The following is a 42,333-nucleotide window of genomic DNA, read 5'->3' on the forward strand; positions in this document are numbered from 1 at the left end:
CGGCGCCGACGTCTGGTTCGACATCCTGCGCCGGCAACCGTGGCCGATGCCGCTTCTCGCGACGCACCCGATCGACCTCAGCCTCAACTGACCACCGGTGACCCGCATCACTCCTAATGCTAAGTTGTGATCTTGATCAGGTATCGCCGCGACGACGCTCAGCCGTCGGCGCGGCGCATCACACGCGGGGGTGTGTATGGGCAGGTCGTCGAAGAGTGTTCGTCTGCTGGCGGGGGTGATCGCACTCGTCGCGGTGTTGGTCGCGCCGACCGCGGTCTCGGGTGCCGCACCGAGTGGTCCGACGGGAGGGTCGGCGGCAGCACGTTGGGCCGCGAGCCACGACGGTCCGCAACCTCATGCCGGCGTGAACGTCAGCTGGGACGTGCCGATCCGGATGAGCGACGGCACCGTCCTGCGTGCGAACGTGTACCGGCCCGCCGACGCCCGTGAACGTCCGACGTCGACGAAGACGCCGGTCATCGTCAACATGACCCCGTACACCAAGCTGGTCAGCTCGATCGGTTCCGCGGTCACCCAGCATCCGGTGCTCGAACCGTTCCTCCTGCAGCTCGCCCGGTCGATCAATCTGTCGGGCACCCCGATCGACGGCATCAACGACATCGCGCACACCATCCGTGACGGCGGCGCCAAGACCTTCCTCGTCGACTTCGACCTCGTCCGCAGCGGTTACACGCAGGTCGTCGTCGACGTACGCGGAACCGGCTTCTCCCAGGGCAAGTGGGATGTCTTCCAGGACCGCGAGCAGCGCGACACCGTCGAGGTCATCGACTGGGCGTCGAAGCAGCGGTGGTCCAACGGCAAGGTCGGTATGTCGGGGGTCTCCTACTCGGCGATCAACCAGATCCAGGCCGCCAACAAGAACCCGAAGGCGCTCAAGGCGATCTTCCCGGTCGAACCGGGCGGCGACCTCATCCGCGACATCGTCGCGCCCGGCGGCGCACTCGGCGTCGGCTTCCTGCCGCTCTGGCTGACGCTGGTCAACACCACCAAGATGATCCCGAACGTGGCGTCGATGCTGAACGGCACCTTCGACTGGAAGTGGCTGGCCGACCGGATCGCCGATCCCCTCACCTTCTACCCGCAGCTCCTCGCCGGCCTCTTCACCCCCGACATCGCGTCGGTGCCGCCGGAGCTGAAGGAGTTGCTGGAGACCGACTCCGAGCCGCGCACGGCCTGGCTCGATCGCGCCGAGAACATCACCACGCCGACGTTCATCTACGGCGGTTGGTTCGACCTGTTCACCAACTCCGAAGTCCGTATGTACAACAAGATCCCGCTGCCCCCCGGCAAGAAGCAGCTGATCATGGGCGACGGTTACCACCTCACCATCGGTGGCGGCCAGCAGGGACGCGCCGGCACGCCGCCGCGCCTGGACGTGCTGCAGAAGGCCTGGTTCGACAAGTGGCTCAAGGGAATCGACAACGGCATCGACTCCTACGGTCCGGTCAACCTCAAGCAGGTCGGCGACTCCTGGATCACCGCGCGGCAATTCCCGCGCGCCGGGATGGAACGCCAGCGCCTCTATCTGAGCGACCGTCGTAGCGGTACCGCCCCGTACGCGGTCCGCGACGGCAGCCTGACCCCGACGGCGCCGCAGTCGCGGGCGCGCATGACAATCGCCCCCGGCCTCGCACCCGTGTGTTCGCGCGACGCCGCGCAGCAGATGGCCGGTGCGCTGGCGATCTTCCCGGGCTGCTCCGACGACGCCCGGATCTCCGAACGCGCCGCGCTGACGTTCACCACTCCCCCGCTGACGACGACCCGCAGCGTGTCCGGCTACTCGAACGTCCGGCTGAACACCGTGCTCGACGCCACGGACGGCTACTGGACGGCCACCCTCAACGACGTCGCACCCGACGGCACGTCGAAGGTCATCAGCTCCGGTCAGGTGGTCGCGTCGCTCCGCGGGTACGACCGTGCGGCATCACAATTCGCACCCAACGGCGATGTGATCGACCCGTTCTACAACCTCACGCTGTCCACCCGGCAGCGGGTGGCGCCGGGACGGCCGGTCAGCATCGACATCGGCCTGCTGCCCACCGAGGCGATCGTGAAGCCTGGTCACCGCCTGCGCGTCGATGTGTTCGCTATGAACTTCCCACGCGGTCTTCCGTTGCGGCCGTTGCTCAACGAGTCCGGGCTGAAGCCGCAGCACATCCAGCTCGACCCGAGTCGTCCGAGCTTCGTGAATCTGCCGGTCTCGACGCCTATCGGCTGACGCTTTGGCGTACTCGCAGAACGGGCCCGACGATGTTGATTCACTCCCACCGTCGTGATCGAAGCAGCTACTCCGAGCCGTCCGAGAACAGTGTGAGCGATTCACCCTTGGAGGTTTGCTTCCGTCTTGTCTTCTTCGCGGGGGAATCTCGGTCCCGGTCCGTACTTCACGGCCTTGCCACGGGTCTGAGTGGATACCCGGGTTAGGACTTCACGCCCGACAAGATTCTTGAGAATGTCGCGCGCACCGTAAACGTCGATGTCGAATAGACGCTGAACTGTCGCGTTGTTTATTGAGTTGTATTCCCGGACATGGTCGATGATCTTCCGGTCGACTTCGCCGCTTGTACGAGAGTGATAGGCGACCGCAGGGCCAAGGCGAGCGAGTACATCGCCACGGAATCTGTAATTGGGATACTTGCGATTTCGCGTCCCTGCTGTGGGCTCGACAAGCTCGACCTCGGATTGGCTTGCGTGGCGAAGAGCAGACTCCGCATCTTCGACCGAACGTTGGATGATCGGCGCTATTTGCTGCGCGGTCACACTCTTCTTGGCGCACAATCGCATCAGTATCAACAGAGTGTCGGTGTCGTTCTTCAAGTCCTCGGGCAGCTCTGCAACCAGTCGAGCGACATGGATATTTGGTGGGGCACCCCTGAACAGCACCTCTACGCGGTCGGGGTAACTCTGGATTTCGGGCAGAGGCCGTCCGCTTCGCGCCATTTCGCGAAACATCCGATTTACTCCTTGGCCGAGGTATTCCCCCCAACCGAGGGTGTTGAAGGCCTTGGCGAGCGATGGGTATCTCGGTTTCGTTCCACGCGTGAGGATGTTGTCTGGAGTGACGCCAGCTACTAGCGGGCCAGGGGAATTGATGTTCAGCGTTGCCGGCGAGTGGCGTACTTGGACTGGCTGGTTTTCGCGTAGGTCGCGGTGGATCAGGGCGTTGGCGAGCGCTTCGCGGATGGCGATCGACGAGAAGTCCTCGATTGCGAGTTGCTGGCCCGAGCGAACGGTTATGGGTGTGACAGAGAGACGGGCTGAGATCACCTCAAGGACCTCGGCGAAGGTTGTCACCAGCGGCGTGCCCCATCGGCGACTGAAGTCGGCTTCGCCGCTGGGGGTGCGGCGGTGTTGATAAACGAGTAGCTCTTGTGGGCCACTTGACGACTTCTCGACAAGGAGGATCTCGCCTGCCCTTGTGAGGCATCCGTCGTCCGCTGCTAACCCGAGTCGACGCACGATTTCCGCTGGGCTAGAGCGTGACAAGTGAACCCTGGCGTCGTCGTCGGTCAGACGCAGGAGCTCACGGACTTTCTCTATTGCGGTTGTGTCGACTGCGTCGATCGGAGTGCCCGATGATTCTGCAGACCAGTCGTTTCCGCGCCGTTCGTCACTCAATCGCGCGACCGCGCCCGGATCCATAGGACGGCACTCAGACATCCAGCGCTGGCAGTACTCGCCTTGGGACGTTGAGTACACTTCGAGGCCCTCTGGCACTGTGATCTGCAGTAGCCGCGAACCCTCGTAGTGAACTTCTTCGATACTCACTGTCAGGTGGGGTTCGGTGCGGTCATAGATCGCGGATCGCAGTTTGTCGGCGTTGATTGACGTTCCGACGAATGCATCGGCCCCTCCCGGCTTGTCCTTGATCCCGAGTACAACTATTCCGCCGGTCGAGTTCGCGAAGCACACGCATGCTTCCGCAAGATCCACCGCGGTCTCTTTGAACCCACCCTGCTTCTCGGTCTTGAAGTCCAGGGTCGAAGACTCAACCGAGTCAGCAGAGGTACCTGAGCGAACTTTAGACAGAGCAGTATCGATACCGGACATGACTTTGATCCTACTTTGGGGCTAGTGACAAAGTGTCATTTGCCCCAAAGTTTCGTCAAAGTAGCGTGCCTGCGTCAGCTAGCCGGCCTCGATCGCTTCCGCCTCACGTCCGTACCGCGTCGCCAGCCATGAGCAGATGATGAGCTGGATCTGATGGAAGATCATCAGCGGTAGGACGATGAGGCCGACGGTCGAGCCGGCGAAGAGGACGGTGGCCATCGGCAGTCCGGTGGCGAGGCTCTTCTTGGTGCCGCAGAACTGGATGGCGATGGTGTCGGCGCGGTCGAAGCCGAGCTTCTTCGGCACCCAGCCGGTGATGACGAGCATGATCAGCACCAGTAGTAGCGAGATCACCGCGACGGCGATCACCTGTGCGGCGTCGACCGACGACCAGATGCCGTTGACGACGCCCTCGCTGAAGGCGACGTAGACCACGAGGACGATGGTGCTGCGGTCGGCGAGTTTGGTGATCTTGGCGTGTCGGGCGAAGAACGGCCCGACCCACGGCCGAGCCAGCTGACCGACCACGAACGGCACCAGGATCTGCGCGACGATCTTCAGGATCGACGTCGCGTCGATGCTCGCGTCGCCGGTGTTGTGCATCAGTGCGACCACCAGCAGCGGGGTGAGGAACACGCCCAGGATGTTCGACGCGGAGGCGCTGACGATCGCGCCGGCGATGTTGCCCTTCGCGATGGAGGTGAACGCGATCGACGACTGCACGGTCGAGGGCACCAGGCACAGGAACAGCAGTCCGGCGTAGAGGTCGGAGCCGATCAGCGGCTCGACGACCGGCTTCAGGGCCAGACCGATGATCGGGAACGCCACGAACGTGAACGCGAGGATCGTCACGTGCAGGCGCCAGTGCTTCAGACCCTCGAGGGCCTCTCGGGGGTGCAGCCGCGTGCCGTAGAGGAAGAACAGGGCGCCGATCGCGATGATCACGACCCAGTCGAGGACTTCCCCGGCGGCCCCGCGGACGGGGAGGAAAGCGGCGACGACGACCGCGGCGACGATCGCGAGGATGAATCCGTCGATCGGCGAGCGGTCGAGAAGGTTCTTGAGCGTGCGCATACGTCCGAGCTGCCGGCGGCAGGCCTGGTCAGGCCTGCGCGGTGTCGCTCGAGCAGACGCCGCGCAGCGAGCATGCACCGCAGCTGCTGGTGCCGCAGTCGGCGGCGGGCTCGGAGGTGCCCTGCTCCCCGGCCGGCTCGGCATGGCTGTGGCCGTCGTCGTGACCCGAGCAGCAGGAGCAACCCGCGTCCTCGGCCGGCACGGTGGCGGCGGCGCGGACCCCGATGGCGCTGACCAAGCCGATGATGACCAGCGCGGCGACCAGGGCGACCACACCGAACAGGATCGACCAGCCGCCGTCGACGGCGAGGGTGGCGACGGCGCCGAGGACGAGGATCACGCCGGCGCCGAGGGTGCCCGGTGCGGCCACGCGATTGGCGACGCGGAAGGCTTCGTCGGAGCGCATGGTCTCGTCGGTACGAACGCCGAAGCGGCGATTGCGCGGGAGTGAGCCGCGGAGCCCGCGGACCCCGACCGTGGCCCAGAGCCCGGCCAACGCGAAGAGCAGCACGGCAACGGCGACGGACAGGGCATTCACGACCCACAGCATACGACCGCGTCCACCGCGCAACCGAATCGAGGATGGTCGGTGAGCTGCACCTCATAGAGGCACGCGCCCGGTCGCGGGTGGCGGGCTGACCGGATTTCAGGCTGGTCGGGCCCAGGATTTACCCTGGTCGGGTGACTTCAGTCGACACCACCAGCACCAACGGCTCCGCCGGCACCACCGCTCATCGCTACACCGCGGAGGTTGCGGGCGAGCTCGAGCAGCGCTGGCAGCAGACCTGGTCCGACGAGCATGCCTACGAGGCACCCAACCCCGTCGGACCGCTGGCCGGTGACCTGAGCGCGTTCGGCGGCGGCGGCGCCGACGCCCCCGACAAGCTGTTCGTCCAGGACATGTTCCCCTACCCCTCGGGCGCGGGTCTGCACGTCGGCCACCCGCTGGGCTTCATCGCCAGCGACGTCTTCGCGCGCTACCAGCGGATGACGGGCAAGAACGTTCTGCACACGATGGGCTTCGACTCCTTCGGTCTGCCCGCCGAGCAGTACGCCGTCCAGACGGGCACACACCCGCGGACCACGACCGAGCAGAACATCGAGCGCTACCTGGGTCAGATCCGACGCCTCGGCCTCGGCCACGACGAGCGTCGTCGTGTCGCGACCACAGACGTCGACTTCTACCGCTGGACGCAGTGGATCTTCCTGCAGATCTACAACGCCTGGTTCGACGCCGATCAGGGCAAGGCCCGACGCATCTCCGAGCTGGTCGACGAGTTCGTCGCCGGCACCCGCGAACTCACCGGCGAGCACGCAGGCAAGTCCTGGGCGGACCTCTCCCCGGCCGAGCGCACCGCGGTGATCGACGACCACCGTCTCGTGTACCTGAGTGACTCGCTGGTCAACTGGTGCCCCGGTCTGGGCACCGTGCTGGCCAACGAGGAGGTCACCGCCGACGGCCGCAGCGACCGCGGCAACTTCCCGGTTTTCCGGAAGCATCTGCGGCAGTGGATGATGCGGATCACCGCCTACTCCGACCGTCTCCTCGACGACCTGGACCTGCTGGACTGGCCGGAGAAGGTCAAGACCATGCAGCGCAACTGGATCGGCCGTTCGCGCGGCGCCCAGGTCCGGTTCAGTGCGCCCGGGGTCGGCGACATCGAGGTCTTCACCACCCGCCCCGACACCCTGTTCGGCGCCACCTACATGGTGCTGTCACCCGAGCACCCGCTGGTCGATGCGCTGACCGCCGACGCGTGGCCGGAGGGCACCGACGACCGCTGGACCGGCGGCGCTGGGAGCGGCGCGGATGATCCGGCGTCGGCGATCGCCGCCTACCGTGCGTCGATCGCGGCGAAGTCCGATCTCGAGCGCCAGGAGAACAAGGAGAAGACCGGTGTCTTCACCGGCTCCTTCGCGATCAATCCGGTGAACGGACACCAGGTTCCGGTCTTCATCGCCGACTACGTCCTCATGGGCTACGGCACCGGCGCCATCATGGCGGTCCCGGCGCACGACTCCCGCGACCACGAGTTCGCGACCGTCTTCGGCCTGCCGATCATCGAGGTCATCGGCTCCGACACCGATGTGCAGGCCGAGGCCTACGTCGGCGACGGTCCGCTGGTGAACTCCGACTTCCTGAACGGTCTGAACGTCGAGGACGCCAAGGCCGCCATCGTCGAGCGTCTCGAGGCCGACGGCGTCGGTACCGGCAAGATCCAGTACAAGCTGCGGGACTGGCTGTTCGCCCGTCAGCGGTACTGGGGCGAGCCGTTCCCCATCGTCTACGACGCCGACGGTCAGCCGCACGCCCTGCCGGAATCGATGCTGCCGGTGGAACTCCCGGAGGTCGAGGACTACGCGCCGGTCTCCTTCGACCCCGACGACGCCGACAGCGAGCCGTCGCCGCCGCTGGCCAAAGCCGCCGACTGGATGACCGTCGAACTCGATCTCGGTGACGGTCCGAAGACGTACACCCGCGACGCCAACGTCATGCCGCAGTGGGCGGGCAGCTCGTGGTACCAGCTGCGCTACATCGACCCCACCAATCAGGACACCCTGTGCGACAAGGACAACGAGGCCTACTGGATGGGGCCGCGTCCGGAGCTGCACGGTCCGAACGACCCGGGTGGCCTCGATCTCTACATCGGTGGTGTCGAGCACGCGGTGCTCCACCTGTTGTACTCGCGGTTCTGGCACAAGGTCCTGTTCGACCTCGGTTACGTCACCAGCCGCGAGCCGTACCGAAAGTTGTTCAACCAGGGCATGATCCAGGCGTACGCCTACACCGACTCGCGCGGCATCTACGTGCCGGCCGAGGAGGTCACCGAGGAGAACGGCACGTTCTTCTACAACGGTGAAGAGGTCAACCAGGAGTACGGCAAGATGGGCAAGTCACTGAAGAACTCGGTGACCCCCGACGACATCTGCCGCGACTACGGTGCCGACACCCTGCGCGTCTACGAGATGTTCATGGGCCCGCTCGACCAGTCCCGCCCCTGGGCGACCAAGGACGTCGTCGGCTCGCAGCGCTTCCTGCAGCGCATCTGGCGTCTCGTCGTCGACGAGGAGTCCGGCGCGTCGCGGGTCGCCGACGCCGAGTCCGACGACGACACCAAGCGGTTGCTGCACAAGACGATCGCCGGTGTCCGCGAGGACTACGACGCGCTGCGCAACAACACCGCCGTCGCCAAGCTGACCGTGCTGACCAACCACCTCACCAAGAACTTCGAGAAGACCGGTGCCCCACGGGATGCCGTCGAAGCTCTGGTGATCATGCTCGCGCCGCTGGCACCGCACATCGCCGAGGAACTGTGGCACCGCCTGGGCCACGACACCCTCGTCGTCCGTGCGCCGTTCCCGGTGGCCGACGAGGCCTGGCTGGTCGAGGACACCATCGAGATCCCGGTTCAGGTCAAGGGCAAGGTTCGCAGTCGCATCACGGTCGCCGCCGACGCCGGTGAGGAAACCCTGCGTACCACCGCCCTCGCCGACGAGAAGATCGCCGCTCTCCTCGACGGTGCCGAGCCGCGCAAGGTGATCGTGGTCCCGGGCCGCATGGTCAACATCGTCCCCTGACGCCTCTCGATCCAACGGTTACGCTCACGGCGTCACGATCGCGAACCCTGGGTCGGGGTTGTCGATCAGTCCGATGATGGTCCCGATCACCGACGTGTCGCCCTCGAGACCGACACCGTCGGCCGACGCGCCGGTGAGAAGTCCGAGCAGATCGCGTTTGGTGAGTGTCACGACGAGGTCGGCGGGATCCTGCCGCCGCGTCGGATGGTGGATCAGGACTCCGTTCGACAGTTCCATCCGGTAGGTCTCGTCGAGATCGGTGAAATGCCAACGGATCGAGGACGACAGGTCCCAGGCCCGTGGACCGTCGAGGCGGATGGCGAGACTGTCGAAGAGTTGTGTGACGGTGAGCGCTGAGGAAACCCCGGATGCGTTGATCGGGGCGGCATGGACCTGCCCACCGAGTTCGTCGGCTCCGACGAGGAAGTTGTTGCGCCAGGTGGCGCACTCGGCGCCGTAACCCAGCGTCGTGAAGACCTGCGCGAGCAACTCTTTCGCGCCGGCATGGTCCGGCTCGGCGAAGACCGCATGACCGGCGAGTTCTGCGGCGAATCGCAGATCCCCGTCGTCGGCGAACTGTTTCGCCTTGGCGACCGTCGCCTCGACGCCGCCGAGCGCTTGCACGTAACGTGCGGCGGCGGCTTCCGGTGGATGCTGCCACAGGTGCGCCGGATTGCCGTCGTACCAGCCGAGGTAGCGCTGATAGATGGCCTTGACGTTGTGGCTGACCGAGCCGTAGTACCCACGGGCGTGCCAGGCGGCATCGAGAGCCGGCGGCATCGGGAAGTCTTCGGAGATCTCGCTGCCGAGGTGGCCCTGATTGAGTCGCCGTAGCGTCTGATCGTGAAGGTATGCATACAGATCGCGCTGCTGGGTCAGATAGACGAGCAGCTCGTCGGTCCCCCAGGTCGGCCAATGGTGCGAAGCGAACGCGACATCGGAGTCGTAGGCGAACATCTCGATCGCCTCGCTGAGATACCGGGACCAGACACGGGCGTCGCGGACCTGTGCCCCACGGAGTGTCAGGAGGTTGTGGAGATTGTGAGTTGCGTTCTCTGCCAGACACAGTGCCCGGTGATCGGGGAACCAGAAGTTCATCTCCGACGGGGCTTCCGATCCCGGCGTGACCTGGAAGACCATCCGGACACCGTCGAAGGTCTCCTCTTGTCCGGTGTGAGTGATGTCGAGCGTCGGCGCGATCAAACCCACTGTGCCGGTGGATGTACTGGGCCCGAGGCCAGCACCGAGGGTTCCGGTTGCACCGACGGGCAGGACGATCCCCGTGTGGTACATGCTGCGCCGTAGCATCGCGGTGCCGGCGTAGACGTTCTCGGAGACGGCATGCTGGAGAAAGTGTTCGGGCGCGACGATCGGCACCGTCGTGTCGGCGTCGACGACACCGAGAACGCCGCCGAAGTGATCGACGTGAGAGTGGGTGTAGATGACCGCGCTCACCGGACGGTCACCACGATGCTCGCGGTAGAGGGCGAGGCCGGCAGCTGCACATTCCGACGAGACCAGGGGGTCGATCACCACCACACCGGTGTCCCCTTCGACCATCGTCATGTTCGACAGGTCGTACCCACGGATCTGATGAATACCGGCGGTCACCTCGAACAACCCGTGCACTGACGTCAACTGGGCCTGCCGCCACAGACTGGGGTTGACGGTGTCGGGGCAGTCGCCGACGGTCGCCTCCGCGAAACCCGCGGCGTCGTAGACCACTCGGCCGTCGCCGCCGTGAACGACGGCCGGGTCGAGTACCCCGATCAGACCGCGGGTGGCATTGTCGAAGTCGGTCTGGTCGGAGAAATCGGCAGACATCGGGACTCCTCCACCGGCAGGCCCGCGGGCTGCGCGGCTCAGATCGATGTTCGGTTCCCGACGCCATCACGTTCGAATCGCAATCACGAGTATCTCGCACCGGGTGCCCGGAACGTGGGGGTTCGTCAATGCCCGGCTGACGCCCGTCGCCGCCGAGCTCCCGTCTCACTTCGGCGGGAGCCTCCTGGCGTAGTCGGCGCCGATGGTGACCCAGCGCGTCAGCTGCCGATCGGACGCGATCCCATCCTCGAAGACGCGCAGCCAGCCGAGTGTCTCGCGCGCCGACATGTGCATCGGCGCGGTGTGCGGATATTCGAGCAGGGTGCTGGTCTCCTCGGGCGGCACGCGGACCATGATCCCGCCCTTGCCACTCACGGTGACGGCCATGTTGCCGTTGATCAGGAAGGCCAGGCCGCCGAACATCGGGACCTCGTCCACGCCGACCTCCGCCGCGAGCAGCGCGCGGATGCGGAAGGCGAGTTCCTCGTCGTAAGCCACGTCTCCAGGCTATTCGGCGGGTGTGACGGGGAAAGACTTGGCAACTAACTTACCGAGCAGTAAGGTCATGCCATGGCGATCAACCTGGAGCTCCCGAAGAAGTTCGATTCGACGGTCGAGCGCACCCATCTGGCTGCCGAGCACATCTTCCGGCCGATCTCACGCAAGTACGACAAGGCCGAGCACGAATACCCCACGGAACTCGACGACCTGGCGAAGCTCGCCAAGCAGGGACGCGGGTCGGAGAAGGCGGCCGACTCGTCGAGCAGCGACGACGGACCGTCGGTCAACGGCGCCAACATGCGCGGCCTGATCTCCGCACTCGAGATGAGCTGGGGCGACGTGGGCCTGCTGCTCTCGATCCCGGGCCAGGGACTCGGCAACGCCGCCATCGCGGCCGTCGCCAACCCCGAACAGCTCGAGAAGTTCTCCGACGTCTGGGCGGCGATGGCCATCACCGAGCCCAGTTTCGGGTCGGACTCCGCGGCGGTGTCGACGACGGCAACCCGCGACGGCGACGACTACCTCATCAACGGCGAGAAGATCTTCGTGACCGCCGGTTCGCGTGCTGATCACGTCGTCGTGTGGGCGACCATCGACAAGAGTGTGGGCCGCGCGGCCATCAAGAGTTTCGTCGTCCCGATGACCACCGAGGGCGTGACGGTCGCCCGCCTCGAGCACAAGCTCGGCATCAAGGCCTCCGACACGGCCGTGATCCGTTTCGAGAACGCCCGCGTCCCCGCCGAGAATCTGCTCGGTTCGCCGGAGATCGACACCAAGAAGGCCTTCGGCGGGGTCATGCAGACCTTCGACAACACCCGTCCCGTCGTCGCGGCCATGGCGATCGGCCTGGGCCGCGCCGCCCTCGAGGAGCTCCGCCGGATGCTCGACGAGGCCGGCCACGAGATCGACTACGACCGGCCGGCAGCCGCCCAGCATGCGACCGTCGCCGAGTTCATCCGCCTCGAATCGGAGTGGGAGCCTCGTGGCTGCACACGCTGCGGGCCGCGTGGATGGCCGACAACGCCCAGCCGAACTCCACCGAGGCCTCGATGTCGAAGGCCAAGGCGGGGCGCACGGTCACCGAGATCACCAACAAGGCCGTGGAAATCGGTGCGACAGCGGGCTTCTCGGAGACCTCTCTCCTCGAGAAGTGGGCACGTGACTCGAAGATCCTCGACATCTTCGAGGGCACTCAGCAGATCCAGCAGCTGATCATCGCCCGCCGCGTTCTGGGAAAGTCCAGCACCGACCTGAAGTGAGGTCTTGGGCAGTCCTACGACGCTCGGGTTCCCAAAGCGGCACGGACGAGAACAACTGCGTGTGACGATGGAGGTCGGGCCGGCATTCGGTCCGGACGACTCCCGTCGGAAGGTCCTGACATGACCGCACCTGCAGGCATTCGCATCGATCCCTCGTTGGAGGACCTCTACAAAGACCTTCACCGACACCCGGAGCTCGGCTTTCAGGAGCACCGCACCGCCGGTCTGGTGGGCGATCGGCTCCGAGCGTCGGGGTTCGACGTGACCACCGGTGTCGGCAGGACCGGTGTGGTCGGTGTCCTGCGTAATGGTGACGGTCCGACGATCGCGATGCGCGCAGACATGGATGCCCTACCCGTCCGCGAGGACACCGGGCTCGACTACGCCAGCACCGTCACGGCCACCGACGACACGGGTAAGACGGTTCCGGTCGCACACGCCTGCGGCCACGATCTGCACACGACATGCCTGCTGGGCGCGGCGGACATCCTCGCCTCCGCTACGTCGGAATGGTCGGGCACGGTTGTCCTGGTGTTCCAGCCCGCCGAGGAGCTGGGTGCCGGCGCGCAGGCGATGGTCGACGACGGCTTGTGGGACCGTTTTCCCAAGCCCGACGTCGTGCTCGGTCAGCATGTCTCACCGCTGCCGGCCGGCAAGATCGCCGGACACCCGGGAGCTTCGTACGCCGGGTCGGATTCACTGCGGGTGAAGCTGGTGGGCCGGGGTGCACACGGCTCGATGCCCGAGGCCTCGGTGGATCCCATCGTGCTGGCCGCGGCCACGGTGCTGAGGCTGCAGACCATCATCTCGCGGGAGATCCCGAGTACCGCAACCGCGGTGCTCACCGTCGGATCGATCCACGCGGGTGACGCCGCGAATGTGATTCCGGGTGAGGCCGAGATCCAGCTGAACATCCGCAGCTACAACGAGACCGTGCGCGGCAAGATCCTCGACAGCGTCGAGCGCATCGTGCGTGGCGAGGCGGCGGCGTCGGGCGCGCCGGACGAGCCGACGATCATCGAGATCGAACGCTTTCCCGTGGTCACCAACGACCCGGACGCGCTGCGCACGACCCTGGATGCCTTCACGGACTGGTTGGGTGCGTCCAACATCCTCGACCCGGGGGCAGGTGCGGGAAGTGAGGACGTAGGCATCCTGGCCACGAGTTGTGGTGCACCTCTTTCGTACTGGCTGCTGGGCGGAGCCGATCCTTCTCTGTTCACCACCGGCGACCTGACGGACCCGGCGCTGCTGAAAGTGCCGTCGAACCACTCTCCGCATTACGCTCCGGTGATCGATCCGACGCTGGGTACGGGAGTACGGGCGCTGGTCGTCGCGGCTCGTACCTGGTTGGGCCGCTAGCCGTCTCGGTGACGAGAGGCTGAGGCAACCGGCCCGCTCGGCTCAGCGCAACAACCGTTCCCGTAGCCGTGCCTCGCGTTCCAGGCGTTCGGTATCCCGACGTCGACGTTCGGCCATGATCGCGCACAGCACGTCTTCGAACGGTGCATCCCGCGGCGGAGCAGGTGCCACGAACGGAGCGACGGCGAAGACCAGTCGGCGCGCGGCGACCGCGCGGGGCTCGGGTTTCATGCCATGTCGACCGTTGAGGAACTGGCGGATGACGACGGCGAGCTCGTCGGGAATGGCCGCGATATCCGCAGACACCGCCCACGTGGCGAGTCCGGCGGGCATCTCGATGGGATGCTGCTCCTCGATGCGGTGGCGGTCGCGGATCACATAGGTCCCGGCGAGGAGATCACCGAGACGCTTGTTCTTTCGAGAGATGGCCGCGCTGATGACCGCGGGTAGACCCAGGCAGGCGTACATCTCGACGAACCCGACGAGCGCTCGGGTCAGCGACTGCCGAAAACCGGTGGGCCCGGCGTCGTCTCGCACGGTGCGTAGCCCGACCACCAGATGGCCGACGGTCTTGCCGCGGGTGAGTGTCTCGGTGACGGTCGGTAGGGCGATCACGCTGACGATGGGCAGCAACGTGCTGACGGTGCCCCGCCACGCGTCGTTCAGGTCACCGGTCACCGTGTAGGACAGCCACCAGAGGAGCAGCCACAGAGCGATCCCCAGCGCGACGTCGAGCATCCCCGAGAGAATCCGGTAGCCAAGACCGCCCGGCGGTAGTGCGAGCGCGACCGCCTCACCGGAGACGAGGTCGTTGCGGCCGACGCCGACGGTGGCCGACACACCGCCACCCCAGACGGTCGGCGGCGGCCCGACCGGGACCGGCGCACCCGCCATCACCGGAGGTCGTGGTGGCAACGATCCGGGCGGCACCGCCTCACCATACGACGCCGACTGCGGTCCGCGCGGTGTGAGCACACGCCACGACGCCCGTCGAATGACACGCTCTGCACCGGCTCGGATGCCGGTTACGCTGGCGGAGTGGATCTCGACGCCTATGTGTCCGCGCATCGCGCGACGTGGGAACGACTCGACACGCTGTCGCGCCGACGTCGGCTGACCGGAGCCGAGGCCGACGAGATCATCGACACCTATCAGCGCGTGGCCACCCACCTTTCGGTGATCCGCTCCTCGGCCCCCGACGCCTCGCTCGTCGCGTATCTGTCGGCGTTGTTGGCGCGGGCCCGCGGTCGGGCGTCGGGCACTCGGGTGAGTACCTGGTCGACGTTCATCGACTTCTTCGCCATCTCCTTCCCCGCCGCGCTGTACCGGATGCGGTGGTGGTGGCTGACCGTGATGGGTGTCTGCCTGCTCGCAGCCGCCGTCATGACCTGGTGGGTTCTGGAGCACCCGCGCATCGAGAGTTCCTTCGCCTCTCCGCAGGAGATCGAGCGTCTCGTCACCAACGACTTCGAGAGCTACTACAGCGAATACGAGGCGACCTCGTTCGCGGCGCGTGTGTGGACCAACAACTTCTGGCTCGCCGCGATGTGCATCGTCGTCGGCATCTTCGGCCTGCCGGTGATCTGGATGCTCTACACCAACATCCTGAACCTGGTGGTCATCGCCTCGATCATGATCCGGCACGGCCGCGGCGACCTGTTCTTCGGGCTACTCCTCCCACACGGCATGCTCGAGCTCACCTGCCTGTTCGTCGCCGCGGGGGTCGGCCTGCGGATCTTCTGGTCGTGGGTGTCACCCGGGAACCGAACGCGCGCAGCCGCTCTCGGTGAGGAGGGGCGGGCCGCGATCGGCGTGGCCCTGGGACTCGTCGTCGTGTTGCTGATCTGCGGCGTCATCGAGGCCTTCGTGACCCCCTCTCCCCTTCCGACCTGGGCGCGTGTCGGGATCGGTGTGACCGCCTGGCTGCTGTTCATGGCCTATGTCTTCGTCGCGGGACGTCGTGCGCACGAGTCCGGTGAAACCGGCGACCTCGCCGAGCTGGATCGAGGCCTCACCGCGCCCACCGTGTAGGAATGGACGGAGTGCATCCACCCGAGAGGAACACCCGAATGGCCAAGAACGACAAGTCCCTGGACGCGGTCTCGCTGATCGGCGGAGGTCTCGCCGCGGTCGGTCTGACGCACTTCGTCAAGCCGGAGCTGTTCGCCCCGATCACCGCGCCGGTGTTCCCCGAGGACACCACCACCTGGACCTACCGGAACGGGGCGTGCGAGACCGCGATCGGCGTCGCGCTGGTGTCTCCCCGTACCCGCCGGCTCGGCCTGGCCGGACTCGCCGGCTACCTGGGCTTCCTCGGCTACCGCGCGGTGCAGGCCAAGAGCTGACCGCCTAGAGCAACCCGCGCGACTTGAGCAGCAGATAGTGATCGGCGAGCCGCGCGGGGAGCTTGTCCGGCGGTGCGTCCACCACGTCGACGCCGAGTCGGCCGACGGCGGTGGCCGTCCGATTCCGCAGGGTGACGGTCCGGGCCGCGGCCGCCGCGTCGTAGACGGTCGCCGGATCCTCCCGGGCCGAGATCATCTCTTCCAGTGCGGGATCCGCAACGGATCCGATGACCACCTTGTAGTGCTGCGCGAGAACCGACAGCGGCGGCAGCAGTGACTCCTCGACGGCGGCCGGCTCCAGCGGGGTCAGCAACACCAGCAGGGCGCGCTGACGGCCGATCTTCGCGACCTCCGCCCCGAGCATCGGCCAATCGGCCTCCAGCAGAGCCGGTTCGAGGTTCGCCATCGCAGAGACCAGGCTGTTGAGCAGCGTCGTCCGGCCCACCCCGACCACTCGTCGGTGAACGCGTCGGTCACCTGCGATGAGGTCGACGCGGTCGCCCGCATGCGACGCCAGCGCGGCGAGCAGTAGAGCAGCGTCCATCGCCGCGTCGAGGCGTGGGACGTCGCCGACGCGACCGGCCGAGGTGCGCGACGTGTCGAGCACGATGACGATGTGACGATCCTTCTCCGGCTGCCAGGTACGCACGACGGTCGAACGGCGTCGTGCTGTCGCCCGCCAGTCGATGCTGCGGACGTCGTCTCCTTCGACGTAGTCCCTCAGCGAGTCGAATTCGGTTCCCTGTCCGCGTATCCGGACCGCGGACCGGCCGTCGAGCTGACGCAGGTGGGCGAGCCGGGAGGGCAGCAGTCGCCGTGAACCGAACGGCGGGAGCGCCCGGACCCGACCGGGTAGCGGCACACCGCGTTGCCGTCCGGCGAGTCCGAGGGGGCCGAGCCGACGAACCGTCACCCGCACCGCGAGCCGGTCGCCACGGCGCGTCGGGGTGAGAGTGGTGGTCACAGTGCGTGTTTCGCCGGGGGGCACGGTGAGCCGATGCTCGTCGTCGGTGGCACCGGCCGACGGCTGCCAGCAGTCGCGCAGGACGCCGCGGAACGTGCCGCTTCCGTTGTTGGTGACCGCGACCGAACACGAGGTGGTCTCGCCGAGCCGGACCGGACCGGGCGCCGACCGTGCCAGGGTCACGGTCTTCGTCGACCCGGCGAGCGCGAGGTCGAGGCACATCAGGAGCACGCAGAACAGGACCCACAGCACCGGGACGGCATAGTTCGGCCATACCAGGATCGGCACTGCGCCGAGCAGCACCAGGATCAGGAACCGGCCGGTGAGGAACATCAGCGCGGGACGGGAACCGAGTTGACGGCGGCGTCGAGGACCGAGCTCACGGACACGCCTTCGAGTTCGGCCTCCGGACGCAGCGACAACCGGTGCGCCAGCGTCGACTGTGCCAGCGCCTGCACGTCATCCGGGGTCACGAAGTCACGTCCGTTGAGCCATGCCCAGGCCCGGCTGGTCCCGAGCAATGCCGTCGCGCCGCGCGGGCTGACGCCGAGGGCCAGGGACGGTGAGAACCGTGTCGCGCGGGCGATGTCGACGATGTACGCGGCCACCTGCGGGGCGACGCCGACGCGACGGACCTGCTCGATGCCGGCCTCGACGTCGGCGGCCGAGGCGACCGGTCGGAGCCCCGCCGCGGCGAGATTGCGCGGATCGAACCCGGCGGCATGCCGGGTGAGAACGGTGATCTCGTCCTCGCGGGGCGGCAGCGGCAGCGTCACCTTGAGCAGGAAGCGATCGAGCTGGGCCTCCGGCAGCGGGTAGGTCCCCTCGTATTCGACGGGGTTCTGCGTCGCCGCCACCAGGAAGGGGCTGGGCAGCGGACGGCCGACGCCGTCGACGGTCACCTGCCGTTCCTCCATCGCCTCGAGCAACGACGCCTGCGTCTTCGGCGGGGTGCGGTTGATCTCGTCGGCCAGCAGGAGATTGGTGAAGACCGGGCCTTCGCGGAAGGTGAATTGGGAACTGGCGGCGTCGAACACGAGTGAACCGGTCACGTCGCCGGGCATCAGGTCGGGGGTGAACTGGACGCGTTTGGTCTCGACGTCGAGCGCGGCCGCGACCGATCTGACGAGGAGTGTCTTCGCGACACCGGGTACGCCTTCGAGCAGGACGTGCCCGCGGCACAGCAGTGCGATGAGGATGCCTGCGACCGCCTGATCCTGTCCGACAACCGCTTTGGCGACCTCGGCACGTACCGCACCGAGTGCGTCGCGCGCAGTGTTCGACGACGGGGCGGGGCCGCCGTGCGGATTCTGCGGCGGTGCTGCGATCTCGAACGGACCGGGGCCGAAGGTGCGGGATGGATCGACGGTCATGGCGTTTGTCGGACTTCCTTGTCGAGGGCGGTCAGTTCGCTGGTGAAGAGGACGAGGCCGGTGTCGGTGGTGGGGAGCGGTCCGGCGAGCAGGGCCCGCACCCGGGCTAGGTCCCGGCCGGTGACGGACACGACTGTGGTGATGATGGCGTGCACCGCGGGGTCGGCGGTTTCCTCATGCGCCACCATCGATTCCCATCCGGGTATGGCCAGTTCGTCGGTGGCCTTCCCGGCGTCGTACGGCAGGCCGAGATACGACGCGAGTGAGGCCAGCGTGTGGATGCGCAGAGCGGCGGCGGACCGGGCATCCGCGCGGGCCTTGTGGTACATCCGACCCCGTGCCTGGGTGGTCTCGATCGCCTTGACGACCGCCGGCAGCGGCTCGGTGACCAGCGCGCCGAACCGGCGACCCCGCCACAGCATGAGGGCCAGAACCGCGAACGCGGCCAGCACGATCAGCGGCCCGATCGCCGCCGGGACGTCGGATTCCTCGTTCTCGGACGGCACCTCGTCGGTGACGAACGGTACGTACCAGAGGATGTCGTCGGCATTGGCGAAGAGCCTGGTCGTCACGCCGGCGTTGTCGCGGAGCGCGAGGTTCTCGTTGAGCAGCATGTCGCCGCTCACGACCACGATCTCCGGACGGCCGGCGGCGGCCGGAAGGTACAGCACATTCGACGCGGCGCCGGTGGTGAAGCACGACGTCGTACCCGGTGCGGAGGTGCTGTAACCGAGCGTGCCGCCCGTGATGGTGTCGTCGGGGGCGATCTCGCCGGTCGTGCAGCGGGCGGGCACCCCGGTCGGGGCGCCGCCGAACTCGAGCCGAACGGGCAGTCCGAGAAGCGACAGCGCGTAGTCCTGCGGCGCGATCAGGATCACCCGGTGCGCCTCGGAGACCCGGTCGAGGAACTGTTGCGCCGTACCCGGGTTGAACGCACCCACCGACGACACGACGACCGTCGTGTTGCTGCCGGGGCGCGGTGCGTCGGTGAACTCGTCCAGGCCGCGAGCCTGTCGGAGGTCGCCGCTATGCTCGTCGACGATCTGAGCCAAGGCGAGGGCGCCCTGGGGTCGGGGGTTGTCGGGGTCGTAACTCACACCCGGCCCGGGCTCCGCCCCGAACACGGTCAGCGCGGATACCCCGAGCAGGCCGATCGCGCCGACCACGACGACGACCAGAACCACCACGAGCACCCAGATCCACCGCGGTGTGCCGCGCTTCGGCGGGGACAGCGCGATCGACGGGGCACGGGTAGTCGTGGTCATCGGGGCACCGCCATTCGACGCGGACCTGAGGTGTCCGCCGCGGCCGGTTGGGCGGACGACACCGCACGCTCCAGATCGAGCACCGCACGCGCCGACCCGGCGGCCGCATGTCGGTCGCCATAGGCGATCGCGTCGAACAGATCAGCGGCGCGGCGCAGTTCGACGCCGTGGTCGGCGAACCGGAATGCCAGTTCGGCGGCCACCTCGTGCGCGGTGAGAGACGGCTCGTCGGCGAGCAGACCCCGTTCGATGGCGCGGCGGGCGAGGGCACGGACGGCGTGGACCACGCTGCCGTCGTAGTCGCCTGCGGTGTATCGGTCCTCGGCCACGGCCCGGAGTTCCTTCGCTGAGCGCGTACCGGGCAGCACCACTTTGGCCGCGGTGGTGTCGGCCGTTGTCGGGGCCCGCGGGATGCGTCGAACCCGGCGGGTCACGAGCACGGCGAGGCCCACGACCAGAAGGATCGCGAGCACGATGACGATCGCCCGGATCGTGTCCGAACCACCGAACAGGTCGAGGACGTTGTCGGCGATCCATTCCCACACGCCGTCGCTGAACTCGTCCCACCACGACGGTTCCGGCGGCTGGTAGGCGTCCTTCGACAGCTCGTCCTCGGCCCAGCGTCGGGCCTGCTCGTTGCCGGGGTCCAGAGGAGCAGCCAGGATCGGGGTCACGGATACCGGCCTTTCCGTGCTGCTGGGACTCGTCGTTTCACGGACTAGACGCCCGAGGAGACTCTTGCGGCGAACGTATCAAAGAACCCTGTGCAGGCACCGGAAACATCCACCGGTCGACGGACGCGCGTGCTACGGTGCAGAACTAGAACACGTTCTAATTTCTGGAGGATTCATGACCGTGGAGCAAGCCGACCTCGCCGACAAGATCGACGCGGCGGTCGACGCCTACGTCGAGCTGCTGAACACCGGGACCGCCGAACAGATCGCCGACCTCTACGCGCCCGACGCGACGGTCGAGGACCCGATCGGCGCCGACATCCGCAACACCCGCGAACAGCTCGTCGAGTTCTACTCGGTGATCACCGGCATGGACGAGCGCACCGCCACCCTCAAGTGGAAGAAAGTCGCCGGCGACACCGCGGTCTTCGAGTTCACCCTCGTCACCAAGACCGCGGGTCTCGCCTTCGAGATCACCCCGGTCGACATCATGGTCTTCAACGCCGACGGCAAGGTGTCGTCGATGCGCGCGGTCTGGCGGCCGGAGGATCTGACGCAGCTCTGACTCCGCTCTGAGCTGCTACCCACGCCCCGTCGGCCGCAGCACGATGTCCTGTGGATGGGCGTCGGCCGGGGTCTCGACGGCGTGCACGACGGCGGCCGCGACCGATTCCGGGCGCAGGAACTGCGAGGCGTCGTAGTCGCGACCCTCGATGGCGACCAGCTCGCGCTGCATGTCGGTGTCGATGCGACCGGGGTAGACGGATGTGACCCGGAGCGTCGGCTCTTCGGCGCGTAGGGAGTCGGCGAGTGCGCGCAGGCCGAACTTGCTTGCCGCATAGGGCGCCCAGCGCGGCTTGGCCGACCGGCCGGCTCCGGAGTTCACGAAGACGACGTGCCCTTCTGCCTGCCGCAGCGCCGGCAGGAGGAGCCGCGTCAGTTCGGCGACCGCCACGAGGTTCACCTCGAGTACGTGATGCCATTCCTCGACGGGGGTGTCCGAGACGTGTTCGAGACTGCTGCCGACGCCGGCATTGTGGACCAGCACGTCGAGTTCGCTGATGGTCTCCACCGCGGCGGCGACCTCGTCGTAGTCGGTCAGTTCGACGGCGAAGGTGCTCGCGCCGTCGAGCTCCGTGGCGAGGTGGTCGAGTTCGGGTGAGGGACGGCCGCCCAGCAACAGGTCATGCGTGGGGGCCAGCTGTCGGGCGATCTGTGCGCCGAGGCCGCGACTGGCCCCGGTGATCAATGCGGTGGGCACTCTGCCAACCCTACTGCGGCGACCCGGATGCCGAAATCGTCATGCCCACCCTCCGTCGGCCCGGTGACGACGACCGAGGCGAGTGAGGACGCCGCGTATCGAGGCCGCCTCGATGAGCAGACGTGCGCGCCGGGGGGCACAATCGTCGGCGTGGCCAGGTACGGATTCACCCCAACGCAGCTGTCGGCACGTGCCGCTTATCTGCTGCGCGGCAACGACCTGGGCACCATGACCAGTGCGGCGCCCAAGCTGTACCCGCACATGTGGAGCTGGGACGCCGCGTTCGTCACCGTCGGTCTCGCGCCGCTGTCCGTCGAGCGTGCGGTGATCGAGATGGACACCCTGCTGTCGGCCCAGTGGCGCAACGGCATGATCCCGCACATCGTGTTCGCCAACGGCCGTGACGGATACTTTCCCGGCCCGTCCCGCTGGGAGTGCGCACGACTGGCCGAGTGCGCCCCCGACTTCCCGGACACCTCGGGCATCACTCAGCCGCCGGTCCACGCGATCGCGGTGCAGCGCATTCTCGACCACTCCCGACGTCACGGTCGTACGACGCGGGCGGTGGCCAATGAGTTCATCGACCGCCGCTGGAGTTCGCTGGTGCGGTGGCATCGCTGGCTGGCCCACGCCCGGGATCCGATGGGACGCGGCCGGATCACCATCTTCCACGGCTGGGAATCCGGCATGGACAACTCGCCGCGCTGGGACTCCGCGTATGCGAATGTCGTTCCCGGACTAGACCTTCCGCCGTACCAGCGTGCCGATCTCGATCACGTCACCGACCTGTCGATGCGGCCCACCGACCTCGAGTACGACCGGTACATCTGGCTCGTCGAGCAGATGAAGCGTGCGCACTACGACGACGAGTTGTTGCCGAAGGTCATGAGTTTCGCCGTCGAGGACGTCTTCGTCAGCGCGATCTTCGCCGTCGCCTGCGACGTGCTCGCGACGATCGGCGAGGACTATTCCAAGCCGCTGGCCGACGTTCGCGACCTGCGCGCCTGGGCCGACCGGTTCCGTTCCGGCGTGGTGGCCGCGGCCAACGACCGTAACGGTGCCGCAAGGGATTTCGATCTGCGGGCGAACTCCTGGATCACCACCGAGACCATCGCCGCGTTCGCTCCGCTCATCTGCGGCGGGCTCCCCCGTGAGCGGGAACGCGCGCTGCTCCGGCTGTTCGAGGGCCCGCGCTTCTGCGGACATCCCGACCTTCGGTACGCCGTCCCACCGTCGACGTCGCCGATCTCGGCTGACTTCCGACCCCGCGAGTACTGGCGTGGTCCGGTGTGGCCGGTCATGACCTGGCTGTTCAGTTGGGCGTTCGCGCGTCGGGGCTGGACCGAGCGTTCGGCGCGGCTCCGCGAGGAGGGTCTGCGTCAGGCCACCGACGGCTCGTTCGCGGAGTACTACGAGCCCTTCACCGGCGAGCCTCTCGGCAGCATGCAGCAGAGCTGGACCGCGGCGTCGGTGCTGGACTGGCTCGACTGAGAGTGTCGTTCCGACTACCTGGGAGGTAGTGGCTTCCGCGCGTTCGGGGGCGGAGTCTGGAGTCACCGCAATCCGTCTCAGGAGGTGTCCGATGACCACGGAGAAGACCACTCACCGGAACCGGCGACCCCCACTGGGTGCGATGCCTACGGCCTCGACGCCGCGGTGGCTGGTGGCCGTGGCGCGATGCGACCGTGCGCTTTCGTCGTGGTTCATCGGGGCGGGCTTCTTCTTCGCGCCGATCCTGCTGATCCTCGACCCCTGGCCGATCGCGGTCGCCGTCGCCTGGACCGTGATCTCGCTGGCGGGACTGTGGCTCGGACTGCTCGGTGCGTTCATGGCCGCCGGACTCGCGCGCGTGTTGCGCGCCGGCGACGTGATCCCCGACGAGTTCTGGGTCGGGCTGCTCGACTATCGCCGTCAGTAGGCGCTGCGACTCTCGCTCACCCCCTTCGTTCTCGCTCACCCGATAAGTGTGAGCGGGAACGGATTACGTGAGCCGATCTCACGCCGAACCTCCGACGAGGCTCCGCACCGCATGACGTACGCCGCGTAGCACACCATTACAGAGCCGTCACACTCCGGAAACACACCACTTGTTTCATAACAGGGGACGGCGTCCACTACGAAGAGTCATCACGAACCCCCGGGTGGCACGAGGACGCCGACCACGTACCCGACGAGCGCATTCGCGCCCGAGTGAGACATGGAGGAGCATCGTGACGATCGAGAGTGCCAAGGCGTTGGAGTTCCGCGTGACCAGCGATGGTTTCAAGAATCTTCCGAAGATGCCGGAGGCGGAGTACCCGGGCACCGAGGGATTCATCGGTGACGTCTACGAGAACCCGGACGGCAGCCCGATGTGCAGCGGGTACTTCGAACTCCACCACACCGACGAGCCGCTCTACTACGAATACGAGTACGACGAGATGAAGGTCGTTCTCGAGGGCGAGTTCCTCTTGGAGAACAAGGAAACCGGGCAGAAGACGGTCGCCAAGGCCAAGGACGCGATCTTCTTCCCGAAGGGATCGAAGATCTACTTCAGCACACCGGACTATGCGCTCGCCTTCTACACCGGTCTGCGCGACGCCACTCTCCTCTGATCGCTGACGATGTCGCAGATCACGTACTCCAGCGTGCCGGCGTGGGCACGACCTGGTGACCTGGTCGAGACGACGACCCCCACGCCGACCGGTAGTTCCTACCTGCTGGTCGGTGTCGGGGACGTCGCCGACGCACTGGGCCGCTGGGAAGCCGACCTCCCTCCGCTGGTCACCACTCGAATCCACGGCGACGCCGACACCGCCGCCGACCTGCTCGCCGGAGCGCTCGCCGAGGCCACCGTCGGGGTCCGGGTCTGGATCGTCGCCGACGCCGGTGCGGCACTGCGGTTGCGCGCCGTCGCCGTGAACGCCGGACTCGAGGACGACGAGATCGAAGTCATGACAACCGATTCCGACGGCCAGGCCGAGGCCGACGTGTTCTGTTCGCACTGCCGGTCGGTCACCCGCGTCCGAGCGGTGATCGATGACGTCATCCCGTGCGCCGGATGTCGTCGCGACCTGCTGGTGTACCACCACGTGTCCCGTCGAACGGGGCAGTACCTGGGCTTCATGGTCGACGCCGAGACCGCCCAACCCCTGTCCACCGGTGAGGAGGTCCAACTGTGAGCATCACCGTCGCAGCAGAACCCGATTCGGCCGGCGCCGCCGCCGAGTCGACGAGCCGCGTCGACCGGATGCCCACGATGCAGCTCGTCGTGACCGCGATCGACTCCACCGTCACCGGCATCCGCAGCATCACGCTCGCCGACCCCGACGGTCGGGCCCTCCCCGGCTTCGTCCCCGGCAGTCACCTGGTGGTCCACGCCGGCTCGAACACCAACGCCTACAGCTTGACCGGCGACGGCACCCATCCCACGAACTACTCGATCTCGGTCCTCGAGGTCGACGACGGCAACGGCGGGTCCCGCTGGCTGCACAACGAACTCGCTGTCGGCGACACGCTGACCGTCGGACTCCCCCGAAGCGCCTTCGCGCCGATCGCCCGCGCCCGCAAACACCTGCTGGTCGCCGGCGGGATCGGGATCACTCCCATGGTGTCCCACCTGCGCGCAGCCGTGCGCTGGGGCCGGGACGTGCAGTTGCTCTATGTCTTCCGTGAGGAAGCCGCGGCCCACCTGGCCGACGTCACGGCGCTCGCCCGGGCTCGCGCCGAACTGTTCACCGACCGTGTCTCGTTCACCGGGCGCCTCGACGAAGCGCTTCGTACCCAGCCGGTCGGCACCCACCTGTACGTCTGCGGACCGTCGTCCATGATCGATTCCGTCGTGGCGTCCGCCGCAGCAGCCGGATGGCCCGACTCCCGAATCCACTTCGAACGCTTCGGCATCGATGCACTCGATGCCGGTGACCCGTTCCGCGTCGAGCTCACCGAATCCGGCCGGAGCATCGATGTCCCGTCGGGGACGAGCATGCTCGCGGCCCTGGAAGAGGCGGGCGTCGAGGTCCCGAATCTGTGCCGTCAGGGCGTGTGCGGCGAATGTCGCATCCCCCTGTCCGGCGGATCACCCATCCACCGCGATCTCTACCTCAGCGCCGAGGAGAAGTCCGCCGGTGACGCCATCATGCCGTGCGTCTCGCGCGCCGCCGGCGGCTGCACCCTGGAGGTTCCCCTGTGACAAGCACACTCGACAACACAACCGCCGAGACCGCGGCCGACCTGGTCGCCGGCTTCCCGTTCCCGTTCCTCGAGGACCGGTACCGCTACAGCACCAACGTCGAACCGGCCGAGCAACCCGTCACGACGCCCGCGGGTCAGTGGGGCACCGCGGTCGTCGACATCGACTCCGAGTACCGCGCCGAACTCGACCAGCGTGCGGTGACCCTCGCCGCCGATCCGACCCGCCACGCCGTACTCCCCCACATGGTGCCCGCCGCGTGGGATGCGATGTTCACCCTCATGCGCGAACTCGACGCCGCGTACCCGGAGCAGATGCAGCTCCGCTCGACCGGACCTGACGAATGGTTGTGGCGCAACGACATCCTCGGCATCGAACAGCACTTCCGCTACGGCGACGCCACCACCCTGCCCGACGAACCACTGCGCTACATCACCTCTCAGGTCCAGGAGGACATCGCGCTCCTCGACCAGCGCAACGACCAGCTCTTCGTCGACGCCGGGGTGGTCACCTTCGCCGCCGACTGGAGCTTCGGCTTCGACGTCGGGATGAGCTTCCTCGAGATCCACGGGCCCGTCCCGCGGGTGCGCAAGGAAGGCGTCATCACCCGGGCGCACGAGTTCCTCAAGCGTCTTCAGCCGCACCAGCCCTACCGGCGGACCAACTGGACACTCACCATCGACCGCCGCCTCGATGTCTCGACCGAGATCTACCCCGAGTGGGGCCCCGACCGCGCGAGTATCCAGCTCGTCGACGACGCCGAGTTCGGACGCCGCGTCCACCTACGCGTGGAGGTGCAACATCTCATCCGGCTCCCGGATTCGGGAGCGGTCATGTTCCTGATCCGCACCTACATGCTGCCTCTGGAGCAGCTGGCCACCGTCGATCCGTGGCGGCGTCGTGCCGCCGAGGTCCTGGCCGAATTGCCCGAGGAAATGGCCGATTACAAGGGCATCATCAAGTACCGGGACCGCGCCGCCCAGTGGTTGCGCGACGCCGCGCCCACTCCGCCGGCGCCGACCGGCCCGGGCCTGCCGGTCTGGCCGGCCACTCCCCCGGCGGTCGACACCACCGGGGCGGCCTTCCTCGTGGTCGCCGTCGGCGATGACGCCGAGACCGCACACGTGTCACGCAACTGGGTCGCGGCGGCCGAGGCCGTCGGAGCCACCCGGCTGCTCGTGCTCGACACGCTCACCGACGAGCAGGATCGTGCGTCCCTGCACGACGCCCTCGACGAAGCGCTCACCGGCACGCGCATTCTCGTCACCGGCGGCCAGTACGACGTGATGACCGCGCTGGCCATCGCGCGCGAGGCCGGGGCCGTACCCGCCGAACTGTCCTCCCATGTCGTCCACCTCCGCGACCTGCCGCTCTACTGTGCGCACTGCCGCAACACCTTCCGCGTCGAGGGTCGTGCCGGCGGGACAGCCACCTGTCCCGGTTGCGCCCGCGATCTGGAGATCCACGAACACCATTCACCGACGATGGGCAGCTTCCTGGCATCGGCTGCGGGAGGTGATGCATGACGGCGGCAGCCATCCCCGCACACCTGCACCCGGGCTATGCGACGTCGACACGGCCCATGCGCGTCGTCGCCGTCCGGCAGCTGACCGCGGACATCACGCACTTCCGGTTCGCGCCGCTCGCCGACACCCCGCAGGTCCTGACGCCCTACCAACCGGGCAGCCATCTCATCATCACCGCCGGTGAGCACCGCAACGCCTACTCGCTCGTCGACGACGGCATGTACCCCAACACCTACGGCATCTCGGTTCTACGACGCGGTGCCGGCGGGGGGTCGGACTGGTTGCACGACAACCTCTCCGAGGACGCCGTCGTCGAGGTGGAGGGGCCCCGGTCGATGTTCGCACCCGTCCTCGACCAGCGGGGAGTACTGCTGGTGGCCGGCGGTATCGGCGTCACACCGGTCCTGTCGCACGCACGGGCACTGGCACGCGAGGGGCTTCGCGCAGACATCGTCTACTCCTTCCGACCCGGCAGCGGAGCGCACCTCGACGATCTCCGTGCGCTCGCCGAGCAGCCGAACATCACCCTGCACGAGGTGTCCGGAGTCGAGGCCACGGCGGAACTGATCGCCGACAGGTTCCGGTCGCAGCCGCTGGGGACCCACGCCTACGCGTGCGGACCGGCAGCCCTGCTCGACACCTATCAAGAACTCGCTGCTCAGACCGGATGGCCCACGGCGCGAGTCCATCTCGAGAGATTCGCCGCGCCGGAGCAGGAGCCCGGTGACCCGTTCACCGTGACGCTGTCCTCGACCGAGGACCGGATCGACGTCCCGGCCGGGGTGTCCCTACTCCAACGACTACTCGACAGTGGTGTCGAGGTGCCCAACCTGTGCCGCCAGGGCGTGTGCGGCGAATGCCGAATCCCTGTGCGCGGAGGCATCATCGAGCATCGCGACCTCGTCCTGTCCGACGAGGAGAAGGCTCTCGGTGATGCGATGCTGTGCTGTGTATCCCGGGGGCAGAACATCGAGGTGGACCTGTGACCACAGAAGCGATCCCGACCGAATCCGCAGAACTGTTCCTCAACCAGCCGGTGGATCATCTCGGTAATCTGCCGTGGCCGTTCCCGGACGACCTCGAGGAGTTCTCCTACAGCGTCAACGTCGAACCCGCCCGCATCCCCCGACGCACCCGTGGTGGTGAATGGGGTAGGCATCTGGTCGATCTCGGTGGCGCGGAGTACCCGGAGATGATGGCCGAACGCCGTCGGATTCTCGACAACGACCCCTCACGGGTGCGGGTCCGTGCCGGAATGGAGATCGCGTGCTGGGATGTGCTGCTCTACTACCTGCGCGATCTCAGCATCTCCTACCCCGGCCTCATGCACCTCGACGAACACGGCGACGGTCGGTTTCACTGGCGCAACGAGATCCTCGGCACCGACCAGGGATTCGTGCTCGGCGACCCCGAGTCCCTGCCCTACGGGCCGATGGAGTTCCTGGCGCGGGAGGTGCCCGACGACCTCCTTCTCGTCACCGAACGCGACGGGCACCTGTACTTCGACGCCGGTGTCGTGACCTTTGCGGCGGCGTGGTCGGTGTCCTTCGATGTGGGCATGGACATGTACGAGATCCATGCCCCGGTCCCGCGCATGCTCCGCGAGGGCATCGTCGCCCGCGCCGAGCAGTTCCTGCGCAGGCTACCGGCAGATCAGGTGTACCGCAGGGTGAACTGGACTCTGTCGGCGTCGGATTCGCACAAGCTCGACGTCAGTCTCGAGGAGCTGCCGGCCTGGGCCGCTGACGTCCCGGGCATGGTCGCCGACGGCGATTTCGCCAGGGCACGCCTGCGAATCGAGCTGGAACACTTCGTCCGGTTGCCGATGTCGGGTGCCGTGACGTTCAATATCCGGACATTCATGGCCTCGCTGGAGGACGTGAAACGAATACCCGAGTGGGCCAGTCAGTTGGCGACCGTCATCGAGACACTCGGTGAGGACATCGCCGCCTACAAGGGATTCCTCGACTATCGCGACAGTGTCGTCGCATATCTACGCGGTCAATGACGCCCGTGAGCTGCTGGTGTAAGTAACCCGGACCTCAAGTCTCCGAACCGAAAGATCGCCCATGGAACCGATACTCGCGGCTAACGCCGACCTGGCCTGGATGCTGGCGGCCTTCGTCTTCGTCCTGTTGATGTTCCCCGGCCTCGCCTTCTTCTACGGCGGCATGGTCGGCTCGAAGAACGTCCTGAACATCATGTCGATGGTCATCTCGACCCTCGGCATCACCGCCGTGCTCTACGTCGTCATCGGCTACGGACTCGTGTCCGGGCCGTCGGTGGGCGGGTGGGGCCTCATCGGCAACCCGACCGACTTCATCGGCCTGACCAACTGGCTGACGGACGACGCCTCCGGTGCGACCCAGACGCTGTACTTCGCGGCGTGGTTCATCCTGTTCGCGGCCATCACCATCGCCATCGTGGCCAGTGGTGCCGCCGGCCGCATGAAGTTCTCCGGGTGGCTCGTCTTCGCACCGATCTGGCTGCTCGTGGTGTACTTCCCCGTGGCCCACTGGGTGTTCTCGGCCGATGTCGACGACAACTACAAGGGCGGCTTCCTGCTCAACAAGGTCGAGATCGTCGACTACGCCGGCGGAACCGCGGTCCACATGAACTCCGGTGTCGCAGCGCTCGCGCTGGCCGTCGTGCTCGGTGCCCGGAAGCGTCGCATGGAGCGACCGCACAACGTCCCGATGACCATGCTGGGCGGCGGCATCCTGTTCTTCGGCTGGTTCGGCTTCAACGGCAGCTGCGCGCTCGGCGCGAACTTCCTGGCCCAGTCGGTCATCCTCAACACGCTGCTCGCCGGGTCCGCGGGCATGATCGGCTTCGCGATCATCGAGAAGTGGCGTGAAGGCCATGTCACCTCGCTGGGCATCATCACCGGTGTGGTCGCAGGTCTGGTCGGCATCACCCCGGCAGCCAGCAGTATGGCCCCGCTCGGTGCACTCCTCGTCGGCATCTTCGCCGCCGCGGTCGTCGCCTTCCTGCTGAGCTTCAAGAGCAGGCTGAAGATCGACGAGACGCTCGACGCCTTCGCCGTTCACGGTATCGGCGGCATCGTCGGCACCCTCTGCATCGTCCTGTTCGCGACCGAGGCGGCGCCCGCTGGCGTCCAGGGCGTCCTGTTCGGTGGTCCGGTCGACATCATCTGGCGTGAACTCGCCGGTATCGCGATCACCTGCACCTACTCGTTCGTGATGACCTGGCTCATCGCGAAGGGCCTCGACAAGCTGATCGGGCTGCGCGTCGACGAGGAGACCGAGATGGTCGGCCTCGACACCGTCCTGCACGCCGAGACCGCTTACGAGATCCCCAGCGCGAGTGTGGGTCACCCGGGTGGCGGCCTCGCCTCCCTCTCGCCGGCGGCAGCTGCCGAATCGGTGGAGAGGTCGATGCCCGCCTCGACTCCACCCGCACAGGTCTGACCGCGCGGGGACAGTGAACAACGGCCCGGGGCCCACCGTGAGAACGGTGTGCCCCGGGCCTTTTTCGTCCCGTCACACGAGGCGCCGAAACGACACCGACCGCTCATCGGGCGGAAACAGCGGCGAAACAATCGATCGGTCTACTAACGGTAGACATTGATTCACGCGAGTGGACATCCCGACAAGCAACACCTACAGTCGACCCCGGAGCGCATCATGACCACCACCAACGCAGCCCCCGACACCAGTACCCTCGCCGAGCTGTGTGCGGCGACCGAAACCAAGTTCATCCTCGCCATGTTCGTCGACCTTCGCGGAAAGCCGTGCGCCAAGCTGGTTCCGGTCGAGGCGGTCGACGAACTCGCCACGGAGGGAGTAGGTTTCGCCGGCTACGCGGTCGGTGCCATCGGCCAGGAGCCAAAGGACCCCGACCTCATCGCGATCCCCGACGTCAGCTCCTTCCTCCCGATCCCGTTCATCAAGGAAGGCCTCGCCGTCGTCCAGTGCGATCCGCACGTCGAGGGCAAGCCGTGGCCGTTCGCCCCGCGCAACATCCTCAAGACCCTCATCGCACAGACCGCCGACGCCGGCTTCGAGCCCTGGGTGGGGGCCGAGGTCGAGTACTTCCTGCTCAAGCGTGCCGACGACGGTTCGCTCGTCACCGCCGATTCCGCAGACGACTCCGACCAGCCCTGCTACGACGTCCGTGGCCTCACCCGGATGTACGAACACCTCACCGCGGTGTCCACTGCCATGAACCAGTTGGGCTGGAGCAACTACGCCAACGACCACGAGGACGGCAACGGACAGTTCGAGCAGAACTTCAAGTACGCCGACGCGCTCACCACCGCGGACCGGGTCGTCACTCTCCGCTACCTCCTCTCGGCCATGGCCGCGGAGAAGGGCATGATCGCCACCTTCATGCCGAAGCCGTTCGCCGACCGCACCGGCTCCGGACTCCACTTCCACCTCTCGCTCACCAAGGGCGGCGAGCCGGTGTTCCCGCAGGTCAGCGAAGACGATCGCGGACTCGGCCTCTCCGACACCGCCTATGGGTTCATCGGCGGCATCCTCGAGCATGCGCCGGCGCTGCAGGCCGTCATCGCACCGACTGTCAACTCCTACAAGCGAACCGGCGCGACCGCCACCCGTTCGGGAGCGTCCTGGGCGCCGCGCAAGGCCACCTACGGCGGCAACGACCGGACCCACTACATCCGCGTTCCCGACGACCAGCGCGTGGAACTCCGCGGCGGTGACGGATCGGCTAACCCGTATCTGGCCACGGCCGCGCTGCTCGGTGCCGGCCTCGACGGCATCAAGCGAAGCCTCGACCCCGGCGCCGTCGGCGGAGCGCCCAGCCACATCGCCGAACTGCCCCTCACCCTGCTGCACGCGGTCGAGGCCTTCGAGGCCGACGCCGTCGTCGCGGGCGCGCTCGACGCCGCACTCCCCCAGGACTGGCCCGAAGACCAGGGCAAGGTGTCGACCTACTTCTCCAGCCTCAAGCGCGAGGAGTTCTTCAACTGGCACGCCGCGGTCTCCCCGTGGGAAGTCGACCAGTACCTCACCGCCTTCTGACGCGGCCGCACCCGGGGCGCGCGAACCGAACCACATCCAACTCCCCTTCGACGTAAAGGATTCGACAATGTGCGGAATCGTCGGATTGCATCTGCGTAATCCCGATCTTCATCCCCGACTCGGCGCCATGCTCGCCGAGATGCTCGGCGAGATGCAGGATCGCGGCGCGGACTCAGCCGGTATCGCGGTCTACGGCAACCCCGAGTGGGCGCCGCCCGGCCACGGCTGCGTCTCGCTGCTTGAACTCGACGTCCTGCCCGACGAGGTCTCGTCGACCCTCGGTGCAGCACTCGGCGTATCCGTCGCCGCCCAGCTCGTCGACGCCACTCTGGTCGCGTCGGCCCCGGTCGGTGCCGAAGAACTTCTCGGCGCGGCCCGTGCCGCCTACCCGGACGCGCTCGTCGCCGGCTTCGGCTCGGATCTCACCGTCCTCAAGGGTGTCGGCGCGCCGCGTGACCTCACCGAATCCTGGGGGCTGGCAAACGCTTCCGGCTGGCAGGGCGTCGGCCACACCCGTATGGCCACGGAGTCGGCCGTGACCCCGTCGGGCGCACATCCGTACGCCGTCGGCCCGGAGCAGTGTCTCGTGCACAACGGCTCCTTCGCCAACCACGCCACCATCCGGCGCGAATTACGCGCCGAGGGAGTGGAATTCGACAGCGAGAACGACACCGAGGTCGGCGCACGCTTCGTCGCCCACCAGCTCGCCGCCGGCAGGGACGTCGAGACCGCGCTCAAAGAGGTGTGCGCCACCTTCGACGGCTTCTACACCCTGGTGGTCTCCAACCGGGACTCCTTCGCCGTCGTCCGTGATGCCATCGCCTGCAAGCCCGCCGTGATCGCCGAGACCGACGACTGGGTCGCGATCGCCAGTGAGTACCGCGCCCTCGCCAAGCTGCCCGGCGTCGAAAACGCCCGCATCTGGGAGCCCGAGCCGGAGGTGGTCTACGCATGGACGCGGTGACTCTCGAACAACCGGGGACACTCGGACAACCCGAGGCCCTCGGCCACTCCACCTACTCCCCCACCGGCACAGCGAAAGCGGAGACGATGAGCCCCAATCACCACTTCGACCTCGCGAACACCCCACTGCGAGAGATCAACTCGGCGCTACACGGCGAGATCTCCGGTGAGATCGTGATCGACAACCCGGCCGGCGCCCACAGCGTCGCGGCGGGCGTGAACGCCCCCGTCAAGATCACCGTCAACGGTCACGTCGCTACTACGCCGCCGGCATGAACCAGCAGGCCGAGGTCACCATCAACGGCAACGCCGGCACCGGTGTCGCCGAGAACATGATGAGCGGCAGCGTCATCGTGAAGGGCAACGCCTCGCAGTCGGCGGGTGCCACCGCGCACGGCGGGCTCCTCGTCGTCGAGGGCGACGCGGCCGCGCGCTGCGGGATCTCGATGAAGGGCGTCGACATCGTGATCGGCGGCAACGTCGGACACAACAGCGCGTTCATGGCGCAGGCCGGCCGCCTGGTCATCCGCGGCAACGCCGGCGACGGACTCGGCGACTCCATCTACGAGACCCGCATCTACGTCCGCGGCGAGGTCGCCTCCCTCGGTGCCGACTGCATCGCCAAGCCGATGCGCGAGGAGCACCTCGAGGAGCTCACCGGCCTGCTCAAGGCCGCCGGCTACGGCGACGACGACCTGACCGCCTACACCCGCTACGGATCGGCCCGCGAGCTCTACCACTTCAAGGTGGACAACGCCTCCGCCTACTGAGCCACCCGTCGCTCTCCGGGTGCGAGCCCTTGCTCCCTGAGGTGCGAGGAGCGATAGCGAAGCCTCCCCTCGCTCCCTGAGGTGTGAGGAGCGATAGCGACGAGCCACGAAGGGCCGCAACCCCTCGCGCCCCTGACCGAAAGAGACATCACCATGACCGAGAATCTCAGCGTCGAGCAGCGCGGACTCCGTGAATCCGCCACCTACGACCGCACCACCATCGCCGCCATCCAGCGGGCGGCCGAGACCGGTATCTACGACATCCGCGGCTGGGGCGCCAAGCGCAAGCTGCCGCACTTCGACGACCTGCTCTTCCTGGGTGCCTCGATGTCGCGTTACCCGCTCGAGGGTTACCGCGAACGCTGCGACACCGACGTCGTCCTGGGTGGCCGCAACGCGAAGTACCCGCTGCATCTGTCGACCCCGGTCACGATCGCGGGCATGAGTTTCGGCGCGCTGTCGGCCGGCGCCAAGGAGGCACTGGGTCGAGGGGCGTCGGAGGTCGGCACGTCGACCACCACAGGCGACGGCGGCATGACTCCGGAGGAACGCGGTCAGTCCAAGCACCTGGTCTACCAGTACCTGCCCTCGCGCTATGGCATGAACCCCGACGATCTGCGCAAGGCCGACGCCATCGAGGTGGTCCTCGGTCAGGGCGCCAAGCCGGGCGGCGGCGGAATGCTGCTGGGGCAGAAGATCTCCGAGCGCGTAGCGGGTATGCGCACGCTCCCCCAGGGCATCGACCAGCGCAGCGCCTGCCGGCATCCGGACTGGACCGGTCCCGATGACCTCGCCATCAAGATCAACGAGCTGCGCGAGATCACCGACTGGGAGAAGCCGATCTACGTCAAGGTCGGCGCCAGCCGAACCTACTACGACGTGAAGCTGGCCGTTCACTCCGGCGCCGACGTCGTGGTGGTCGACGGCATGCAGGGCGGCACCGCGGCCACCCAGGAGGTGTTCATCGAGCACGTCGGCATCCCGACGCTGGCCGCCATCCCGCAGGCCGTGCAGGCGCTGCAGGAACTCGGAGTTCACCGCCGGGCGGGAGTAGGGGCGGGCCGTGACGCAGTCCAGCTGATCGTCTCGGGCGGCATCCGCAACGGTGCCGATGTCGCCAAGGCGATGGCGCTCGGTGCAGACGCGGTGGCCATCGGCACCGCCGCTCTGATCGCGTTGGGCGACAACGATCCCCGCTACGCCAAGGAGTACGAGGCGTTGGGTTCGGCGGCCGGTTACTACGACGACTTCCAGGACGGACGCGACCCGGCCGGCATCAGCACGCAGGATCCGGAGCTCGCAGCGCGCTTCGACCCGGTGCTCGGGGGCAAGCGTCTCGCCAACTTCCTGCGGGTCATGACGATGGAGGCCCAGACCATCGCCCGTGCCTGCGGCAAGGCGCATCTCCAGCATCTCGAGCCCGAGGACCTCGTCGCCATCACGATCGAGGCCGCGGCGATGGCGCGGGTCCCGATGGCCGGCACCAACTGGATTCCGGGGAGTGGGCTGTGAGCGAGCAGGATTCGACCGCATCGGTCGTCATCATCGGCGGCGGACTCGAAGGCGCCGCAACCGCGTGGGCACTCGGTCAGCGCGGCATCACCGATGTGGTGGTGTGCGAACGGGACACCGTGGGCGGCGGGATGACCGGCAAGTCGTCGGGCATCGTCCGCTGCCACTACGGCGTCAGTTCGCTCGCCGCGATGGCGGCGGTGGGCCTCGAGGTCTTCGAGAAGGCCGAGGAGATCTTCGGTACCGACATCGGCTTCCGACAAACCGGCTATGTCGTCGGCGTCGGCGAGGCGAACGTCGAGAGCCTGCGCAAAAGCCTTGCAGCACAGCGTGAGGTCGGCGTCCAGACCGAGGAGATCGACGCCGCCGAGGTCGCGAAGATGTGGTCGGCAGCCGATCTCGAGCCGTTCGCGGCCTTCGGCTGGGAGGAGCGCGGCGGGTACGGCGACGCCTACCAGACCGCTCAGGCCTTCGCCGCCGCCGCACGTGCCACCGGCATCAGGATCCGGCAGGGCACGACGGTCACCGAGCTCATCGTGGACGGGGACCGGGTCACCGGCGTCCGCCTGCGCGACGGGTCGACGATCTCCGCCGACACCGTCGTCGTCGCGACCGGTGTGTGGTCCAAGCCGTTCCTCGCGCCGCACGGCATCGACGTCCCGATCTCGGTGCATCGTGAACAGATCGTGATGATCCACCCGGGTGAGGATCTCGGCGAGGTTCCGGTGTTCTCCGACCTCGTCTCACTCCAGTACGTGCGACCGGACGTACGCGGCGAGATCTTGTTCGGCAACAGCGATCTCCAGGAACTCCAGATCGCCGACCCGGACAGCTACAGCAACCGGGTCGACAGCGACTTCGTCGACCTGACCGTCGACAAGGTCGGCACCCGGTTCCCCGGCTTCACCGAACCGGCGATCACCAGCAGCTATGCCGGTTGCTACGACGTGACACCGGACTGGAATCCGATCATCTCGCGAGGACCGCTCGACGGCCTGGTGCTGGCGGTCGGTTTCAGTGGTCACGGGTTCAAGATCTCGCCGGCGGTGGGGCGGCTCGTCGCCGATCTGGTGGTCGACGGACGCAGTTCGGACCCCCGGATCCCCGAGTCGGACTTCCGTTTCTCCCGGTTCGCGGAGGGAGACCCGCTGAAGACGAGGTTCCCCTACGTGGGAGCAGGGGAGATGCGCTGAGCGTTCCGGAGCGGTGGGCGGGGGCAACCCGACGAGAGGACGCGGGAACATGTGTCAACTGACAGTGAACGAGCTGGCTCACTATGCTGGCGAGGTGACCGACGACCCTTTGATCCGGAACCAGTCTGGCATCGCACGGGAACGCCCCGTCGACCAGTCGGTCGAGGAACTCGAGCTCGAGACCGCGATCGCGCACAACGTGCGTCGGCTGCGTCGTCAGCAGGGATTGTCGGTGGGCGACATGGCGACCCGCGTCGGGATCTCCAAGGCGATGCTGTCGAAGATCGAGAACGCGCAGACCTCCTGCAGTCTCAGCACTCTGGCCCGCCTGGCCAACGGCTTCGACGTCTCGGTCACGTCGTTGTTCCGCGGTGCGGAGATGGAGCGGTCGGCCGTCTTCGTGAAGTCGGGGGAGGGCAACGAGATCGTCCGTGAGGGTTCGCGTGAGGGCCACGAGTACGAGTTGCTCGGATCGCTTCGCGGAGAACACAAACGGCTCGAATGTCTGCTCGTGACGCTGACCGAGACGTCGGTGACCCAGCCGCTGTTCCAGCACGCTGGTACCGAATTCCTGTATGTCCTCGAGGGCGTGATGGACTACGCGCACAGCCGTTCGGTGTACCGGATGCATCCCGGCGACGCGTTGCAGCTCGACGGAGAAGGCGCGCACGGGCCGGTCGAACTCGTCGAACTGCCCGTGCGCTTCCTGTCCGTCATCGCGTTCCCGGATTCAGCCGTCTGAGGCCACCCCGGCGGAGAGATCGAAACGTAGGAGATCGAAGTCGTAGCGGGAGGTCGGGACCACGTCGAGGTGTCGGTCCGCACCGAAACGCGCGACGCTGGTGAGCATCCGGGTCATTCGACGTTCCAGTTCGGCCTGGTCGCCGTTGCTGCCGTAGAAGGCGTGGATGTCGGAGACAGCCGCCATGGGGAACAGCTCCTCGACGATCGCGTCGACGGGCGGCGCGTCGTCGGTGAGTGGACGCTCGACGATGTTCTGGACGTAGCCGAACGTGGCCTGGGTGTCGATCGCAACCCGGGTGTGGTCCTCGAGCCAGCGACGCAACCATTCGTCGCGGTCCAGCTCGACGGGGCGTCGTAGGAAAGCGATGTTCGACAGCGCGTCGATGCGCGTTCCGTCGGCAGGGAGCTCCGGGTCGAGGGGAGCGCGGGCGGTGACCTCCCACGCCGCCGGGCGCCCCTCGACGCTCTGGATCACCGCGGGAAGGACGGCGTCGACATCCTCGGCCCAGTACGTCACCACCGCGTCGATCGGCGGATCGAGCTCGTCGATCCGCATCGCGCCGGAGACCCGGTCGTCGGCGATGTTGAGCTGGACGCGCACGGCACCGGCTGCTGCACATCGTGTGACCAGACCGTCGGCACCGTCGCGCGTCAGCCCGCCGTCGCGCACCGCCACGATCACCTTCGAATACGTCATCAGGCGGACGGTACCGGGACGAACCGGTGTTCGGGTCAGAACTCCTCGACGCCGACCAGCGCGGCGGTGTCGTCGATCTCGTCGTCGTCGGTTGCCTTGATGAGGGCGACGGCGCCCAGCGCGGCGACGCAGTAGGCGGTCGCGAACCACCAGGGCGCGGCGTCGGAACCGAACCACTTGGCGAGGTACGCCACGAGCACCGCGGCGATCGCGGCCCCCATCCACCGCAGGAAGCTGAAGCCCGCGCTGGACACCGAGCGCGGGGTGCCCGTCCCGCCGGAGGACATGGCAAGGTCGGTGAAGAGGGTGTTCAGTACACCCGACGGCAGGCCGGAGAGGACGACGGCGAGCCCGATGAGCCACACCTGATCGCTGACCGTGCCGATGCCGGCCAGCACCATGATCGAACCGTAGGCGAAGATCGCCACCAGCACACCGGCCTTCTCACCCAGGGCCTTCGCCAGCGCGGGTGCCACGAAGACACCCGCCAGCGCGGTGAGCAGACCCCACCCGAAGAAGATGAGACCGGCGTGGATCGGGCGGAGCCCCATCGCGATCGGCGCCCACGCGATGACGGTGAACAGTGCACCGGTGTAGAAGGCGGAACCGATGCCCGAGATCGTCAGGGCGCGATTGCGGAGGGCCTTCAGCGGATCGACGATCCGCACCCGGTCACGGGTGATGCGAGGTGAGTCGGCGGGGAGCATGACCGCGCACAGGATGGCACCGAAGAGCATGAGCAGTGCGGTTCCGCCGAACGGCGCGCGCCAGGTCCATTCGCCGAGTGTCGCCCCGAGCAACGGTCCGACCGCCAGACCGAGGCCGAGTGCGGCCTCGTACATCATGATCGCGCCCTGTCGGCCGCCCACGGCGGACGAGACGATGAATGCCAGTGCGGTCGCGAGGAACAGTGCGTTGCCGAGACCCCAGAGCACACGGAGGGCGATCAGTTGGTCGATGTCACCGGCGAAGGCGGACAGACCGGCGGCGACGACGATTAGCGAGAGTCCCACCGTGAGCGTGCGCTTGGGGCCGAAACGGTATGCGGCCCACCCGGTCAGGAGCATCGCCAGGCACTGCACACCCACATACACGCCGAACAGCAGGGTGACCTTTTCGGCCGGCGCCTCGAGCGCTTCGGCGATGCTGTGCAGGATCGGGTCCACGAGGCCGATGCCCATGAAGGCGATCGTGGCGGCGAAGGCGGTGATCCACACGGTACGGGGTTGCTCGCGGAACGTGGTGAGCAGTGACTTCTCCGATGTGGCGGTCCCGGTGGTCGGGGTGTTCTCGGTGACTGTCATGGGGTCCTTCTCGATCGCTGGCTGATGACGTGTCCGGCCCGCGGACGTCAGGTCGCGTTCGTCGGTTGCGTCGGGGTCTCGTCGAGTCGGTCGCGCAGTGCCTGGAGAGCCGGGCCGGCGGCGGCGAGAGCGGCCCGGTCTTCGTCGTTCAGTGCGGCGAGCGCACTGGTGAGGACGACGTCGCGCTCCTCGCGGATCTGCGACACGAGGGCGCGGCCGTGGTCGGTCAACCCGACCAGGACCGCGCGTCGATCCTCCGGGTCGGGTCTGCGTTCGACGAGCTCGTGTCTGGTGAGGCCGTCGATCACCGACGTCGCTGTCGGCATACGGATGGACTCGCGATCGGCGAGTTCACCCATCCGCATCCACCCGTCGTCGGCGAGGACGTTGAGGGCCGAGGTCTGCGCCGCGGTGAGCTCGACCCTTGGTGCGCGTCGGCGAAGCGCCAGGTAGAGCCTGGTGATCGTCGGACGCAGCGTCAGGGCGAGCTGCGCGGGATCGGAAGCGGACACGTTTAGAAACTCTAATACTTAGAGTTTCGAAGTAACAACTCGTCACGGTGTGACGCTTCTGACACGCGCGTCAGACGCCGATCGGGCTCCCACCGTCGCGCCAGACCGCGACCACCGACGGCCGCGGTTGGGAGTTCCCGCCGTCGGGCCAGTGCGATGCCGGATTGTCCGCGGAATGGTCGTCGAGTTCTCCGGGATGCTGCACCGCGATCAGGATGCGGCTGCTGTCGATGACCGGACCGCACGTCTCGGCGCCCTTGGGGACGGTCAGGAACTGCTTGGTCTCGCCCCGACGGTCCCCGTCGAGCGCGACCGCGAACAGGCCGTCGTTGGAGTCGAGGGCGTTGCCGTCGGTGGAGATCCACAGGTTGCCGTGCGGGTCGAAGGCGACGTTGTCGGGGCAGGAGATCGGGCTGACCCGGGTCTTGTCGAAACCGCCGTAGTAGGTGTCGGCGGCGGCGGGGTCGCCGCAGACGAGCAGCAGTTCCCAGGTGAACTCCGTGCCGGTGTGGTCGTCGGTGATCTCGAGGATCTGACCGTTCTTGTTCTCGTTGCGGGGGTTGACGAGATCGGCGGCGGCCTTGCCGTCGGTGCCGCGGTCGCTGTTGTTGGTGAGGGCGCAGTACACCTTGCCGGTCTTCGGATTCGGTTCGATGTCCTCGGGACGGTCCATCTTGGTGGCACCGGCGGCGTCGGCCGCCTCGCGGGTGAACACCGCGACCTCGGCCGGTGACATGCCGGTGATGTACGAACGGGCCGTGCCGTCGGCATTGACGGTGAGCAGGGGCTTCCACGACCCCTTGCCCGCGAACTTGCCTGCCGCAGGCAGTGCGCCGGAACCGTCGACGGGTTCGCCGGTGAACGTCGCGACGTACAGGGTCCCCTCGTCGAGAATGCGCATGTTGTGTTCGCGCGCGGTCCTCGACAGTCCGCTCTTGATCCTTCGACTCGACACGAACTTGTAGATGTACTCGAACTTCTCGTCGTCACCGCTGTAGGCGACCACGGTGCCCTCGCCGGGACCACTGCCGACGACGTAGATGTTGGCCGACTCGTGCTTGAACCGCCCCATTGAACTGTGTTTGACGGGAACGGCTTTCGGATCGTGTGGATCGACTTCGACGATGTAGCCGAAGCGGTTGGCCTCGTTGGGCTCGACGGCCAGGTCGAAGCGTTTGTCGAAGCGACCCCAGTGGTGTTCGTCGGCGTCGTCCTCGAAGGTGTAGCGCGCGAGACGTCCGGCCGTCTTCGGGTCGGTCACCGTGCTCGCGTTGCCGAAGTAACCGTTGAAGTTCTCTTCGCCCGAGAGCATGGTGCCCCACGGGGTGAGCCCGCCGGAGCAGTTGGCGATCGTACCCAGGACGGTGGTGCCGGCGGGATCGGCGCTCGTCTTCACGAACTCGGTGCCTGCGGCGGGACCGGTCAGGCGGAACGGACTCGACGCGGTGAGGCGCTGGTTACGCGGTCCGACAACGGTTGTGAGCGCGCCGGAACCGGGCTGGGCGGCCACCTCGACCACGGCGATGCCGACGGAGGCCATCGCGATGCGGGCCTGCTGTTCGGTGGGTTGCCCGTCCTGGTATCCCGTGAACATGAACGGTTCGGTGGGGTACTCCAGATTGGCGACGAGGTAGAAGTGGTCGGGCACGCCGTCGACCGGGATGAGCCCGGCGAAGTCGTTGTTGAAGCCGAACTGCCCGGCCTGGGCCTCGGGGGTCTGATTGGCGAAGTCGAACTCCGGGGCGCCGGGCAGGACGGGGTCGCCCCAGCGGATGACCACCTCCTGCCGATATCCGTCGGGGATCACCACCGCGTCTTCGGTGTTGGCCGGGACGGCCGCGAACTTCATGCCCGGCAGCGCATCTCCGGTGGCAGATCCGGTCGTCGAGGTGCCGTTTCCCGAGCCGCTCTCGCCGCAGGCCGCGAGCACCGATGCCGCTCCGACCGCGACGGCCGTACCCGCCGACGTCTTGAGGACGCTCCGCCGCGAGACCGCGGTACGCACGACGTCGCGGAAGTACGCGTTGTCGCTGCGGTTTCCGGGATCGTGACGGCAGGCATCGCCGCATTTGTAGCGACACGTCACCTGGGCGCGAGAGGAACGGCCGGCGTCGTGACCGGTGGAGGTGAACAGCGGCAACTGGATTCGCACTCGCAGGACGCTAGGCGGCGCGAGCGAACCGGTGGAGACCCGGATGTGAACGGGAACCCAACGTGCGGTGGCCGTCCGCCGGCCGAGCTCTGTCGAAGCCGCTAGGTGTACTGCCCAGGCAGGTTGGTTGAGGGATTGCGACGACACGCGGTAGTGGGTCGTTGAACAGCGAAGGTCTCCCGTCGTGAAGTGGAGCTGCTACGACACACACTTCACAACCGGGAGACC

36 protein-coding genes and 2 pseudogenes (1 of these 38 cut by a window edge) are annotated in these 42,333 nt (G+C 67.2%); 23 read left to right on the top strand and 15 right to left on the bottom strand.

What is annotated here, in order from left to right:
• Together BJF87_RS08425 and BJF87_RS08430 are read left to right on the top strand one after the other, a co-directional pair.
• Window positions 1-91, top strand: the 3' portion of a protein-coding gene (locus tag BJF87_RS08425) for a YqgE/AlgH family protein (protein WP_084813156.1). 503 nt of this gene lie to the left of the window's left edge; the window shows 91 of its 594 coding nt (coding positions 504-594); its start codon lies beyond the left edge, outside the window; its stop codon occupies window positions 89-91.
• A gap of 105 nt (window positions 92-196) precedes the next feature.
• Window positions 197-2,239, top strand: coding sequence for a CocE/NonD family hydrolase (locus BJF87_RS08430; RefSeq protein ID WP_075862910.1), 2,043 nt, complete (start codon window positions 197-199; stop codon window positions 2,237-2,239).
• Between the two features lie 101 nt (window positions 2,240-2,340).
• On the opposite strand, the gene BJF87_RS08435 is transcribed toward BJF87_RS08430, so the two are convergent.
• The 3 genes from BJF87_RS08435 to BJF87_RS08445 form a co-directional block, all read right to left on the bottom strand.
• Window positions 2,341-4,071, bottom strand: coding sequence for an RNA-binding domain-containing protein (locus BJF87_RS08435; RefSeq protein ID WP_075862911.1), 1,731 nt, complete (start codon window positions 4,069-4,071; stop codon window positions 2,341-2,343).
• A 78-nt stretch (window positions 4,072-4,149) separates the two neighbouring features.
• Window positions 4,150-5,145 carry a bile acid:sodium symporter family protein gene (locus BJF87_RS08440; protein ID WP_006361137.1) on the bottom strand — a complete coding sequence of 332 codons (996 nt, stop codon included), beginning with the start codon at window positions 5,143-5,145 and terminating at the stop codon, window positions 4,150-4,152.
• Window positions 5,146-5,173: 28 nt separating this feature from the next.
• On the bottom strand, window positions 5,174-5,695 hold the full coding sequence (locus BJF87_RS08445) for an SdpI family protein (RefSeq protein WP_006361136.1): 522 nt from the start codon (window positions 5,693-5,695) through the stop codon (window positions 5,174-5,176).
• A 131-nt stretch (window positions 5,696-5,826) separates the two neighbouring features.
• Here BJF87_RS08445 and leuS point away from each other — a divergent pair, with 131 nt between their 5' ends.
• The gene (gene leuS / locus BJF87_RS08450; RefSeq protein WP_075862912.1) at window positions 5,827-8,724 is read left to right on the top strand and encodes a leucine--tRNA ligase; all 2,898 of its coding nucleotides are present in this window, start codon (window positions 5,827-5,829) and stop codon (window positions 8,722-8,724) included.
• A gap of 24 nt (window positions 8,725-8,748) precedes the next feature.
• On the opposite strand, the gene BJF87_RS08455 is transcribed toward leuS, so the two are convergent.
• Complete coding sequence (locus BJF87_RS08455) at window positions 8,749-10,548, bottom strand: alkyl/aryl-sulfatase (protein WP_075862913.1); 1,800 nt, start codon at window positions 10,546-10,548, stop codon at window positions 8,749-8,751.
• Between the two features lie 165 nt (window positions 10,549-10,713).
• On the bottom strand, window positions 10,714-11,046 hold the full coding sequence (locus tag BJF87_RS08460; protein WP_006361133.1) for a TfoX/Sxy family protein: 333 nt from the start codon (window positions 11,044-11,046) through the stop codon (window positions 10,714-10,716).
• Between the two features lie 72 nt (window positions 11,047-11,118).
• Here BJF87_RS08460 and BJF87_RS08465 point away from each other — a divergent pair.
• Window positions 11,119-12,308 (top strand): annotated as a pseudogene (locus BJF87_RS08465) (acyl-CoA dehydrogenase family protein).
• A 120-nt stretch (window positions 12,309-12,428) separates the two neighbouring features.
• On the top strand, window positions 12,429-13,670 hold the full coding sequence (locus BJF87_RS08470; protein ID WP_075862914.1) for an amidohydrolase: 1,242 nt from the start codon (window positions 12,429-12,431) through the stop codon (window positions 13,668-13,670).
• 42 nt (window positions 13,671-13,712) lie between these two features.
• Here the strand turns inward: BJF87_RS08470 and BJF87_RS08475 are convergent, their stop codons facing one another.
• The gene (locus BJF87_RS08475; protein WP_075862915.1) at window positions 13,713-14,564 is read right to left on the bottom strand and encodes an RDD family protein; all 852 of its coding nucleotides are present in this window, start codon (window positions 14,562-14,564) and stop codon (window positions 13,713-13,715) included.
• Window positions 14,565-14,708: 144 nt separating this feature from the next.
• On the opposite strand from BJF87_RS08475, the gene BJF87_RS08480 reads away from it, so the two are divergent.
• Both BJF87_RS08480 and BJF87_RS08485 read left to right on the top strand, forming a co-directional pair.
• Window positions 14,709-15,701, top strand: coding sequence for a stage II sporulation protein M (locus tag BJF87_RS08480; protein WP_006361129.1), 993 nt, complete (start codon window positions 14,709-14,711; stop codon window positions 15,699-15,701).
• A gap of 38 nt (window positions 15,702-15,739) precedes the next feature.
• Window positions 15,740-16,015: a hypothetical protein gene (locus BJF87_RS08485; protein WP_006361128.1), complete on the top strand. Its 276-nt coding sequence runs from the start codon at window positions 15,740-15,742 to the stop codon at window positions 16,013-16,015.
• A 4-nt stretch (window positions 16,016-16,019) separates the two neighbouring features.
• On the opposite strand, the gene BJF87_RS08490 is transcribed toward BJF87_RS08485, so the two are convergent.
• From BJF87_RS08490 to BJF87_RS08505, 4 genes are read right to left on the bottom strand one after another with little or no spacing between them, the layout of a single operon-like run.
• On the bottom strand, window positions 16,020-17,312 hold the full coding sequence (locus BJF87_RS08490; protein ID WP_075862916.1) for a DUF58 domain-containing protein: 1,293 nt from the start codon (window positions 17,310-17,312) through the stop codon (window positions 16,020-16,022).
• Entirely contained in the window at window positions 17,312-18,352 is a 1,041-nt protein-coding gene (locus BJF87_RS08495; RefSeq protein ID WP_035753924.1) for a MoxR family ATPase, read from the bottom strand. Before BJF87_RS08495 ends, BJF87_RS08490 begins: the two co-directional genes overlap by 1 nt.
• Complete coding sequence (locus tag BJF87_RS08500) at window positions 18,349-19,617, bottom strand: DUF4350 domain-containing protein (protein ID WP_262338912.1); 1,269 nt, start codon at window positions 19,615-19,617, stop codon at window positions 18,349-18,351. The genes BJF87_RS08495 and BJF87_RS08500 overlap by 4 nt, the downstream gene beginning before the upstream one ends.
• A complete protein-coding gene (locus BJF87_RS08505; protein ID WP_035753926.1) occupies window positions 19,614-20,291 on the bottom strand; it encodes a DUF4129 domain-containing protein in 678 nt (225 codons plus the stop codon). The genes BJF87_RS08500 and BJF87_RS08505 overlap by 4 nt, the downstream gene beginning before the upstream one ends.
• A gap of 175 nt (window positions 20,292-20,466) precedes the next feature.
• Here BJF87_RS08505 and BJF87_RS08510 point away from each other — a divergent pair, with 175 nt between their 5' ends.
• Window positions 20,467-20,856, top strand: a complete 390-nt coding sequence (locus BJF87_RS08510) for a nuclear transport factor 2 family protein (RefSeq protein ID WP_035753928.1) — start codon at window positions 20,467-20,469, stop codon at window positions 20,854-20,856.
• Window positions 20,857-20,871: 15 nt separating this feature from the next.
• Here the strand turns inward: BJF87_RS08510 and BJF87_RS08515 are convergent, their stop codons facing one another.
• Window positions 20,872-21,552, bottom strand: coding sequence for an SDR family oxidoreductase (locus tag BJF87_RS08515; protein ID WP_006361122.1), 681 nt, complete (start codon window positions 21,550-21,552; stop codon window positions 20,872-20,874).
• 150 nt (window positions 21,553-21,702) lie between these two features.
• Between BJF87_RS08515 and BJF87_RS08520 the strand changes: the two genes are divergently transcribed.
• The 15 genes and pseudogenes from BJF87_RS08520 (at window position 21,703) to BJF87_RS08590 (ending at window position 37,438) form a co-directional block, all read left to right on the top strand.
• The gene (locus BJF87_RS08520; protein WP_035754033.1) at window positions 21,703-23,043 is read left to right on the top strand and encodes an amylo-alpha-1,6-glucosidase; all 1,341 of its coding nucleotides are present in this window, start codon (window positions 21,703-21,705) and stop codon (window positions 23,041-23,043) included.
• Window positions 23,044-23,134: 91 nt separating this feature from the next.
• On the top strand, window positions 23,135-23,470 hold the full coding sequence (locus tag BJF87_RS08525) for a hypothetical protein (RefSeq protein WP_035753930.1): 336 nt from the start codon (window positions 23,135-23,137) through the stop codon (window positions 23,468-23,470).
• Between the two features lie 292 nt (window positions 23,471-23,762).
• A complete protein-coding gene (locus BJF87_RS08530; RefSeq protein WP_035753931.1) occupies window positions 23,763-24,146 on the top strand; it encodes an ethanolamine utilization protein in 384 nt (127 codons plus the stop codon).
• 9 nt (window positions 24,147-24,155) lie between these two features.
• The gene (locus BJF87_RS08535) at window positions 24,156-24,713 is read left to right on the top strand and encodes a dimethylamine monooxygenase subunit DmmA family protein (RefSeq protein ID WP_035753932.1); all 558 of its coding nucleotides are present in this window, start codon (window positions 24,156-24,158) and stop codon (window positions 24,711-24,713) included.
• Window positions 24,710-25,723 carry a PDR/VanB family oxidoreductase gene (locus BJF87_RS08540; protein ID WP_035753934.1) on the top strand — a complete coding sequence of 338 codons (1,014 nt, stop codon included), beginning with the start codon at window positions 24,710-24,712 and terminating at the stop codon, window positions 25,721-25,723. The genes BJF87_RS08535 and BJF87_RS08540 overlap by 4 nt, the downstream gene beginning before the upstream one ends.
• Window positions 25,720-27,249, top strand: a complete 1,530-nt coding sequence (locus tag BJF87_RS08545) for a DUF3445 domain-containing protein (protein ID WP_042376067.1) — start codon at window positions 25,720-25,722, stop codon at window positions 27,247-27,249. The genes BJF87_RS08540 and BJF87_RS08545 overlap by 4 nt, the downstream gene beginning before the upstream one ends.
• Window positions 27,246-28,235, top strand: coding sequence for a PDR/VanB family oxidoreductase (locus BJF87_RS08550; RefSeq protein WP_075862917.1), 990 nt, complete (start codon window positions 27,246-27,248; stop codon window positions 28,233-28,235). The genes BJF87_RS08545 and BJF87_RS08550 overlap by 4 nt, the downstream gene beginning before the upstream one ends.
• Entirely contained in the window at window positions 28,232-29,257 is a 1,026-nt protein-coding gene (locus BJF87_RS08555) for a DUF3445 domain-containing protein (protein WP_075862918.1), read from the top strand. Before BJF87_RS08550 ends, BJF87_RS08555 begins: the two co-directional genes overlap by 4 nt.
• 61 nt (window positions 29,258-29,318) lie before the next feature.
• Window positions 29,319-30,680: an ammonium transporter gene (locus BJF87_RS08560; RefSeq protein WP_075862919.1), complete on the top strand. Its 1,362-nt coding sequence runs from the start codon at window positions 29,319-29,321 to the stop codon at window positions 30,678-30,680.
• A 216-nt stretch (window positions 30,681-30,896) separates the two neighbouring features.
• Window positions 30,897-32,258: a type III glutamate--ammonia ligase gene (gene glnT, locus BJF87_RS08565; RefSeq protein ID WP_075862920.1), complete on the top strand. Its 1,362-nt coding sequence runs from the start codon at window positions 30,897-30,899 to the stop codon at window positions 32,256-32,258.
• Window positions 32,259-32,325: 67 nt separating this feature from the next.
• Window positions 32,326-33,222: a glutamine amidotransferase gene (locus tag BJF87_RS08570; RefSeq protein WP_006361111.1), complete on the top strand. Its 897-nt coding sequence runs from the start codon at window positions 32,326-32,328 to the stop codon at window positions 33,220-33,222.
• Window positions 33,210-33,991, top strand: a pseudogene (locus BJF87_RS08575) (protein glxC). Before BJF87_RS08570 ends, BJF87_RS08575 begins: the two are co-directional and overlap by 13 nt.
• Before the next feature lie 153 nt (window positions 33,992-34,144).
• Entirely contained in the window at window positions 34,145-35,503 is a 1,359-nt protein-coding gene (locus tag BJF87_RS08580; protein WP_075862921.1) for an FMN-binding glutamate synthase family protein, read from the top strand.
• Window positions 35,500-36,696, top strand: coding sequence for an FAD-binding oxidoreductase (locus BJF87_RS08585; protein ID WP_075862922.1), 1,197 nt, complete (start codon window positions 35,500-35,502; stop codon window positions 36,694-36,696). Before BJF87_RS08580 ends, BJF87_RS08585 begins: the two co-directional genes overlap by 4 nt.
• 49 nt (window positions 36,697-36,745) lie before the next feature.
• Window positions 36,746-37,438 carry an XRE family transcriptional regulator gene (locus BJF87_RS08590; RefSeq protein WP_075862923.1) on the top strand — a complete coding sequence of 231 codons (693 nt, stop codon included), beginning with the start codon at window positions 36,746-36,748 and terminating at the stop codon, window positions 37,436-37,438.
• Here the strand turns inward: BJF87_RS08590 and BJF87_RS08595 are convergent.
• The 4 genes from BJF87_RS08595 to BJF87_RS08610 all read right to left on the bottom strand — a co-directional run bounded on the left by BJF87_RS08595 (window position 37,427) and on the right by BJF87_RS08610 (window position 42,105).
• Window positions 37,427-38,137 (bottom strand): EthD domain-containing protein, encoded by a 711-nt coding sequence (locus tag BJF87_RS08595; RefSeq protein WP_075862924.1) that lies wholly within the window; start codon window positions 38,135-38,137, stop codon window positions 37,427-37,429. The two genes, BJF87_RS08590 and BJF87_RS08595, sit on opposite strands and share 12 nt — an antisense overlap.
• Window positions 38,138-38,172: 35 nt before the next feature.
• Complete coding sequence (locus BJF87_RS08600) at window positions 38,173-39,441, bottom strand: MFS transporter (protein ID WP_006361105.1); 1,269 nt, start codon at window positions 39,439-39,441, stop codon at window positions 38,173-38,175.
• Between the two features lie 47 nt (window positions 39,442-39,488).
• A complete protein-coding gene (locus BJF87_RS08605; protein WP_035753943.1) occupies window positions 39,489-39,953 on the bottom strand; it encodes a MarR family winged helix-turn-helix transcriptional regulator in 465 nt (154 codons plus the stop codon).
• 70 nt (window positions 39,954-40,023) lie between these two features.
• Window positions 40,024-42,105 (bottom strand): PhoX family phosphatase, encoded by a 2,082-nt coding sequence (locus tag BJF87_RS08610; protein ID WP_035753944.1) that lies wholly within the window; start codon window positions 42,103-42,105, stop codon window positions 40,024-40,026.
• Window positions 42,106-42,333: the final 228 nt, after the last annotated feature.

The sequence above is a fragment of the Gordonia sp. CNJ-863 genome, from assembly GCF_001942325.1.
Lineage (GTDB): Bacteria > Actinomycetota > Actinomycetes > Mycobacteriales > Mycobacteriaceae > Gordonia > Gordonia alkanivorans.

Excerpts from the sequence above, each read along its gene's own strand:
- BJF87_RS08430 (WP_075862910.1), top strand. The coding sequence starts at position 197 with ATGGGCAGGTCGTCGAAGAGTGTTCGTCTGCTGGCGGGGGTGATCGCA.
- BJF87_RS08435 (WP_075862911.1), bottom strand. The coding sequence starts at position 4,071 with ATGTCCGGTATCGATACTGCTCTGTCTAAAGTTCGCTCAGGTACCTCT.
- BJF87_RS08440 (WP_006361137.1), bottom strand. The coding sequence starts at position 5,145 with ATGCGCACGCTCAAGAACCTTCTCGACCGCTCGCCGATCGACGGATTC.
- BJF87_RS08445 (WP_006361136.1), bottom strand. The coding sequence starts at position 5,695 with ATGCTGTGGGTCGTGAATGCCCTGTCCGTCGCCGTTGCCGTGCTGCTC.
- BJF87_RS08455 (WP_075862913.1), bottom strand. The coding sequence starts at position 10,548 with ATGTCTGCCGATTTCTCCGACCAGACCGACTTCGACAATGCCACCCGC.
- BJF87_RS08470 (WP_075862914.1), top strand. The coding sequence starts at position 12,429 with ATGACCGCACCTGCAGGCATTCGCATCGATCCCTCGTTGGAGGACCTC.
- BJF87_RS08475 (WP_075862915.1), bottom strand. The coding sequence starts at position 14,564 with ATGGCGGGTGCGCCGGTCCCGGTCGGGCCGCCGCCGACCGTCTGGGGT.
- BJF87_RS08485 (WP_006361128.1), top strand. The coding sequence starts at position 15,740 with ATGGCCAAGAACGACAAGTCCCTGGACGCGGTCTCGCTGATCGGCGGA.
- BJF87_RS08490 (WP_075862916.1), bottom strand. The coding sequence starts at position 17,312 with ATGTTCCTCACCGGCCGGTTCCTGATCCTGGTGCTGCTCGGCGCAGTG.
- BJF87_RS08495 (WP_035753924.1), bottom strand. The coding sequence starts at position 18,352 with ATGACCGTCGATCCATCCCGCACCTTCGGCCCCGGTCCGTTCGAGATC.
- BJF87_RS08500 (WP_262338912.1), bottom strand. The coding sequence starts at position 19,617 with ATGACCACGACTACCCGTGCCCCGTCGATCGCGCTGTCCCCGCCGAAG.
- BJF87_RS08510 (WP_035753928.1), top strand. The coding sequence starts at position 20,467 with ATGACCGTGGAGCAAGCCGACCTCGCCGACAAGATCGACGCGGCGGTC.
- BJF87_RS08525 (WP_035753930.1), top strand. The coding sequence starts at position 23,135 with ATGACCACGGAGAAGACCACTCACCGGAACCGGCGACCCCCACTGGGT.
- BJF87_RS08535 (WP_035753932.1), top strand. The coding sequence starts at position 24,156 with ATGTCGCAGATCACGTACTCCAGCGTGCCGGCGTGGGCACGACCTGGT.
- BJF87_RS08550 (WP_075862917.1), top strand. The coding sequence starts at position 27,246 with ATGACGGCGGCAGCCATCCCCGCACACCTGCACCCGGGCTATGCGACG.
- BJF87_RS08560 (WP_075862919.1), top strand. The coding sequence starts at position 29,319 with ATGGAACCGATACTCGCGGCTAACGCCGACCTGGCCTGGATGCTGGCG.
- glnT (WP_075862920.1), top strand. The coding sequence starts at position 30,897 with ATGACCACCACCAACGCAGCCCCCGACACCAGTACCCTCGCCGAGCTG.
- BJF87_RS08570 (WP_006361111.1), top strand. The coding sequence starts at position 32,326 with ATGTGCGGAATCGTCGGATTGCATCTGCGTAATCCCGATCTTCATCCC.
- BJF87_RS08580 (WP_075862921.1), top strand. The coding sequence starts at position 34,145 with ATGACCGAGAATCTCAGCGTCGAGCAGCGCGGACTCCGTGAATCCGCC.
- BJF87_RS08590 (WP_075862923.1), top strand. The coding sequence starts at position 36,746 with ATGTGTCAACTGACAGTGAACGAGCTGGCTCACTATGCTGGCGAGGTG.
- BJF87_RS08595 (WP_075862924.1), bottom strand. The coding sequence starts at position 38,137 with ATGACGTATTCGAAGGTGATCGTGGCGGTGCGCGACGGCGGGCTGACG.
- BJF87_RS08600 (WP_006361105.1), bottom strand. The coding sequence starts at position 39,441 with ATGACAGTCACCGAGAACACCCCGACCACCGGGACCGCCACATCGGAG.